The following is a 53,258-nucleotide window of genomic DNA, read 5'->3' as shown; positions in this document are numbered from 1 at the left end:
GCCTCAGCCGCCTGGCCACCGCTTCCCAAGGGCCGCCCCTGGCCAGGCCGCGGGTGCTGCTGGCCTTCGCCTTCTTCGATGCGCCCCTGCAGAGCGAACCGGGTGGGGTGCCGGGAGTGCAGGCCGTGCTGCCGCGCTGGCAACTCAGCCGCCAGGGCCAGCATTGCTGGCTGCGTCTGCAGCGTGCCATCGGCGGCGAGGTGACGCCGCGGCAGCTGGCCGAAGAGCTCTGGGAGCAGGCTCGCCGCCTGGAGCGGCTGGTGGTGGATCCCATCCCAGCCGATCGTGCACAAGCCAACCGGGTGGGCCTGCGCTGGAGCTCCAGCTGGCAGGAGCGCTACCGCTCCGCCGTGGCGGAGGCCCTGGCCCGGGTGGATCGGGGCGAACTGGAAAAAGTGGTGCTGGCCGTGCGCCAGGAGCTGCGCCTTGACGCCACTCCCGACCCCCTGGAGCTGCTGAGCCCCCTGCGGCGCCACCAGAGCGGCAGCTGCCGCTTCCTCTGGCAGCGGTGTCAGGGAGCCGCCCTGATCGGGGCCTCACCGGAGCGGCTGCTCACGGTGCGGCAGGGTCAGCTGCGCTGCGATGCCCTGGCAGGCACGGCCCCAGCAGGCGATCAGGCCGCGGCCCTGCTGCACTCCGACAAGGATCGCCACGAACACGAGCTGGTGGTGGACACCATCACCGCCGTGCTGGCGCAAGTGGGCCTCCGCCCCCGCCGGCCACGCCACCCGCGCCTGGCGCGCCACGGCCAGCTGGTGCACCTGCACACCCCGATCACGGCGGCCCTGGGCCCGCAGCAACCCCTCGCCATCGCCGCGGCCCTCCATCCCACCCCCGCCGTCGCCGGGCTACCGCGGCGCGAAGCCATGGCCTGGCTGCGCAGCCTGGAGCCGTTTGAGCGGGGCCACTACGCCGCACCGATCGGCTGGATCGACAGCGCCGGCGACGCCGACCTGCGGGTGGCCATCCGCAGCGGCACCCTGCGGGGCGATCGGCTCGAACTCACCGCAGGGGCGGGGCTGGTGCGGGGCTCCACGGTGGAGCGGGAGCTGCAGGAGGTGGCCCTCAAGCTGGGTGTGCTGCAGCAGCAGCTCAACCTGCCAGCTCAGCTGCGCAGCAGCCGCTCGATCACCTGATCTGCCAGGGGAATCCCCCCCAACCGCTCCACCTCCCGCACACCGGTGGGGCTGGTCACGTTGATCTCACTGAGCCGGCCATCGATCACATCGATGCCCACAAAGAACAGGCCTTCGGCCTTCAGGGCCGGCGCCAGTTCGGCGCAGATGTGGCGCTCCTGATCGGTGAGCTCGGTGGCCTCGGGCTGGCCGCCCACGGCCAGGTTGCTGCGAAATTCGCCGCCGCTCGGCACCCGGTTGACCGCCCCCAGCGGCTCCCCATCCACCAACAGGATCCGCTTGTCGCCAGCGCTCACTCCAGCCAGGAAGGACTGCACCATCACCGGCAGCTGCTCCTGGCCTGTCACCAGCTCCAGCAGCGCCCGCAGGCCTGGGGTGCTGGCGGAGGCAAACACCACCCCCTGACCGGCCCGCCCGCCCAGAGGCTTGAGCACCACCTCGCCGTGCTCGGCCGTGAAGGCAGCCAGCGTTTCCACCCGGCTGGCCACCAGGGTGGGCGCCATCAGGTGGCTCCAGCGCAGGGAACTGAGCTTCTCGTTCCAGGCTCGCAGCCCCGCCGGGCTGTTCAGCACCCGCACCCCCTGGCGCTCACCCAGCTCCAGCAGATGGGTGGCATAGAGGTAGGCCTCATCCACGGGCGGGTCCTTGCGCATCCACACGCGCGGAAAGGCCGTGAGGGGGAGGCGCTGCGCCTTCCCCAGGCGATACCAGGGTTCGCCGGCCTGGGGCTGGCCTTCGGGCCGGGATTCCAGAGGCTGGGCCACCACCCAGGCGCCATGGCCTCCAGGCGCATCGGCCGCCGACAGATCCGCCAGGTTGCACACCCACACCTGCTCGCCAGCCCGGAGGGCCGCCTGCATCAGGGCGACGCTGGAATCCTTGGCAGGGTTGAGCCGCGCAATCGGATCGATCACGAACAGTTGGGAAGCCACCGCTCAGCTCGCCAGCAGGGCGTCGAGCTGGCCGGAGCGCTCGAGGGCATGCAGATCGTCGCAACCGCCCACGTGCTGGCCGTTGATGAACGCTTGGGGCACGCTGCGCCGCCCCCCGCTCTTGGCGGCCATCGCCGCGCGGGCCGCCTCATCGCCATCGATCACGTGCTCGGTGTAGGCCACACCCTTGCGATCGAGCAGGGCCTTGGCACGAATGCAAAAGGGACAAAACCGCCAGGTGTAGATCTCAACCGTTGCCGCCATCGGGGCCTCTGTGCAGGTGCACTGATCCTAGAAGTGACCCGAGTGAGGTTACTGAGCAACCATGGTCAGTACCATGGTCATCACGACCTCCAGCTATCACGGGAGCAGCGCCATGGTCCGGCAGATCAGCGCCAGCCAGTTCAAGGCCCGCTGCCTTGGTCTGATGGACGATGTCGCCCGCAGTGGCGAAACCCTGGTCATCACCAAGAACGGGCAGCCCGTAGCGGAGCTGCATCCCTGCCGAGGTGGTCGCCGCACCGATCCTTTTGGCCTGCACCTCTCCACCCGCCTCGACGGTGACGTGATGGCGCCCCTGGATGAGCCCTGGGATGTTCTGCAGTGATCCTGCTGGACACCCACGTGCTGCTGTGGCTGGACCGTGATGACGCCCAGCTCGGTAGCCAAGCCAGACAGGCCATCCGCGAAGCCTGGGAGCACGGTCAAGTGGCCGTCAGTGCCATCAGCTTCTGGGAGGCCGCCATGCTGGAACGCCGAGGGCGCATCCAGCTCGGCCTGCCGCCCGCGCGCTGGCGCGCCGATTGGCTGGAAGCCGGCCTGCTCGAACTGCCCCTCGAGGGCGGCGTCGCCCTGCAAGCCGTGGAGCTGGACGCCTTCCATGCCGATCCTGCGGACCGCTTCATTGCGGCCACGGCGATCTGGCACCGCGCCACCCTGCTCACAGCGGATCAAGCCATTCTCAACTGGGCAGGCTCCCTGGAGCGATTGGACGGGCGCCACTGATGGCGCCACTGATACGGTCAGACCATCAGCAACCCTGCGCACCCCGCCGTGACCGCCGCCAGCACCCCCGCTGCCGCCCTGCTCGACCTCACCGACTTCAAACGCGACCTCTCCGAGCTCACCGACCGCCTGGGCAACGCCCAGGACTGTCTTTGACGTACCGGCACTGAAAGCACGGCAGCAGCACCTCGAGCAACTGGCCTCCCAACCCGACTTCTGGGACGACCAGAAGCAGGCCCAAGCCAAGATGCGCCAGCTCGATGAGGTGAAGGCCCAACTCGAACAGCTGGGCCAGTGGCAGGCGGCGGTCGCCGACGGCGAAGCCACCCTGGAGCTCTACGGCCTGGAGCCCGACGACGACCTGCTGGCCGAATCCAACACCGCTCTGCAGAAGCTGCGCGCCGACCTCGATCGTTGGGAACTGGAGCGCCTGCTCTCCGGCCCCTACGACAAGGAGGGCGCCGTGATCAGCATCAACGCCGGCGCCGGCGGCACCGACGCTCAGGACTGGGCCCTGATGTTGATGCGGATGTACACCCGCTGGGCGGAAGACCACGGCATGAAGGTGACCGTGGACGAACTCAGCGAGGGGGAAGAAGCGGGCGTCAAAAGCTGCACGATCGAGATCGAGGGCCGCTACGCCTACGGCTACCTACGCAACGAGAAGGGCACGCACCGGCTGGTGCGCATCAGCCCCTTCAACGCCAACGACAAGCGCCAGACCAGCTTCGCGGGTGTGGAGGTGATGCCCAACATCGAGGCGGAGGTGAAGCTCGACATCCCCGACAAGGACCTGGAAATCACCACCTCGCGCTCGGGTGGAGCCGGCGGCCAGAACGTCAACAAGGTGGAAACGGCCGTGCGCATCCTGCACATCCCCACCGGCCTGGCCGTGCGCTGCACCCAGGAGCGCTCCCAGCTGCAAAACAAAGAGAAGGCGATGGCCCTGCTGATGGCCAAACTGCTGGTGATTGCCCAGGAGCAGCGGGCCGCCGAGATCGCCGACATCCGCGGCGACATCGTGGAAGCGGCCTGGGGCAACCAGATCCGCAACTACGTGTTTCACCCGTACCAGATGGTGAAAGATCTGCGCACCCAGCACGAAACCACCGATGTGCAGGGCGTGATGGACGGCGACCTTGATCCCTTCATCCAGAGCCTGCTGCATGCTGGCGTCGAGGTGGGAGCAAGCGGCGATGACTGACGACCCAGGCCCTCCGGCTCCCCAGGCTCCCGACGAGAACCCCAGCTTCGTCAAACTGGCCATGCGCAACATGGTGCGCAAGGGCCGCCAAAGCTTGTTTCACTTCGGCCTCACCGCCCTCGGCCTCACCGGCTTCCTCGTGCTGATCGCCTGGCTGGGCCGGCCGCAGCTGCCTGGGGGCTGAGATGGCCGCCCACCCCGACCTCGACCTGGCCTTCTCGGCCGATCCAGACCTAGCCGCGGAGCTGCTGGCGGCCGCCAACCCCTGGGCCGATCCGCTCACCGGTGCGGAGGCCTGGCACGCCCGTTTGGAGGACTGGCTGGTCCAGCTGACCGCCGAGCTGCCCAGCCACCTGCAAGCCCCCGCTTACAGCCTGGGGCTGAGCCTGGTGGGCGACGCCGAAATCGCCGCCCTCAACACCGACTGGCGCAACAAGGACGGCCCCACCGACGTGCTGGCCTTCGCCGCCCAGGACGACAACCTCGATGGCGCCCCACCCATGCCGATGCCCGCCGCTGCCGACGGGGGTGCCCCCCTGGAGCTGGGCGACATCGTGATCTCGGTGGACACCGCCGCACGCCAGGCGGCTGAACACGGCCACAACCTGGAGCAGGAACTGCTGTTTCTGGCCAGCCACGGCCTGCTGCACCTGCTGGGCTGGGACCATCCCGACGACGCCAGCCTGGCGGCCATGCTGGCGCGCCAGGACCAGCTCGTTAACGTGCCAGCGGAGCCATGACCAGCCTGCGTCCCCTGCCACCCCCAGAGCCCCTGCCGCAGCAGGTCCGGCCGCAGACCCGGGGCCGCCGCCTGCGGGCAAGAGCCTGGACGGTGGCGGGAGACCTGCCCGCCAGTTTTCGTTACGCCGCCCAGGGGCTGGCCTACGGCTTCGCCAGCCAGCGCAACTTCCGCATCCACGTCATCACCGGCGCCGTGGTGTTCGGCCTGGGGCTGTGGCTGCAACTGCCCACGGCCCAGCTGGCCGTGCTGGTGCTCACGGTGACCGCGGTGCTGGTGCTGGAGCTGCTCAACACCGCCACGGAAGCGGTGGTCGACCTGGCCATCGGCCGCCAGTTCCACCCCCTGGCCAGGATCGCCAAGGACTGCGCGGCGGCAGCGGTGCTGGTGGCGGCCCTGTCGTCGCTGTTGATCGCCCTGTTGCTGCTCGTGCCACCCCTGCTCACCCGGCTGGGCCTTTGAATGGGGGCAGGCCAGGCGCGGCGATGCTTCTCGTTCTCGACAACTACGACAGCTTCACCTTCAACCTGGTGCAGTATCTGGGCGAGCTGGCGGCGGAGCATCCGATCGCCGCCAACCTGCGGGTGGAGCGCAACGACGCCCTCACGCTGGAGCAGATCCGCGGGCTAGCGCCCGCCGCGATCCTGATCTCACCCGGCCCCGGCGACCCCGACCAGTCGGGGGTATGCCTGGAGGTGCTGCGGGAGCTCAGCCCCACCATCCCCACCCTGGGGGTTTGCCTGGGCCACCAAGCGCTGGCCCAGGTGTATGGCGGCAAGGTAGTGCGGGCCAAGGAGCTGATGCACGGCAAAACCTCCCCGGTGCAGCACAGCGGCCAGGGTGTGTTTGAGGGCCTGGCCAACCCACTCACCGCCACCCGCTACCACAGCCTGATCGCCGAGCGCGACAGCCTCCCCGCCTGCCTGGAGATCACCGCCTGGCTCAACGACGGCACGATCATGGGTCTGCGCCACCGCGACTATCCGCACCTGCAGGGGGTGCAGTTCCACCCCGAGAGCGTGCTCACCCAGCAGGGTCACCAGCTGCTGGCCAACTTTCTGCGCCAGGCCAGCCAGCCAGCCTCGCCAGATCAGTTGGGTTAGCGTCACGGCGACTGCCGCCCCGCCATGCGTCTGCTGCCCATCCTGGCCCTGAGCTCCACGCTGCTGGCCGCCGGCCCGGCCCTGGCCGGCAGTGGCGTCACGATCACCAGCTACGGCCACAGCGCCCTGCTGATCAGCGGCGGTGGCACCAGTGTGCTGGTCAACCCGTTCAAGGCCGTGGCCTGCGCCGCCGGCCTGGCGGAGCCGCGGGTGAGCGCCACCGTGGTGCTGGCCAGCAGCCGCCTGCTGGATGAGGGTGCACCGGTGGCCCGCGGCAAGATGTTGGTGGATCCCGGCTCCTACAAGGTGGGTGGGCTGTCGATCGAAGGCATCTCCGGCCCCCACGACCGCGTTGGGGGCCGCCGCTTCGGCCAATCCACCCTGTGGCGCTGGAAGCAGGGCGGCCTCGACATCGCCCACCTGGGCGGCACCGCGGCTCGGCTCAGCCCCTCCGACAAGGTGATGCTGGGGCGCCCCGACGTGCTGATCATCGGCGTGGGCGGCGGCGCCAAGGTGTACACCGGCGCCGAAGCGGCCGAAGTGGTGCGCGAGCTCCAGCCCCGCCGGGTGATCCCGGTGCAATACGTCAGCGGCAAAACCCCCACAGACTGCGACCAAACCTCGGTGCAGCCGTTCCTCGACGCCATGGCCGGCACCCCGGTGCAGCGCCGCGGCAACCGCATCAGCCTGCCCGGCAAGCTCGACGGCGGGCCGGTGATCGAGGTGATGCGCTAATCAGCTGCGCCCAACGCTTCGATGTCGGCATAAGCCGCCCAGAACCGCCCCATCTGCTCGGTGGTACCGAGGCTCACCCGCAACGAACCATCGATCAACGGCTTGCCCGCCATCGAGCGCACCAGGATGCCGGCCTCCCGCAGACGCCGCTCCACGTCCTCAGCCGGGCTCTCGGGCCAGATCAGGAGGTAGTTGCCCCCGGCGGCGTGGTGCCGCACCCCAGCCTGCTGCAACTGCTGCACCAGCCAGGTGCGGGCCCGCAACACCTCGGCAACGAAGGCATCGGTGTAGGGCTGGTCAGCCAGGGCCGCATGGGCCGCCGTCACCGCAAAGCTGTTGATGTCGTAGGGCCCCGTGACGCGCCCGATGCGATCAATCACCGGCGCTGCCCCGATCGCAAAGCCGATCCGCAGGCCCGCCAGGCCCGCCGTCTTGGCCAGGGAGCGCAGCACCACCAGATTGGGCGTGGTGTCGAAGTTTGCCGCGGGCAGCACGCTGTCGCCCGTGAAGGCCTCATACAGCTCATCCACCACCACAAGGGTGCCTGGCGCCGCAGCCGCCAGCTCGAGGATTCGCTCAGGGGCCAGTCGGGTGCCGGTGGGGTTGTTGGGGTTGCAGATCAGCAGGATGCGGGGCCGGTGCGCCAGCGCGGCACCCAGCTCCTCCAGCGGGAAAGCGAAATCCGGCAACCGGTAGGGGATCGCCTCAATCGCCATGCCCTGCATCTGGGCGCAGGGGGTGTAGTAGCCGAAGGTGGGGCTGGTGGTGAGCAGCGTCTGCCCGCGGTCGCCATAGGCGTGGAAGATGGCGTGGATCGCCGCATCCACACCGTTGAACAAGCCGATCTGGTCGCGGCTAAGCGGCAGCCCCTGGCCAGTTGCCGCAAGATTGGCGATCACCGCCTCCCGCAGGCCGTCGTACTCGGGATAGATGGCGTAGTGATCGGCGGGAATCGCCCGGATCGCCTCCACCACTCGGGGGCTCGGGCCCACGGTGTTCTCGTTGAAGTCGAGCCGCAGCAACCCCCGCCGCCCCTCCAGCGGCGCGCTGTAGGCCTTGAGGCTTTCCACCTCGGGGCGGGGCTGGGGGATCGGTCGTTCCTGCCGATCCGGCCTCTGCTGCGACTCCATCACATCCGCTCCAAGGTGGGAATGCCCAACAGCCCTAAACCCAGTTTGAGGGTGTCGGTGGTGAGGCGGCAGAGGGCCAGGCGGGAGCAGCGGGCGGGTTCGTCAGCCTTGAGCACCGGCACCTGGTCGTAGAAGCGATTGAACACCTGGCTGAGCTCAAACAGATAGGTGCAGAGCCGATTGGGCAGCAACTCCTCCTCCACCTCGGCGATCACCGCATCGAACTTGAGCAGCTCACGCACCAGGGCCCACTCCTGGGGTTCCGTGAAGGTGAGCGGGGCGGTAGCGGCACCAGGGCCACCAGCCTCGAGATCACCGCCCTTGCGGGCGATGCCCGCGATGCGCACGACGGCGTAGAGCAGATAGGGCGCCGTGTTGCCCTGCAGGGCCAGCATCCGATCAAAGCTGAACTGGTAGTTGGTGATCCGGTTCTGGCTGAGGTCGGCGTACTTCACCGCCGCCACGCCCACGGTGGTGGCCGCGTGCTGGATGAAGGCCTCGTCTTCGGTGCGCTCCTCCTCCGCCAAACGGCGACGCAGGTCGGCGTCGGCCCGCTCCACCGCCTCATCGAGCAGATCCCGCAGGCGCACGGTGTCGCCGGCGCGGGTTTTCAGCTTCTTGCCGTCTTCCCCCTGCACCAGGCCGAAGGGCACGTGCTCGACACTGCCGTGGGAGGGAATCCAACCGGCACGGCGGGCTACCTGGAACACGCCGGCGAAGTGGTTGGCCTGGCCGGCATCGGTGACGTAAATGACGCGGCAGGCACCATCGCCATCGGGAGCCGCACCGAAGCGATAGCGAATCGCCGCCAGATCGGTGGTGGCGTAATTGAAGCCGCCATCGCTCTTCTGCACGATCACCGGCAGGGGCGTGCCGTCCTTGCCGCTCATGCCCTCCAGAAACACACAGCGGGCGCCGTCGTCGGTCACCAACAATCCAGAGGCCTCAAGGTCTGCAATCACAGCCTCCAAGTAGGGGTTGTAGAAGGATTCACCGCGCTCGCACAAGGAAATGTCGAGCCGGTCGTAAATCTTCTGGAACTCACGGCGGCTCTGGTCGCAGAGCAATCCCCAGGCCTTGAGCGACACCGGATCGCCGCCCTGCAGCTTCACCACCTCCTCCCGGGAGGTGGTCTGGAAGGCCTCGTCGTCGTCGAAGCGGGCCTTGGCCTGGCGGTAGAAGGCCACCAGATCACCCAGATCCACCGCATTGGCCGTAATGAGGGCCTCGGGCGCCACCTGCTTGAGGTGGGTGATCAACATCCCAAACTGGGTGCCCCAGTCGCCCACGTGGTTGAGCCGCAGCACCGGGTGGCCGCGAAACTCCAGCACCCGCGCCAGGGCGTCGCCAATGATCGTGGAGCGCAGATGCCCCACGTGCATCTCCTTGGCGATGTTGGGGCTGGAGAAGTCGACGATCACCGGGGGCGTGCCATCGGTGTGGGGCACCCCCAGCCGCGAATCGCCCAGGCGGGCCTGCACCTCAGCCGCCAGCCGCTCGGGCCGCAGGGTGAGGTTGATGAAGCCGGGGCCGGCGATCACCGGCTCCAGGCAGAGCTCGGTGAAGGCGGGGTCGGCCGCCAGCTGCACCACGATCGCCTGGGCGATCTGGCGGGGCGGCTGGCCCAGGGGCTTGGCCAGGGGCAGGGCGCCATTGGCCTGGAAATCGCCGAATTCGGGCTTGCTGGCCGGCGCCAGCTGGGGATCGAGGGGCTGGCCAGCCTCACGGGCCCGTTGCGCCGCCTCGGGGAAGGCCCGCTCCATGGCCGCCAGCAACTGGCCATTCAGGGCTTGGGCGATGCGAAGCATGGGGGCCGGGCCGGGGCTGATTCGTCTTCGATCATCCCGCGCAGGCCGTCAGGCCCAACTCCTGCTCCAGGCCTTCGAGCACCACATCGGCCACCAACTGGATGCGGTAGCGGCAGTGCTGGGTTTGGGTGCAATCGAAGCGGCCGTGCTCCCAATACTTGTTGCTGCCGGTGCCGCCGCCACACAGCCCGAAGTGCTCGCAGCTGCCACGGCACAGCTCCACCCCCGCACGAATCTCAGCGGCCACCTGACGAAACTTGTCGGTGGCAGCCAGAGCTTCAAGGCTGTCGACGAGCACGTTGCCGAAGGAGAAGTCGCCGTACTCGGCCGTCTTCACCGACAGCAATTCGGGATCGAAGGTGGACACCTGGCCGCGGGCATCGACATTGACGATCACAAACGGCGTGTTCATGTCGGTTTGCACCATGCGCGCCTGACTGCAGGCCAGGCTGGCGATGCCATCAAATTCGCGGATGCACAGGCGGCCGGGCTGCTCGCGGCTGCGCTGCCACAGCCGCGCCATGAAGGCGCGGTAGCGCTGCTCCAGGGCCACCTGAGCGGCACCGCCGGCATCGAGGCTCGAGTGGCTATTCGCCCCCTCCGTCTCCTCCATGTTGAAACCCACCTCAGCGATGCCGTGCTGGAGGAAAAAATCGGCGATGGCGTCGGCATGGTCGAGGGCATCAGCCGTGATCACGCAGATCACCTGAAAGGGAATCTGCCGCCGGGCCAACCAGTCGATGCCACGCATCACCGCCGCGTGGGTGGGCAGGCCGGTGCGGGTGACCCGGTGGGCGTCGTGCAGGAAAGCCGGGCCATCCATGCTCACGCCCACATGGATGCCGTTGCGCTCGAAGCAGTCGCACCAGGCCGCATCGATGACGGTGGCGTTGGTCTGCAGCGACTGCACGATCGTGCCGGGAGGCAGACCGCGCCGCGCCAGGAGCTGACCGATCCGATCGGTGGCCTCGTCGTAGAAGGCGATCGGCGCCATCAGCGGCTCACCGGCGTGCCAGAGCAGGGTGAAACCACCGTCGAAATAGGGGCTGTCCAGCACCCGCTCCACAGCGGCCTCTAACACCGCCATCGACAGGCGGCTGCGGTCTCCCCGGTCGGGGAGATAGCAGTAGTCGCAATCGAGGTTGCAGAAGGGGGTGGGCTGCACCACCAACAAGCGCACCGGCCCCCATCCCTGGCCAGGCGCCGCGTCCAGCTCAGCGACCGAACCAGGCATCAGCGCCAGTAGCGGCCACCGTTGAGGAAGCCGCCATTCCGGAAGCCGCCGTTGCGGAAACCACCGTTGTAGAAGCCGCCATTGCGGAAGCCACCGTTGTTGAAGCCGCCGTTGTAGAAGCCGCCATTGCGGAAGCCGCCGTTGCCCCAACCCAACCCAGAGCCATTCACAAACACGTAGGAGAGGGCGTCATCGGGCACGGCTGTTGAGCCCTCAGACACAGCTGTTGAGCCCTCGCGCTCCTGCAGGGCCGCCGAGATTCGGCTCAGCCGTTGCTCGATGCTGCGCTGGGGTGGGGCTTCCTGCACGCTGGCGAGAGCCAGGGCGGCCGCCCCATCGAGCGGCAGGGAGGCCAGCAGCAGCAGGCCAAACAGGTGGGAGCGGTTGAAGAAGGCCATGACAGCAACGGGGGAAGGGGATCAGCGAGCAGCGGCGGGAATCAGACGGATCGTCTCAACCCCCAGCAGGATTGCCTCGAAGCTGGCAAGAAGGGCGGATTCGGGCATCGCCACGGCACTGGTCGGCCCCAGCCAACGGTTCACCGCCGCGACCGTGTCCGGCTCACCATCGAGGTAGCCCTGCAACAGGCGGGCGATGGCCAGGTTCGCCAGATTGCGGAAGGCCGAATCGTTCTCGGCCAGCACGCAGCTCACCGCATAGGCCTCGAAGGGCAAATCGGGCGTCAGGGCCAGACCCTTGAGCCCCTGTTGGTGCACCAGACCAGCCAGCACAACCGTGTCGCCGACCACACCCTCAACCGTTCCAGCCCTCAGCGCCGCCACCGCCGCGCTGAGGTTGTCGAAGGCCACCACCGTGGCCTTGGGTTGCATGCCCCGCAGCTCGGTCTCACCCAACGACTGGCGCACCACGGCGATACGCCGTCCGGCCAGGGCCGCCGGGCTGCCATCAAAGCGGCCGGCCGGAGCCAGCAGCCTCAACCCCGAGATCCCGATCGGCAGCGAAAAGTCCACCTGCATGTCCAGCTCCCAGCTGAACGGAAAACCGCAAGCCAGATCCGCCTTGCCATTGGTGATGGTGTCGACCAGGCTGCGCGGATTGGCAACCGGCGCGAAGCGCACCGTCACCGGCCGGCCCACGGCCCGGGCCACCTCGGCTGCGATCCGATCGGCCACCAGGATGCCGTAGCCACTGGGCTGCCCCTGGGGACCCACCACCACCAGCGGGGGCACATCGGCGAGCCCGCTCATCACCAGCTCGCCGGTGCGCGCAGCCCGCTGAACCACACCCTCGGCCAGGGCAGCCGCCGGCATCACGGCCAGCAGGCCCAGCGTCGCGATGCTCCCGGCGAGTCCGCGCCAAATTTGTGTCGCCACCCTGCCTTGAGAGGAACTCATCGCATTATGCGGAGGGCCAGCCCGGCTGCCAACGCAACGGGCTCAAGCGTCAAATTCAGGTGTCAAAGCGCATGCTCAGATCCAACCAGACGCTGCAGGTGATCGACGCGCTGGTGGAGATCAGATCAATGCCCGTAGCGGCGTAGCTCCGCAGCTGCTCGGGTTGCACGCCGGAGGCCTCCAGCACCAGCTGCCTCCCCTGGGCGAGCGCCCGCAACTGGGGCACCAGCTCCGCCAGCTGGTGGGGGGTGAATTCATCGAGTAGCACCCCATCCGCCCCGGCCCGCACCGCAGCTTCCGCTTCTGCAGCGGTTTCCGCCTCCACGATCACCCGGGCCGGCCAGGGGGCCGCGGCCCGCACCGCCGCGATCGCGGCATCCACCCCACCTGCCCAAGCCAGGTGGTTCTCCTTGAGCATGGCGGCGTCATCGAGGCCTTGGCGGTGGTTGAGGCCGCCGCCGCAGCGCACGGCGTACTTCTCCAGCACCCGCAGACCCGGTGTGGTTTTGCGGGTATCGGCCAGGCGCACGCCCGTGCCGGCGAGCTCCGCCACCAGCGCCGCCGTGGCGGTGGCGATGCCGGAGAGCCGCATGGCCAGATTCAGAGCGGTGCGCTCACCAGCCACTAGGGCCGTGGCCGGGCCCTCCAGCTCCAGCAGCCGCTGCCCCGCCGCCACCGCCGCCCCATCGCGCACCAGCAGCCGCACCACCACCCCGGGATCCAGCAGCCGGAACAGGGGCTCCACCAGCACGCCGCCACAGAACACCCCATCGGCCTTTGCGAGCCATTGGGCCCGGCCGCTGCAGCCCGCCAGGGCCGCGGCCGTGAGGTCGCCGCGGCCCAGATCTTCCGCCAACCAGGCGCGCAGCTGGGCCTCCAGCTGGGGGGTGAAGGGCAGGCGGGCGGTTGTCACAGGGGTGATGGTCAGGGCAGGGATGGGCATTGCCCCTCCGAGCCAGAGCTAGCCAATGATGCGGCGGAACTGATGGGCGAAACGATTGGCGATATCGATGCTGCGAAATGAATCCCTCCTGCAGGAGCCGCTGGTACACCTGCACAACGCTGTCGAATTCTGTACAAGTTGTACAGAATTCGACAGCAGATCTCGCCCAGATCAACCCACCGCCGCACCAACACGGATCGAGGCCTGTTTTGCCAGCAGAACCCTGGCTACTTGCCGATGCAGAAACGGGCGAACACCCGATCCAGCACCGCCTCGCTCACCTCCTCGCCGGTGATCTCGCCCAGGGCCCGCACAGCGGCCCGTAGGTCGATCGTCCAGAAATCCCAGGGCAACTGCTGCGCAGCCGCCTCGAGGGACGCCCCCAAGCTCAAGGCCGCTGCGGCCGCCAGATCGCGCTGGCGGGCGTTGAGAGCTACCTCCAAACCCTCGGCAGGGCCGGCGCCGCAGCGGCGCAGCAGCTCCGCCACCAACGCATCGCGGCCGGCACCCGTGAGAGCGCAGAAGCGCACATCGGCCGGCTCTCCAGCCCCAGCGGGCACCAGGCCCACCGCCAGGCCAGCCACATCAGCCTTGTTGCCCGCCACCAGCAGCACGGCGCCCTCGGGCACCAACTCCCGCAGGGCCTGATCCTCCGGGCTCCAGCCGGCGCTGAGATCAAACAACAACAGCACCGCATCGGCGGCGGCCAGGGCGGCCCGAGAGCGCTCAATGCCCAGCTGCTCCACCCGGTCGCCGGTGTCGCGGATGCCGGCGGTGTCGAGCAGGGTGAGCGGCACCCCATCGAGCACCAGCTCGCTCTCCAGCAGGTCGCGGGTGGTGCCGGGCAGGTCGGTCACGATCGCCCGCTCACGGCGGCTGAGCAGGTTGAGCAGGCTCGATTTGCCCACGTTGGGGCGGCCCACGATCGCCACCCGCAACCCCTGACGCAGCAGCTCCCCCTGACGCGCTTCGGCCACCAGCTGCTCCAACTCGCACCGCACCGCCTCCAGTTCCGCCACCACCGCGGTGCCATCGAGGGGCGGGAGATCCTCCTCGAAATCCACCCGCGCCTCCAGCTCCGCCAACTGGTCGAGCAGGCGCGAGCGCAGGGCGCCCAGGCGCCGCTGCAGGCCGCCGTCGATGCCGGCCATGGCCAGCTGGGCCGCGCGGCGCGAGCGGGCCGTGATCATCTCGCCAATCGCCTCGGCCCGGGTGAGATCGAGCCGGCCGTTGAAGAAGGCCCGCTGGCTGAACTCCCCCGGCAGGGCCCGGCGCGCCCCGGCCGCCAGCACCAGCTCCAGCACCCGCTGCACCGCCACCAGGCCGCCGTGGCAGTGCAGCTCCACCACGGTTTCACGGGTAAAGCTGCGGGGAGCCCGCATCAGCAGTAGCAGCGCTTCATCCACCCGCTCACCGCTGGCGGGATCCACCACGTGGCCGTAGAGCACCCGGTGGCTGTCCCAGGCCTGCCGCCCAGGCGCCGCAAACAAAAGCCGGCCGATCGGCTCCGCCTCGGCCCCGGAGATTCTTACGATCGCCACACTGCCTTCGCCCGGCGCCACCGCCGTGGCGATGGCCGCGATGGTGTCAGCGGTTCCGGAGTCGTTGAGGCGCATCCCCCCATTCCAACCCCACACCGCCGTGGGCCGCCGCCTGCGCCAGCTGCTGGCCTGGCTCTGGCACCAGGAGGGCAGCCATGGCCAGCGGGCCCGGGGTCTGGCCGCCGGACTGTTCTGCGGCTGCTACCCGTTCTTCGGCCTGCAGATCCTGGTGAGCGTGGCGCTGGCCTCGTTGGTGCGGGGCAATCACCTGCTGGCCGCAGCCGGCACCTGGGTGAGCAACCCCTTCACCTACGTGCCCCTCTATTGGTTCAACTACCAGGTGGGCTGCTGGCTGCTCGGGCCCGGGGGGGGATGGCCCGGCCTCGACAGCCTTCAGGACGGAAGCATCTGGCACAGCAGTGGGGCCTTCGTCAGCCGCCTGCTTCTCGGCTCCACCCTCGTTGGCCTGATCACCGCGCTCCTGGGGGGCTGGCTCTACTGGCACTGGCTGGAGCGGGAACATCGCCGCCGGCAGCAGGGCTGATCAGCTCCGCTCAGGAACTGGCCAAACCGGGAAACACCATCAGGTCGATATGGCCCCCTTCAGGGTGGCGCCACTCGCGGAACTCCTCGGCCAGGGCGTGCTGCTCCCGGGGCAAGGCCTGGGCCTGCAGGTCCTGGAGCCGCTGATGCACCAGGTCGAGGGTTTCGTCGATCAGTTGGGCCGCTTGCTCGGAGGTCATGGCGTGGCACGCGGGGGATGGAGTGGTTGTAAGGGGGCGCCAGCCGAGCCGCTGTAGCCGTCGTGACGGCTGAACCAGCCCTGTGGTCAGACCCTCACCCAGGAGCGGCCAGGCCGGTGGTGCGAGGATCGGCATTCATCAACGCGAGCCTGTGGCGGACGGCAAGGGTTCAGAAGGCAAGGGAACTTCGCGCTCGGCACTGTCCGGCCTACTGCTGGTTTTGGGCTCCATGGGCGGCCTGGCCCTGCTGGTGTGGGTGACGCTGGTGATGCTCGACCTGAAGCACCTCAACACCGGCGGATTCACCCTGCCCTAGCCGATCCCGGTGCGGGCGATATCGAGCACATCCGCCATCGAGCGGATCTGATTGATCGTGTTGGCCAGTTGGCTGGCACTGTCGAGCTCCACCCGCAGATCGATGCGGGCGGGCTTGCCGGGATTGGTGCGCACCCGGGCATCACTCACGTTGATGCGGTGGTCGGAGAGGCGGGTGAGGATGTCTTTCAGCACGCCCACCCGGTCGAGCACCTCGATGCGCAGCTGCACCGGATAGCGGCGCGGGCGGGCATCGGTGGCCGAATTCCAGCGCACCGGCAGACGCCTCTCAGCCGGCACCTGGTCCACGTTGGAGCAGTCCTGGCGGTGGATCGTGATGCCGTGGTTGCCCAGGGCCACGGCTCCGAGAATCGGCTCACCCGGCAGGGGACTGCAGCAGCCCCCCAGCCGGTAGTCAAGGCCCTCGAGGCCGAGGATCGGGCTGGCGCCGCCCGCTCCGCTCCCCTGGGAGTCGGCCTGGCCTGCATGGGCGGCCGCCACGCTGGCTGCCACCTGCTCGTTGCTGGGCACGGGGGCCGAGGCCTCGCTGGCCAGGCGCAGTTCCTCCCGCAGGCGGTTGAGCACCTGGTGCAGGGTGACCCCGCCGAACCCCAGCGACGCCAGCAGGTCTTCGGTGCCCGTGAGGTTGCAGCGGCGGGCCACCTTGGCCATCGCCTCCCCATGGAGCAGGGCATCGAAGCCATCGCGGCCCAACTCCCGCTCCAGCAGTTCCGTGCCGCGCAGGATGTTCTCCTCACGGTGGCTGGTTTTGTACCAGTGGCGGATGCGATTGCGGGCCGTGGGGGTGGCCACGAAGTTGAGCCAGTCGAGGCTCGGGTGCGCCGTCTTGGCGGTGATCACCTGCACGAAGTCGCCGTTCTGCAGGGGAGTGGCGAGGGGGCAGAGACGGTCGTTGATGCGCACGCCCTGGCAATGGTTGCCGATCTCCGAGTGGATCCGATAAGCGAAGTCCACGGCTGTGGACCCCTTGCGCAGGCCCACCACATCGCCATTGGGGGTGAACACGAAGACCTCTTCATCGAAGAGGTCTTCCTTGATCGAACGCAGGAAATCGCTGCTGTCGGTGCCGCCGTCATCCTTCTGCCAGTCCACCAGCTGCCGCAGCCAGTTGAACCGCTCCGCATCGGCACCGGACGCGGCTGGCGAACCACCTTCCTTGTACTTCCAGTGGGCCGCGATGCCGTACTCGGCCACCTGGTGCATGTCGGTGGTGCGGATCTGCACCTCGATCGGCCGATGACGGCCGATCACGGCCGTGTGCAGGGATTGGTAGCCGTTGGGCTTGGGCAGACCGATGTAGTCCTTGAAGCGCCCAGGGATCGGCCGGAAGGTGTCGTGCACCACCGCCAAGGCCCGGTAACAGCTCTCGAGATTCGGGCAGAGAATCCGCAGGGCGGCCACGTCGAAGATCTCGTGGAACGCCTTCTGCTGGCGCTGCATCTTGCTCCAGATGCCATAGAGGTGCTTGGGCCGGCCGCTTACCTCGCAATGGGCCAGCCCCACGGCGGCCAGCCGATCGCGCAGCAACTGCACGGTCACCTCCAGCCGCTCCTCGCGCTCGCTGCGCTTGGTGGCCACCTGCTGCTGCACATCCCGATAGGCCTCGGGCTCGAGGATCTTGAAGGCCAGATCCTCGAGCTCCCACTTGAGCCGGCCGATGCCGAGGCGATTGGCCAGGGGGGCGTAGATCTCCCGGGTTTCGCGGGCGATCCGCAGCTGCTTCTCGGGCTTGAGGGCACCCAGGGTGCGCATGTTGTGCAGGCGATCCGCCAGCTTCACCAGCACCACGCGGATGTCGCTGGCCATGGCCAGAAACATGCGGCGCAGGTTTTCAGCCTGGGCCTCTGTGTGGTTGGTGAAGTGGATGCCGCCGAGCTTGGTCACCCCCTCCACCAGGGCCCGCACCTCGGCGCCGAAGTGCTGCTCGATCTCCTCGGGCGTCGCCTCGGTGTCTTCCACCACATCGTGGAGGAAGCCAGCAGCGATCACACCGGCACTGGCGCCGATGTCGCGCAGCAGATCGGCAACGGCAACCGGATGAATGATGTAGGGCTCGCCGCTGGCCCTGAACTGGCCCTCGTGGAGCTGGTAGGCGAAATCAAAGGCGGAAGCCAGCAGGGCCTCGGGATCGGTTGGGCAGCTCTCCCCCTCCCCCGGCGGCACGTGCTCGATGCAGCGCTGCAACCACTCGGGCAGGGGCAGGCCGTAGTCGGCGGGGGTGCGGATCGGCCGGCGTCCCAGGGCTTGGCTCTCCGGGGCTGGCCCAGGGGCAGGTGGAACAGCCGCGACTGAAACAGCCACGGCGGTTGCGTCCAGATCGGGAACCGCCCTGAGCATTCCACCCTGCGGAATTGACTCATCGTATGCAGCGGCGGCCAAGCTGGGGACCATGACCAGCCCCGTGCTTGCAATCGACAACCTGGTGGTGCGCTACCCCGGTGCGGAGCGTCCCACCCTGGATGGGCTGACGCTCAGCCTGAGCCCGGGCGAGCGGCTGGCCCTGGTGGGCCCCTCCGGCTGCGGCAAAAGCACCGTGGCCCGGGCGGTGCTGCAGCTGCTGCCCCCGGGCAGCCAGTGCAGCGGTGGGCTGCTGCTGGCGAGGCAGGATCCCAGCCGGCTGCGGCGAGCGGCCCTGCGGCAGCTGCGCGGCGAAGCGGTGGGGCTGGTGTTTCAAGACCCGATGACCCGCCTGAACCCGCTGCTCACGATCGGCGACCATCTGGGCGACACCCTGGCGGCCCACCGACCCCGGTGGCAACGGCGCCAGGTGCGGGAGCAGGCCGAAGCCTTGCTGGAGCGGGTGGGCATCCAGGCGGAGCGCTACGGCAGCTACCCCCATGAGTTCAGCGGCGGCATGCGCCAGCGGCTGGCGATTGCGCTGGCCATGGCCCTGCAGCCGCCCCTGGTGATCGCCGACGAACCCACCACCAGCCTGGATGTGGCTGTGGCCGGCCAGGTGATGGGGGAACTGACCAACCTCTGCCGGGAAGCGGGCAGCGCCCTGCTGCTGATCAGCCACGACCTGGCGATGGCGGGCCGCTGGTGTGACCAGATCGCCGTGTTGGATCAGGGCCGGCTGATCGAGCAGGCCCCAGCCCAGCAGTTGCTCACCGCCCCGGCCTCCCCCCTGGCCCAGCGGCTGGTGGCCAAGGCGCGGGAACGGGAAGGCGCCCAGAGCCCCGCACCGCTGCCGGCCGCTGCCTTGCTGGAGCTGGAGGAGCTGCGCAGCTGGCACGCTCTGCCGTCGCTGCCCTGGCAAACCCGCTGGCTGAAGGCGGTGGATGGGGTGAGCCTGCGGCTGCAGCCGGGCGAAACCCTTGGCCTGGTGGGCGCCTCCGGCTGCGGCAAGAGCACCCTCTGCCGGGCCCTGATGGGACTGGCACCGGTGCGGGGCGGCAGCGTTCGACTGGAGGGCCGCAACCTGCTGAGCCTGCGGGGCCGGGCTTTGCGGCAAGCGCGGCGTGGCATCCAGATGGTGTTCCAAGACCCCCTGGCCTGCCTCAACCCCCAGATGGCGGTAGGTGAGGCGATCGCCGATCCGCTGCTGATCCATGGCCTGGCCAGCCGCGCCCAGGCCCGCCAGCGCGCCCGCGAGCTGCTGGGCGCCGTGGGGCTCACCCCGCCCGAAGCCTTCGAAAACCGCCTGCCCCGCCAGCTCTCGGGGGGCCAGCAGCAGCGGGTGGCCATCGCCCGGGCCCTGGTGCTCGAGCCCAAGGTGCTGCTCTGCGATGAGAGCGTGAGCATGCTCGATGCCGAGGTGCAGGCCGACGTGCTGGCCCTGCTGCGGGAGCTGCAGCAGCGGCTGGGGCTGGGGATGCTGTTTGTGACCCACGACCTCTCGGTGGCCAGTGGCTTCTGCCACCGGGTGATCGTGCTGGAGGGGGGAAAGATCGTGGAGGAAGGCCCCGGCGCCCGCCTGTTGACCGATCCCCAGGCCGCCATCACCCGCGCATTGGTGGAGGCATGCCCGCGGCTGCCGAGCGCCGTCTGAGCACCGCCAGCAAGCGCTCAAACACCTCCGGCAGCGGCGCCTCGCACACCAGCCGCTCGCGGCTGATCGGGTGATCGAGGCCCAGCTGCACCGCATGCAGCGCCTGGCCGGGCAGCTCGATCGGCAGCTTGCGGCAGCGGGAATACATCGGATCGCCCACGATCGGATGGCCCATGTGGGCGCAGTGGACCCGGATCTGGTGGGTGCGGCCGGTGTCGAGCTTGAAGCGCAGCAGGGCGTAATCCCCCAACCGCTCGATCAAGCGCCAGTGGGTGCAGGCATGGCGGCCGCTGTCGTCGTGCACCACGGCGTATTTCTTGCGGTCGGCCGGATGGCGGCCGATGGCGCCCACGATCGTGCCGCTGTCGCCCGCCGGCTGGCCGTGCACCACCGCCAGATACTGGCGCGAGGCGATCCGCTTCTGAATCTGCACCTGCAGCTTCACCAGGGCCTCCTGGCTCTTGGCCACCACGATGCAGCCTGTGGTGTCCTTGTCGAGCCGGTGCACGATGCCGGGGCGCAGCTCGCCGCCGATGCCGGGCAGGTCGGGGCAGTGGTGCAACAGGCCGTTCACCAGGGTGCCGTCCCTGTTGCCAGGCGCCGGGTGCACCGTGAGGCCGGCGGGCTTGTTGAGCACGATCAGATGCGCGTCTTCAAACAGCACATCCAGTGGCATTGCCTGGGCCACCAGGTAGGGGAGCGGCTCGGGCGGCGGCATCCACAGCGCCACGCTGTCGCCCTGGCGCAAGGGGGTCTTAGCGCGACCCGTGACGCCGTTCACCCGCACGTAGCCGGCCTCGATGAACTTCTGGATGCGGGCACGGCTCTGCTCGGGCCGCTGGGCCACCAGCCAGCGGTCGAGCCGCATTGGCAGCGGCTTGGGGTAGGTGAGCGTCAGCAGCTCGCCCTCGCCTTCACCGAAACCGCTCATGACGGCAACGCAAGGGCCGGCAATTCCAGGGCAATGGCGCCCAGGCGAGCGCAACGGAAGTCGTCGAGCAACTTGGTGGCCATGCGCAGGCTGTCGCCACTGGTGTGGCGCGCCGCGGCGGCGGCCAGCCAGCCCTCCACGTCGGGGCCGCCGCCCACCAGCGCACCGAGGGGAATGCCGTAGCGCTTCTCCACCAGGGCGGGTTGCACCCCGGCGGCCGGCTCAGCCTCCAGCAGGGTGAGCAGCTGCAGGAAGGCCCGGGCGGCGGCTTCGTTGTCGTAGGCGGCCTGGCCGATGTCGTCGCAGAGGGCCAGCCGCAGGGCGGCCTGCTGGTCGTCGAGGCGGGGCGGCAGCACGCCGGGGGCATCGAGCAGGTCGAGGTCCTGGCCGAGGCGCACCCAGCGCAGGCTGCGGGTGACGCCAGCGCGGCGGGCACTGTCCACCACCTTCTGGCGCACCAGCCGGTTGATCAGGGCCGATTTGCCCACGTTGGGGAAGCCCAGCATCAGGGCCCGCACCGGCCGAGGCTTCATGCCCCGCCCGGCCCGGCGGGCATTGAGGGCCGCGCCCGCCCGAATCGCCGCCTGCTGCAGCTGTTTCACACCGGTGCCGGCCTTGGCGTCGCACCACCAGCAGGTCTGGTCCTGGGCCTTGAACCAGGCGGTCCAGGCCTGGCGCACCGGCGGCGGGATCATGTCAACCCGGTTGAGCACCAAGAGATGCTGCTTGCCGCTGATCCAGCGCTGCAGCCGCGGGTGGGAGGTGGCCAGGGGGATGCGGGCGTCCCGCACCTCGATCACCAGGTCCACCTTGGCCAGATTGGCGTTGAGGGCCTTCTCCGCCTTGGCGATGTGGCCGGGATACCACTGAATCGCCGGGGCATTGACGCTGAGCGGAAGCGTCCGGGGCATCAGGGCACCACCAGCACCGGACAGGGGGCCAACTGAATCACCCGGGCCGCGGTGCTCTGCTGGTCGCTCTCGATCGCGACGCCACGGGTGCCCATCACGATCACATCGGCGTTGATCTCATCGGCCACATCGCCGATCACGAAGGCCGGCTTGCCCTCCCGCTCGATCACCTGACAGCTGACCCCCGCCTCGTCAAAGCGAGTCCGCGCTTGCTGCAGCAGCTCCGCCACGGCAGTGGGATCGTCCTGACCGGGCTCCACCACCGACAGCAGCACCAACGTGCTGGCGTGCTGCTGGGCCAGTTTCAGGGCCACCGCCGCCGTGTCCATCGCCTGGCGGCTCTGGTCGATGGGAAAGAGAACGGTGTCAAACATGGAGCAATGACCGAAGGCAGGGCCCAGGCAGGTGGGAGTTTCAGTCTGGGGGGCGTCCGGGATCCGGCCAGGGCGGCTGGTTGGCGGAAATCCGAAATCCGGGGAGCAGAAGGCGCCGCGGGGGCTAACCTCCCCCGGCAATTCCGTAATTTCCATACCCCCATGGCGAAGCGATCCCTGGCCAGCCTTTCGGCCGATGAGCTCCGCGGCAAGCGCGTGCTGGTGCGGGTCGACTTCAACGTACCGCTCGACGACGCCGGCGCCATCACCGATGACACCCGCATCCGTGCCGCCCTGCCCACCATCAACGACCTGACCGGCAAGGGCGCCAAGGTGATCCTGGCCGCCCACTTCGGCCGTCCCAAGGGCCAGGTGAACGAGGGCATGCGCCTCACCCCCGTGGCCGCCCGCCTGGCTCAGCTGCTCGGCAAGCCCGTGGTGAAGACCGACAGCTGCATCGGCCCCGATGCCGAAGCCAAGGTGGCCGCCATGGCTGAGGGCGATGTGGTGCTGCTGGAGAACGTGCGCTTCTTCGCCGAGGAAGAAAAGAACGACGCCGGCTTCGCCGCCCAGCTGGCAGCCCTGGCCGATGTGTATGTGAACGACGCCTTCGGCGCCGCCCACCGCGCCCACGCCTCCACCGAAGGCGTCACCAAGGCCCTGAGCCCCAGCGTGGCCGGCTACCTGATGGAGAAGGAGCTGCAATACCTGCAGGGCGCCATCGACGAGCCCAAGCGTCCCCTGGCGGCGATCGTGGGTGGCTCCAAGGTGAGCTCCAAGATCGGCGTGCTCGAAGCCCTGATCGACAAGTGCGACAAGGTGCTGATCGGCGGCGGCATGATCTTCACCTTCTACAAGGCCCGCGGCCTGGCAGTGGGCAAGAGCCTGGTGGAAGAGGACAAGCTGGAGCTGGCCAAGGAGCTCGAGGCCAAGGCGGCCGCCAAAGGCGTGCAGCTGCTGCTGCCCACCGATGTGGTGCTGGCCGACAACTTCGCCCCCGACGCCAACAGCCAGACCGTGTCGATCAACGCCATCCCCGATGGCTGGATGGGCCTCGACATCGGCCCCGACTCGCTCAAGGCTTTCCAGGAGGCGCTGGCCGACTGCAAGACCGTGATCTGGAACGGCCCCATGGGCGTGTTCGAGTTCGACAAGTTTGCGGCCGGCACCAACGGCATCGCCCACACCCTGGCCGACCTGAGCGGCAAGGGCTGCTGCACGATCATCGGCGGCGGTGACTCCGTGGCCGCCGTGGAGAAGGTGGGTGTGGCCGAGAAGATGTCGCACATCTCCACCGGCGGTGGCGCCAGCCTGGAGCTGCTGGAAGGCAAGGTGCTGCCCGGCGTGGCGGCCCTGGATGAGGCCTGATTTCGCAGAGGCCTGATTTCGCAGAGGCCTGACGGTTCAGAAGGGGGCTTCAAGCCCCCTTTTTTGTTGGCAGAGTTTGTGCAACAACCTGTTCAACAGGCGCAAAACACCGGCTCAGACCACGCCGAGGCAGGCTGAGGATCGGACCAGGCAAGTGAATGAGCCCAACAGACAGGCCTGCCGTCGGCTGGATTGGGCTGGGGGCCCTGGGCGCACCGATGGCGGCCAATCTGCTAGCCGCTGGCTTTCCACTCACGGTTCACAACCGCAACCGCAGCCGGGAAGCACCACTGCTGCAGGCGGGGGCCAGGGGGGCCGGCAGCCCTGCGGAAGCGGCGACCGCGGCCGAGGTGCTGCTGGTGTGCGTCAGCGACGACTGCGCCGTGGAGGCTGTGCTGCTCGGCGCTGACACCCTGGGCACCGACCAAACCGCGGCCCGCCAAGGGCTGCAGCCGGGGACGCTGGTGATCGACTGCTCCACGGTCAGCCCGGCCACCAGCCGGCGCATGGCGGCGCAGCTCGCTCAGCAGGGCGTGGACTACATCGACGCTCCGGTGACCGGCGGCACGGAAGGCGCCCGCACCGGCACGCTCTCGGTGCTGGTGGGGGGCGATCCGGCCCAACTGGAGCGGGCCCGCCCGCTGCTGGAGGTGATTGGCAGCCGCATCAGCCACTTGGGCCCCGTGGGCTCGGGCCAGCAGGCCAAAGCGGTGAACCAGGTGCTGGTGGCCGGGAGCTACGCCGCTGTGGCGGAAGCCATGGCCCTGGGGCAGCGGTTGGGGCTGCCGATGGAGCAGGTGTGCGAAGCGCTGGCAGCTGGCGCAGCCGGGTCGTGGGCCTTGGAGAACCGTGCCACCAACATGCTCAAGGGTCAGTTCCCCCTCGGCTTCAAGCTGGCGCTGCACCGCAAGGATCTGGCGATTGCCCTGGAGGCGGCCGCTGCCGCCGGCATGGAGCTGCCGGTGAGCCAACTGGTGGCCGCCATGGAAGACAGCTTGCTGGCGTCGGGCCACGGCAACGACGACGTGTCGGCCCTGGCCCGTTGGTTTGGCAGCCAGGGCTAAGCAGCCTGAGCTCAGGGATTCAGCTGGGCCTTATCGGCCACCACCAGCACCCGCTTGGTGGCACTGACGATGCCCTGGGGATGCACCAACAGCACCGCCCAGGTCTGGGAGCCGGGGGTGAACGGAGCCTGAACCGACTTGAACAGGCCACCGCCACCCAGGGCGCCCAGCTGCAGATTGGGGCTCTCGAGGGCATTCACCTGCTGGCCGGTGAGGGCCACCAGGCCGCCGGCAGCAATGGCGCCCTCCAGGGGCTCATCAAACAGCACATCCACGTCGTAGCGCTGACCCGTGAGCACCGCATCGGGGATCTGCAGGCTCACCGGCAGGTCGGCTTCGCCGCTGCGCAGGAGGGTCTGCTCACGGATCACGCTTTGGCCGTTGATGCGGCCACCGGGGCCACCGCTGCGGCTGAGCACCAGCTGCTGCTGGGCCAGGAGCCGATACAGGGTGGGGCCCTCCTGGCGGCTGCCCGTGAGCTGGATCTGCACGGTGCTGCGTCCATCGCGCAGCGCTTTGCCCGTGCTGAGCTGCCAGCGGGCATCGGGGAACTGGCGCAGCAGGCTGCGGCGGCGCAGCTCCACCAGGGTGACATCGAGACCCGGACCGTTCTCCAGAACAGCCGCGAGCTCACCGGTGCCGTTGAGGGCGGCCTCCAGGGCCTGCAGCTGAACCGCACTGGGGGCAGCGGTAGCCACAGCCGGCAGGGCTCCGCCCAGCAGGGCCTCCAGGCCGAGCAGGACGCTAGGCAGTAAGGGGTGCAGGATTCGGCTCGGCAGCTGGGGACGCGGCATCGGGGCGGCGGAAACCGCTTTTAAGTTAGGCGCGCTGCAGGCCAACACCCATGCCCAGGCTCCTGATCGCTGCCAGCGGCACCGGCGGCCACCTGTTTCCCGCCCTGGCGGTGGCCGATGCGATGCCGCCCGGCTGGAGCGTGCAGTGGCTGGGGGTACCCGACCGCCTGGAAACCCAACTGGTGCCCAGCCGCTATCCGCTCCACACCGTGCGGGCCGGCGGGCTGCAGGGCCGGGGGCTGAGGCGACTGCTCAACCTGCTGCAGCTGCTGCAGGCCACCCGCTCGGTACGGCGGCTGATCCGCCGCGAACAGATCAACGCGGTGTTCACCAGCGGCGGCTACATCGCCGCACCAGCAATCCTGGCGGCCCGCTGGTGCGGCGTGCCGGTGGTGCTGCACGAGAGCAATGCCCTGCCCGGCAAGGTGACCCGCCTGCTCGGCCGGCTCTGCCGCCAGGTGGCGGTGGGATTGCCCCAGGCCGCCGCCCGCCTGCCCGGCTGCCGGCCAGTGGTGACGGGCACGCCGGTGCGGCAGGCGTTTCTGGAGCCAGCCCCCCTGCCCGCCTGGGTGCCGCCGGGCCCCGGGCCCCTTCTGCTGGTGATGGGCGGCAGCCAGGGCGCCGTTGGCCTCAACCAGATGGTGCGGCCCCTGCTGGCCAAGCTCACGGCGGCGGGAGTGCGCGTCGTGCACCTCACCGGTCGCAACGACCCCGATGCCGGCCAGCCAGTACCCGCTGGCGCGGTGGAACGCCCCTTCAGCGACGACATTCCCGGCCTGCTGCAGCACGCCGACCTGGCCATCAGCCGCAGCGGTGCCGGCGCCCTGAGCGAGCTGGCCGTGTGCGGCACCCCGGCGATCCTGGTGCCCTACCCGGCCGCCGCCGATCGCCACCAGGATGCCAATGCCGCGGCCGCCGCCGAAATCGGCGCCGCCGTGATCGTGTGGCAGCACCTGCCAGGCGAGCCCGCCCTCGAGCGCACTCTCTGGCGCCTGCTGGGCCCGCGCCGGCGGGGGGCGGCAGCCGCGCGCGATCCCTTAGCGGGTATGGCCGCCGCCATGGCGCAACTGGCGGTGCGCGATGCCGATCAACGGGTGGCCGCGATGCTCAGCCAGCCCTGAACAACCAACCCTGCCAACAGCCCTAGACTTGTCCAATAGGTCTGTCCAGCAGACCCGGCCCATCGGTATGGCAAAGCGATGCCCATCGAGACCACCTACAGCAAAGCCCGTGAGGGTTTGAAGGGCCTGATGGATCGGGCCGTCGAAGATCGCGAGGTGGTGCTGGTGCGGCGGCGAAAAGGGGGCGATGTGGCCCTCGTGGCCGCCGATGAACTGGCAGGCCTATTGGAAACGGCCCACCTGCTGCGCTCACCCGCAAACGCGGAGCGTCTGCTCACGGCCCTAACCAGAGCTCGCGAACAAACACTGCCGCCCCTCAACCTGGCTGATCTGGAAAGCAAGCTGGCCGATCTGGGAAGCAGCCTCACAAACAGATGAACACGGCCTGGCAGGCGGTGGTGCATCCGGAGTTTCTGGATGATCTCCACCATTGGATTCGCCACGAACCCCGCACCGCCAAACGCCTGATCGAGCTGATGCGTGCAACCCTGCGGGCCCCCTTTGAGGGCATCGGCAAACCAGAACCACTTAAATACCTGGGACCAGGGGTGTGGTCACGCCGAATCACCCAGGAACATCGCTGCGTGTATTTGGTGCAGAACACGCGGGTGGAGTTTCTACAGGGGCGTTATCACTACTAGCCCAGGGATTGATCAAGTCCAAACCCACATCGGCGAAATCAGCCACATCGCCGGTGGCGAGCTGGGCGCCATGGGCGAGGGCCGTGGCCGCAATCACCGCATCAGCTGTGGCCATGGGCCGCGCCAACCGTTCACGGGTGCGCAAGAGATCGGCATACCAATGGGCAGCTTCGCTGCTGAAGGGCCAGACCCGGCCAGCAAAGATGTCGGCCACCAGTTCGTCCCAGCACTGCTGAAGAGCAGCCTTACGACGGCCATCCGGCAGCCGCCTGATGCCGTGCAAAATCTCCGCTTCATTCATGGCCGTGATCGCTACGAGGCCAGGATCCAAACCATCCACCCAAGCCAGCACCTGGGGGTTGGGCCGAGGACGCATCAGCTCGGAGAGCACATTGGTGTCGAGGACGATCACGCCGATCACGCCCCAAGATCCGCCGGCTGCGGCTGAGAGCTGCGGTCGGGCAGCTCCAGCTCAACGCCACCCAGCGCATCAAAATGGGCATGAATCCGTTGGCCAAGCCCCTGGCGACTGGGCCCACTGGGCTTGGATGGCCCGCGAAACAAGACCTCGCGCAGGATCGTGCGCACCTCCTCCTCCATCGAGCGGCCGTGGCGTGCTGCCTGGAGACGCAGCTGCGCCTTGGTGACCTCATCCAGGTTGCGAATCGTCAGCGTTGCCACGGACATGCATGCAATGCAATCAACGCTAGCGAACAAGCTCCTGCCGCAAGGCCCGAATCATGCGCCGGTTGTCGCGGCGGCTCTGATAACCGATCCGCAGCCAGCGTTCGCCCAGTCCGTCGAAGGAGCGGCAATCGCGCAGCAAGATGCGGTGACGGCACTCCAGGCGCTCGCGCAGCGGCACCAAGGACGCAGCGCCGCGAATCAACAAAAAGTTCGCGGCCGACGGCAGCGGCGTGATGCCCGGCAACGCCTCCAGCCGGGCTGAGAGCCAGGCCCCCTCGCGGGCCGTCCAGCGCTGCACCCGGCGGCACCAACGCCCGTAGGCCAGCGGATCGCCCAGCAACCGCTCACCCACCGCCAGCGCCAGACCATTCACCGGCCAGGGATCGCGCCAACGGGCCCAGCGCGCCAGGCGCTCGGGCTGGCCAAGGGCATAGCCCAGCCGCAGCCCGGCGATCGACCACAACTTGGTGAGGCTGCGGATCACCACCAGGTTGGGGTGGGCCTGCAGCAGCGGAATCAGGCTCTGGGCTTCCCCGCCTGGCACCAGCGGCAGAAACGCCTCATCGGCGATCACCAGGGCAAAGCGCTCCAGCAGGGGCTCCAAGGAGGCGCGGCTCCACAGCGCTCCGGTGGGGTTGTGGGGGTTGGTGAGCCACAGCACCGCACCCGCCGCCGCACCCGCCGCCGCACCCGCCGGAAACGGCTGCGGCCCCGCGCCGGCCTGCAGCGGCAACGGCAGAGATCGCCAGGCGCCGCCCCAGCAGGCCAGGGCGCGGGGGTAGTCGGCGAAGCCCGGCTGGGGCAGCACGCTCAAGCCGGCCGCCGCCGCATCGCGCGCTGCCCAGGTGAACAATTCCGCCGCCCCGTTGCCCGGCAGCACCGACTCGGGCTCCACCCCATGCAGCTGGGCCAGGGCGGCGCGCAAGCCAGTGGCGTGCCGGTCGGGATAGGCCCGCAGCGGCGAACCATCGGCAAGGCCCAGCGCCGCCTTCAGCAGGGTCCCGCGCACAGCCCAGGGCGGCCCGAAGGGCACCAGGGAGGCACTGGCATCCAGCAGCTGGGAGGGCCGGCAATCCAGGCGCGCGGCGGTGGCGGCCAGATTGCCGCCATGGCGCTCGGAGGGCGGCATCGGCATGGCCGAAAGCTAAGTGCCGGCGGCGAGTGCGAGGCGATCAGGCCTGTGCCGCCGGGGAAACAGGCGAAATCCTGCGCTATAAGCCGTTGCAACAGGCACGAATGCCATGCCAAGCCGCATAGTGCCTCCGACGTTGCCAGGTCAAGGGCACCTGCTGAGCGCCACCGCCAGTTTGCTCGCTGCTGTGGCCATGCTGATGGCGCCTGGCGCCAAGGCGGATTCGACCGACCTGTTCAAGCTGCTGGACACCCGCAGCTGCCGTGGCTGCAAGCTCCAGAATGCGGATCTGGTGCACGCGGATCTGCGCGACGCCGATCTACGCCAGGCCCAGCTGCAACGGGCCAACCTGGGGCAGGCCCGCCTGGATGGCGCCCAGCTCAGCGGCGCCAATCTGAGCTTCACGAGCTTGATGGGGGCTTCCCTGCGCGGTGCCGACCTGCGCGGCGCGCGGCTGGATGGCACCGATCTACGCCAGGCCGATCTCAGTGGTGCCCTGCTGGACCGAGGAGCCCTATCGCGCAGCCACTGGCAACGGGCCACGGGCATCGAGCCCACACAACTAAGTTACGCGGAATTGCACAACGCTGGTGCCGAGGCGGCCCAGCAGGGCCGCTATCCAGAAGCGGAAACACTGTTCAGCGCAGCTATCAGCAAAGAACCCGCCGCCGCCATCAGCTGGGTGGCCCGGGGGATCTGCCGCGGTGAGCAGGGCAAGAGCGAACTCGCCGCCAACGATTTCAACTACGCCGCGAGCCTCTATGGAGAACGCGGCGAGCAGGAGCAGGCGTTGCAATTGAAGCAAGCTGCCAACACAGTGGTGGCATCAACCAAGCCGAACACCCCCGACGGCAACGGAGCGGGCAGTAAAGCCCTGAGTGGCGCCCTCGCCGCCTTTCAGTTTCTGGCCCCGCTGGCGGCCAAGGCCTTTCTGCCAATGGGCCTGTAAGGGCTCTCAAAGTGCGGGGCCGAACTCAGAGGCGGTGAGTACCGCCAGCCACCGCTTGGGCATACCCGTCATTTTCTAATACCCCGATGCCCCCATAAAGCTGCGAGCATCAGGAGTTGAAGGCTGATAGCCGTAGCCATAGACACCACCTTCTACATCATTAATGATTTTTGGCGTCACCATGATCACCAACTCTCGCTTTTCGCGGCGAGTCCCACTAGAGCGGAATAAAGAACCAATCAGGGGCATATCACTAAGAACAGGCCACTTGCTGACTTCAGCACGATCAAACTCTGAGATCACACCCGTCATAATTAACGTTTGACCATCTCGCACCCGTAGCGCACCCGTATCCAATCTCCGCACACTCAAAATATCAATATTTCCGCAGCCGGGGACTGGCTCACGATCCGTTACCGCAGAAACACTGGGAGACAAAGCAAAAGTGACAAAGCCATTATCATCAATCTTCTCGATACGGGCCCCTAAAACAAGTCCAGCCGTGGAAAGGGTGGGCTGACAGATGATTATATTGCTGGCACCAGCAGAGTTTGCCGCATTATTAACTTGGTACTGGGTAATCACATTGGTGCCAACCCTGACGACCCCCTCGTTAGCCCTGCGGCGGCCAATTGGCGAATCAATACTATACTCATCTAATGATCCTCCCTGGCTTTGACCAGAGCCGCTACCACTCGAAGAACCACTTTCAGCTGCACGCAGCTCAGCAGGATTTTCTTGAAGAATTAAAGTTGGACTTGCCAAAAGCTTAGTACTTTGAGAAATAATTTGGGCCCTGAGAAAGTCGTAAAACTGGTTTTTTGGATAAGCCGTACCAGGATTTGCTTCGGCAGAGCTAAAACCAGTCAAAGGATTATAGCTAGGTGGCAAATTATTCCCGAAAGCTCCGAGCAGCTCGCCGCCATCATTGACAATGAAGTTATTGCCCCACCTAATTGCAAAGCTGTTTTCCATAACGGAATCATTGTCAAGATTCACATCTAATATTTTTACCGATAATGCCACCTGCCTTTGACGCAAATCAAGCTGACGCAAATATTGCTCGGCGACCACAACTACAGAAGAACTGCCTACCAAAGTTATAGTCCCAAGCCTTGTATCTGTAGTCGCCCTTAGGCCAATAAGTGGTCCAGCTGAAGCCCCATAGGCCTCCACCCTAGTCTGACTACTAGATTGAGTAGTAGCACTAGAAGGTGCATTGCTTACGGTGCTGGATTGGCTTACCCCCTGCGTAACAGCAGTCGTTATGGTGTTCGTCTTAGTGACTGAAGCGCCTAGATTGGCAAGATAATCGGCCGAGGCATTCGGGCTAACTTGATTTAGTCGATAAACCTTGGACACAAGAGATCCTAATGCCAATCCCGACACCCTGGGGCCTACTATGATTACATTTCCATCTTTTTTGGCCTGAAGACCAGATACGGCCAGGATGAAATTAAAAGCCCGCTGATAGCTCTCACTTTTAAATGCTACAGTGACAGGGTAGCTCCCATCCACCTGGACCCCGGCAGGCTTAGTAGTATTAGACTCTTGAACTGTTCCAAAGCTATATGATCTAGTTTCGGACAAAGTAGTTTCATTTCTTCCTGAATCAGAAGTAAAAGCGAATCCATATCCACCCTGTTGAGCGAGTGCCATTAAAGCATCTCTGGCAGGTGCATTTTTTAAAGTCATTGTGACCGGTGGCCCACTCACTTCGACATTCAATGGATTACGAAGTGTCATCGTCCCCACAGCCATATCTCCCAACGGCGGAGCAACAGCCCTCGCCTGCAGCGGAGGCGCATAGGCGGGCTGTGGCACCGCCCCAGGCTGACTTAAATCCAGCTGATTTGTCTGCAGGGAAACCTGCGGAGAAGCAGGAAACGTGAGAATCAGATTCACACCATCAGCACTCACCACCGGACGTGCCAGGAGAACCCCGGGCATCGGGGTCACCGACAGGCTGTAGCTGCTACCCGAGCCATCAAGGCTGACCGACTGAAACCCCAGCTCCGGCATCGATAGCCGTTGGGGGCCAACCCGCAGACCCGTCGGCGATGCCGTGGTGAGCTGACCCTGCCAGCCGTTGGGCTGCGCCAACTGCTGCAACTGAGGCGCAGGACCAGCTCCCACCACCACCAGCTCCACCGCATTGCCCAGGCGACGCACCTGCAGCTGCATCGGTCCCGCTGCGGCAGCAGCAGAGCCGCGGGAGGAGGCAGAGGTTTGGCGCGGGGAGGCCTGGCCAGCAGCATCAAGAACAGCAAAGCTAGGGAGAACTGCTGCCGCAGCGGCCGTAGCAAGACGACGACCCCAATCCCTACCCAACGTTCTTCACACAACTTTGTACGGATCTTACCGAACCGATTTCTGAAAAGCTAGGGCAGCGAAGAAGACGTCGACGCTTGCTAAGTTTGTTTCTTGGGCGGCACAAGTGTGGGCTTCACTGCATTGCCAGACTGGTAATAAGTCAGCGTCAATTTCAACTCAGTTTTCGCCGCCACAGGGATCGCCGCTGGTGCACCCATGCCGCTCTGATTGCCCGCCTGATTACCACCCTGGGGAGCAGGCTGGGGGGCTGCCTTGGGAGGCTCCACGGCAGTCAGCGACAAGTTGCTTTGTGACACCAAAACAGTCAGCTTTTCCGTGGCGCGCAAAAACGCCAAAACATTGGGGTAGGGGCCCTCGGCCGTGAGCAACACCTGCTGGGCCTTCAGGCCAGCCGCCTCGAGGGGAGACTTGGGGGGCGCCGCCGGCTGCTCGCCTTTTTGAGCCTTCTTGTCATCCGCAGCTGGGGGCGGCAGTGCTGCCACAGGCTCATACAGATCCAGCTGCACACCGAGGCGGCTGGCCTCCCGATCCAGCTGGGCCAGGAAGGTGACCAACTCGCCACTCCCTTCGATCAGTTGCAACACCTTTTGCTGCTTGCGATCAGCCGCCTCCTGGCTTTCCGCCGTTTTGGCGATCTGGGCCCGCAGCAGGGGGATCCGGCCCTGGATGTCCTCCAGCTGGGCCAGCCGTTCGCTGTCCGACTGCAGCTTCAACCACTGGGGAACCACCCCCACACCCACCACCAAAACCGCCAGCAGCGCACCCACCCCAATCGGCAGCCCCAAAAGCAAGCGCTGCTGCACTTGGGAGGCATTCCGATCAGCCCCATCCTGAAGGTTGGTCATCAGAGCAAGCCCTCCTGCTGGAGCAGATCAAGGCGACGCACCAAGCCCTCAGCTCCGAGCTGGGTGAGAATTTGCTTCTCCGCCAACGGGCTGACCGGCGGACGAAAGGTCACCAACAACTCAAAACTGACCGGTCCTGACCCCGCAGCACCCCGTGACGCTTTGACGAGGGTGACGCCATTGGGATCCAGCAACGGGGAGCGCTTCAACTGGAGCTGAAGCGCATTGATGCGGGCAAAAGCCTGGGGATCCCGCGACACCCCCTTGAGCCGGTAGCCACTCCCCTCTTCCGTAGCAGCGGTGAGTTGCACCCCTGCCGGCACCCGCAGCTGCAGATCGCGCATCAGCGCCGATCCGGAACGCACCGCAATCAGTCCCTTGACCAGATCCGCATTGGCGTTCTCCACCCTCTTGAGCTTGCCCCGGGCCGCCGTGAGCTGGGTTTCAAACAACTGCACCTCCGCCTCCACCGTGCCAAGGCGATCCACCGCAGCGCTCACCATCAAGGCGCGCAACAACACGAGCACAGCCATGCCCAGCGAGAGGCCGATCAGGGCGGCGCCGATCGCCACGCCCTGCACCAGCCGCTGACGGCCCTGCGTCCCAACCACAACGGGTTCCGGCAGGTTCAGTTCCTGGCGTTTTTCGCGCAGCAGGTCGAACTGGCTGGTGGTTGGGGTTGTCGTCATTGGACCAGCTCCAAGCTGCCCAGGCCCTGCAAACAGAGGGAGCCAAAGCCATCGTGATCGACCACTTCGGCCTCCAGATCCAGCGCCTGCTCCAACAACGCCTGATCCTCCAGCGGTGCCGCCAACAACAACCGCACCGGCGCGCCGGGAGCCTGCAGGTTCCGGTAAAACTCCAAGCTCTGTTGCAGGGCGGGGATCAGATCGACCATCGGCCCAGGCAACATCCGCTCAAACTCGGGCACGCCCTGGTGCCAAAGGATCAGGCTGGTTTGCTGATCAAGCGGCTGCAACAGCGCCACCAGGGTGCCGGCAGGCGTGGCCACCAGCGCGTCGCGCAGGCCCCACATCAGGCACACCTGCGACGGCAACAGATGCTGGAGGGTACTGCCGGCGATCGCAAACACCTCCACCCAGGCGTCCACCACCGACCGCTCCGCCGCGATCACCAACGAACTGGCAGGACGACCCGGCAAGGGATGCACATCCAGATAAGCCGCTTCCAGCGAAAACGGCCAGCCCAGATCCGGATTCAGCGCGCGCAGGGCATCGACCGAGTCACCCGGCTGCTGACCCGCCCGCCAATCCACCACCCGCCAGTGGGACGCCTGCCGAGGCAGGGACACCACCAGCTGGGCGTCGATCCCCCCGTACTCCAGCAGCAGGTCGCCCAAAAAATCCCCCACCGCATCCTTGAGCTGCGGCACCCCATCCCGGCAGGTGAGTGCCGGGATGGGAGCGGTCCAGATCGGCTCCTGCGGCCTGCCCCGCTTCACCGGCTGGCCGATCACCAACTGCTCGGAGAGATCGACCATCACCAGCTTGGGGAACAGCTGGGCACGGAGGGGGCGCCATGTCTCCTGGAGTCCCGCTAGTACCAACGATCGGTTCGAATTGTTATAGGGAACCTACCGAACTTTCAGCGCCAGGGAAGCCCCGAGCCCACGGCCTCGCCCACATGGGACAGTCCGTGGCGCTCGAGTTGGGTCACCAACCCTTCAAGGATTTCGGGCACCAAGGCCGGGCCGCCATAGATCCAGCCGGTGTAGAGCTGCACCAGCGAGGCGCCGGCTGTGATCCGCTCCCAGGCGCTCTCGGCTGAATCGATGCCGCCCACCCCGATCAGGGGCAGGGCTGGCCCCGCCGTGGCCCGCAATCGCCGCAGCACCTCCAGGGCCCGGGCCCGCAGCGGCACCCCACTCAGGCCGCCGGCCTCCTCAGCCAGCGTTTGGCCCGTTTGGGCGAGGCGACGCTGCTCCAGCCCCAGGCGATTCAGGCTGGTGTTCACGGCGATCACGCCGGCCAGCCCCTCCTCGTAGGCCATGCGCGCGATCGCATCGATGGCGTCGTCCTCCAGGTCGGGAGCGATCTTCACCAGCAGGGGCGGGCAGGCGGGCAGCCGCCGCAGCCGCTCCACCAGGCGCCGCAGCAGGGTTTCCTCCTGCAGCTCCCGCAGGCCTGGCGTGTTGGGCGAGCTCACGTTGATCACCGCGTAGTCGGCCAGGGGGGCGAGCAGCTCCAGCGATGAGGCGTAGTCGTCGGGGGCGAGCTCCAGCGAGGTGATCTTCGATTTGCCGAGGTTGATGCCCAGCACAGCCGGGCGCCGGCCGGGGGCGGGGAGCTGCTGACGCTCCAGGGTGCGGCGCAGGGCCTGGGCGCCGTCGTTGTTGAAACCCATCCGGTTCAGCGCCGCCCGCTCCGCCGCCAGGCGAAACAGCCGGGGCCTGGGGTTGCCCGGTTGGCCGTGCCAGGTGACCGTGCCCAGCTCCGCAAAACCAAAGCCGAACAGATGCCAGATCCCAGCAGCGACGCCGTTCTTGTCGAAGCCAGCCGCCAGGCCCACCGGATTAGCAAAGCGGCAGCCAAACAGGCTCTGCTCCAGCCGGGGATCGGGCCGCTGCAACTCGTCGGCCAGGCCGGCCAGGGCGCCACTCACCAGGGGCCACTGGCGCCGCAACGAAGCCTGGGCCAAGGCCGTAAGCGTGAGCTGGCTGAGCTGCTCCGCATCGGCACCGTCATCCCGGCTGAGCAGCGGCCCCACCAAGCGCCCGTAGAGCGCGCCCGTGTTGGTTGCGGTGCCTGAATCCGCCATCTCCCCGCCTACTCCCGGTCGCCCAATCCTCCCGCGTCGCGTTGCAAACGCCAGCGGCCGCCCCCCAGGGGCAGCACCTGCCAGTCGCGCCAGCGCCAGGGGCTGCTGCGGCGCTCCAGCTGCTGCAGGGGCTGCTCCACCAGCTGGGCCAGCTCCACCAGGCTGAGGCCGTAGCCCTGGGCGGCGAAGCGTTCGGCCAGCTCCAGGCGGGTGAGCAACTGCTGCAAGCCTGGGGGCGGCACATCCGCCTCGATCCGGGCTGTGGTCAGCACCTCGCCGGCGGCCATGGCCGGCATCTGGCCGCGGGAAAAGGCCACGGCGATGGCATCGCAGCGGTCGTTGTCGGGGTCGCCGCTATGCCCCTTCACATGCACCAGCTCCACGCCCGGCAACCGGGCCTGGTCGAGCTGCTCCCACAGATCCCGGTTGAGCACCGCGCCACCAGATGCCGTGCGCCAGCCCTTGCGCTTCCAGCCCTGGATCCACTTGCCGAAGCCGTCGATCAGGTAGCGGCTGTCGGTGCGAATCGTCAGCCGGGGATCACGGGGCAGGGCCTTGAGGGCCTCCAGCAGGGCCAGGGCCGCGGTGAGCTCCATGCGGTTGTTGGTGGTGGCCGGATGGGCCCCGCCCATTTCATGCACCGAGCCGTCGGCAAAGCGCAGCAAGGCTCCCCAGCCCCCGGGGCCCGGGTTGCCGCTGCAGGCGCCATCACAGGCCGCAGCCACCACGTTCACCGGCTTAGCCGCCACTGGACAACCCCAAAAGATTCGCTAAAGAGCATTCCTGACCCACTGTCGCGCCCAGCCATGGACTCCTCCACTCCGGGCCCGTCCGTGGGTCGAACAACAGGACGACTCTTGGCTCGAACTTACCTGGCCCTGGCGGCTGCAGGGCTAGCCGGCGCTGGCGTGGCCGCACTCAGCCCCTGGGCCCAGGCCGCCAACGTGTTCAACAGCCGCCCGCTTGATGCCAGCCGCTTTGCCGTGCTGGCGCGGCCGGTGGGCAACAGCGCCTGGAGCCTGTTGGTGCTCGAGCAGATCAAAACCCAGCCCCTCTGCTGGGAGCAGCGCCCCGACGGCCTGGTCGATCCGGCTCTCAACCGCTTCAACTTCACCGGCATCTGCAGCCGCTACCTCGACAGCAACGGCTACTCCCTGCGCATCGCCGATCAGGATCTGGCCAGCCGCTACCGGCTGCAGCTGCGCCAGAGCGGTACCGAACTGCAGCTGGAGGCCAGCACCACCAGCGATCCCACGGTGCTGGTGGTGGGGCGGGCCCAGGTGCCCGCACGCGAACGGGATGGCTTCGTGGCGCTGAAGCTCGAGCCAGGCTGGGATCTGCAGCGGCGGGCCTATGGCGAGCAGACCCTCAGCCACATCTATTTCGCCAACGCCAGCCCTCTGCCGGAGCTGGTCGCCAAAGCGAGAAGCTCCTCGTCGGGAGGCCCCGGCCAGAAGATGTTCCACGCCAGCCTGCAGCCGCCGGTGGCCCCACCCAGCCTGGTGGCTCAAAACCTGGGCCCGGGGCCGATCCGGCTGCCCGTGATCCCCTTCAGCAACCAATAACCCCGTGACAGTTGCCAGAGAGTCCTCCCGCCCCTCATGGACCCTGAAAGCAGCCGTTAAGTTTCTCTCGTGTGAGGAGTGGGAACGCTCTTCCGGGGTCGAAACGAGGACAGACTCCCAGAATCGTTCCAACTCAGAGCCCTGCCTTCGGCGGGGCTTTTTTATTGGCTCGATCGGCCAACAAAAAGCCGGCCCTGGAAGGGGCCGGCGAGGAGACAGAGGAGCTGTCGACGGACGAGGCAGGGCCGCAAGCGGCCCCAGCGATCACTTGATGGTGACCTTGCCGCCGGCTTCTTCCACGGACTTCTTGATGGTTTCGGCTTCAGCTTTGGCGATGCCTTCCTTGATGGCCTTAGGAGCGGCTTCCACCAGAGCCTTGGCTTCGCCCAGGCCGAGGCCGGTGGCCTCGCGGACAGCCTTCAGCACCCTGATCTTCGCCGTATCTTCGAAGCCATCGAGGATGACGTCGAATTCGGTCTTCTCTTCGGGGGCTTCAGCACCACCACCGCCAGCGGCGGGGGCGGCCATCATCACGCCAGCGGCGGGAGCGGCGGACACACCGAAAGCCTCTTCGATCTGCTTGACGAGCTCGGAAGCCTCAAGCAGCGAAAGGGTTTTCAGCGATTCGAGAATCTTGTCGGTAGTAGCGGACATGGTTGGGAATCAGCAACAGATCTGTTTGTGAACAGTCGGATCGAGGGAGCTCGAACTCGCGAAATGCGATCAGCCTTCGCCGGATTCGGCGTGCTGGTTGAGCGCCCGGGCAAGGCCGGACGGAACCTCGTTGATGCCCACAGCCAGCTTGGTGGCCACGGCATTGATCGCACCGGCGATCTGGGCCATGAGCACCTCCTTGGAGGGCAGATCCCCGATGGCCTTGATGTCGTTCTGAGAGAGGAGCTTGCCTTCGAAAAGGCCACCCTTCACATCCGACTTCTTCGTGTCCTTCTGGAAGGACTGCACGGCCTTCACCGCACCACCCACATCGCCCTTGACCAGGACGAAGGCGTTGGTGCCGGTGAGCAGGGAATCGAGATTCGACCAGGCGCTATCGCCATCAATGGCCCGGCGCATCAAGGTGTTTTTGGTCACCTTGCACACACCGTTGCTGGCCTGCAGACGGGTCCGCAGATCAGACATTTCCTTGATGGTCAGGCCCTTGAAATCAAGGACCAACGCCATTTCGGCCTCGCCGAGGAGCCCTTTGAGCTCTTCGACGATCTGTTGCTTGTTCTCCAGAGTGCGGCCCATAGGGAAGGAACGGATCGGGGGAACAAGCCGGGTACGCGGCCCTGACGCCCCTGGAAGGGGCTCGAGGCCGCGGCCTGTTCAACACCCGATGCGATCCAGCTGACGATCAGCTGAGCCGCGGCGGAGAACCAAACCAGTCGCGTGAACCTCGGCAGGACTTATGGGCGTGAACCCACCTGCTGTCTGGGGTAGGGCGCGTGCCCTTCTGGCCTAAGCCAGTTGGTCACCCTACACCACAGCAATTCAACCTTCCTGCTTGATGTCCTGCAGGGCCGAGAAGTCCACTTCCACCGAGGGGCCCATGGTGGAGGTCACATAGAGGCTCCTCCAGTAACGGCCCTTGGCACCGCTGGGCTTGTTGCGGTCGATGGTTTCCTGCAGAGCCTTGAGGTTGTCGAGCAGCTTGGCCGCATCGAAGCTGGCCTTGCCGAAGCGCACGTGCACGATGCCGGTGCGGTCGGCGCGGAACTCGAGCTTGCCGGCCTTGAACTCGTTGATGGCACCAGCCAGATCGGTGGTGACAGTGCCGGCCTTGGGGTTCGGCATCAGACCCCGGGGACCCAGCACCCGGCCCAGCTTGGCCACCTTGGGCATCATGTCGGGGGTGGCGATCAGCAGGTCGAAATCCATCTCACCCTTGGCGATCTGATCCACCAATTCGTCGTCGCCGGCCAGGTCGGCACCGGCTGCCTTGGCAGAGGCCACGGCCTCACCGCGGGCGATTACCGCAATGCGAATCGACTGACCGGTGCCATGGGGCAGGGCCACGGTGGTGCGCAGCTGCTGGTCGGTGTACTTGGGGTCGATCCCGAGGCGCACGTGGGCCTCCAGGGTCTCGTCGAATTTGGCGTTGGCGTTGGCCTTGACCAGCTCAATGGCCTCGAGGGGGGTGTAGCTGCGGTCTTCAACCGTGGCGCTGAGCGCGGAAAAACGCTTGGAAATTTTTGGCATGGTGGGAATGGGGTGCGAGCGATTCAGAACCGGGCCCCTCAGGGCTGCCTGGATCTCCCCCGGCTAAGGGTGGATGGGTTTGGGGATTTAATCGTTGACGGCGACGCCCATGTTGCGGGCGGTGCCTTCGATGATGCGCATGGCCGATTCAACGCTGGTGCAGTTGAGGTCGGGCAGCTTGGTCTTGGCGATCTCCTCGAGCTGGGCGCGGCTGATGGCGCCGACGCTGCCCTTGGCGGAGGTGGCGGCACCCTTCTCGATACCGGCTGCCTTGGAGATCAGCACGGAGGCGGGAGGGGTCTTGGTGATGAAGGTGAAGCTGCGGTCTTCGAAGACCGAAATTTCAACCGGAATCACATAACCGGCCTTCTCCTGCGTCCGAGCGTTGTACTCCTTGCAGAACGCCATGATGTTGACGCCGTGCTGACCGAGGGCAGGGCCCACCGGCGGTGCAGGGTTGGCTTTGCCGGCCTGGAGGGCCAGCTTGATAACGGCAACGACTTTCTTGGCCATCGTCTCGGGCTACTGGGGCAAATTCTGCGGATCACCCCCATCGCCGGGGGTGTGGACTGAACGGCCGTCCTCCGCAGGGAGACGGCCGCTGAGCTGGGCCGAGGCCTAGCTCTGTTTGCTGATCTGGGAAAACTCCAGCTCCACCGGGGTTTCCCGGCCGAAGATCGAGAGCAGGGCCTTGAGCTTGTTGCGCTCGCCGCTCACCTCGATCACCTCGCCCTGGAAGTCTTTGAACGGACCGGCCGTGACCAGGATCTGATCGCCCTCGGTGAGGTCGACCTTGACGACGGCCTTCTTCTCGGCGGCCCGCTTGAAGATCCGGTCCACCTCGGAGCGGCTCAAGGGGCGAGGCTTGATGTGGCCCCGGGCCTTGGCGGTGGCACGCCGCTCTTCCGCCCCCACGAAATTGATCACGTTGGGGGTGCTTCGCACCGCCATCATCGTGTCCTCATCCAGGATCATCCGCACCAGCACGTAGCCGGGAAACACCTTCTCCTCCGTGCTCTGGCGGGAGCCATCCTTCTTGAGCTTCACCCCCGGGGTCTGGGGGATCTCGATCTCCAGGATGCGGTTGTCCACGCCGAGGGTGACGGCCCGCTGCTCAAGGGTGGCTTTGACCTTCTTCTCACAGCTGGAGGCCACCTGCACGGCGTACCAGCGGGCCACCTGGAGCTTTTCGCCGCTGGCGGCGGGCACCTCCAGCCCCTCTGCTGCAGGCTCCAAAACGTCGAGGGGGCTCTCAGACAGGGGCTCGGACACGGGGCTCAAGAAAGGAACGGGATCAACGAAACACTTGACGAAGCACTGGACTTAACGGGACACAGGCTCAACGAAACACCTGAAGGGCGGCCCAGCCGTAGAAGCGATCAATCGCAGCGATCGCCGCCGCCGAGAGACTCACCATCAAGATCACGGCCACCGATTCACTGAACAGCTGCTGGCGACTGGGCCAAACCACCTTGCGCAATTCCGCCAGAGTGGCGGCAGCAAAGCCCTGGGGCTCGGCTGGCGGTGTGGGCTGATCAGGGGTAGGGGAATCTGGATTGATGGCGTCGGAATCCACGGGCGCTGGCGCACGGGGACGTCCGCGCGTATCGGCAAAAGACCACCCTACCCGAGGGGCACAAAGGTCAAGGGAGTCCCCGGCTCGACGCGCACACCCCGGGCGCCGCTGAAGCGCTCCGCCAGCAGCTCGGTGGCCAGGGGATTCTCCAGCTGACGGCGCAGCACCCGCCGCAGGGGCCGAGCGCCGTATTCGGGCTCATAGCCCTGCTCGGCCAGGGCCTGCACCACCGGCTCCGGCACCTCCAGCTCCAGGTGCTGCTCCGCCAGCAGGCGGGCCAGCTCGGCCAGCTGCAGGCGCACGATCCGCTGCAGATCCGCCGGCCCCAGCGGCCGGAAGCGGATCACCTCGTCGATCCGGTTGAGGAATTCCGGCCGGAACTGGGACGCCAGCGCCTGGTCGATCTGCTGGTCAAGCCAGGTCTGCTGCTCTTCAGCTCGTGAGGAATCGGCCCGGGCGCTCTCGAGGATGGCGCGGCTGGCCAGGTTGCTGGTCATGATCACCACTGTGTGGCGGAAATCCACGGTGCGGCCCTGGGAATCGGTGAGCCGGCCGTCGTCGAGCACCTGCAGCAGCAGGTTGAACACCTCCGGGTGGGCCTTCTCCACCTCGTCGAGCAGCAGCACCGCATAGGGCCGGCGCCGCACCGCCTCGGTGAGCTGGCCGCCCTCCTCGTAACCCACGTAGCCGGGGGGCGCCCCCACCAGCCGGGCCACGGCGTTGCGCTCCATGAATTCGCTCATGTCGAGCCGCACCAGGGCGTCGTCCTCGTCGAAGAGAGACGCCGCCAGGGCCTTGGCCAACTCGGTTTTGCCCACGCCGGTGGGGCCCAGAAACAGAAAGGAGCCCACCGGCCGGGTGGGCGACTGCATCCCCGCCCGGGCCCGCCGGATCGCCGCGGCCACCGCCGCCACCGCCTCCGGCTGGCCAACCACCCGCTCGCCCAGGCTGGCCTCCAGCTCCAGCAGCTTCTGACGCTCACCAGCCAGCAGCCGCTGCACCGGAATGCCGGTCCAGCGGGCCACCACATCGGCGATGTCGCCCTCCTCCACCTGCTCCCGCAGGATCGTTTCCCCCTGCAACTCCGCCTCGAGGGTTTCGCGGCGCTGCTGCAGGGCATTGAGCTGGTCGTGCTGCAGCCGAGCCGCCTCCTCGTAGTCGCCGTCGCGCTCGGCTTCGGCGATGGCGTGGCGCAGGTCTTCGTCCTGCTGCAGCAGGTCGCGCAGCTCCGCCAGCCGCTCCCGCTCGGCCTGCCAGCGCTGCTGCACCCGCTGCAAAGCCTCAGTGGCCTGGCGGCGCTGCTCCTGCCACTGCACCCGCTCCTCCAGCGGCGCCGCCTCGGCCGAGAGCAGGGCCAGCTCCACCCGACGCAGCTCGGCCTCGGCCGCCTCCACCAGCTGGGGCTTGGAGGTCACCTCCATGCGCAGCTGGGCGGCGGCCTCATCCACCAGATCAATGGCCGAATCGGGCAGGCAGCGGTCGGTGATGTAGCGGTCGGCCAGCCGGGCCGCCGCCACCAGGGCCGGGTCGGTGATCGCCACGCCGTGGTGCAGCTCGTAGCGCTCCTTGAGCCCCCGCAGGATCTCCACGCTGGTGTCGAGGCCGGGCTCCTTGATCAGCACCTGCTGGAAGCGGCGCTCCAGGCCGGGATCCTTCTCAATACTGCGGCGGTAGTCCTCCGGGGTGGTGGCGCCGATGCAGCGCAGGTAGCCCTGGGCCAGGGCCGGCTTGAGCACGCTGCCGGCATCGGCATTGGAGCGGTCGTTGCTCACCACCGTGTGCAGCTCGTCGATGAACAGCACCACCCCTGCGGCACCCGGCACCGCATCGGCGTCGCGCACCTCCTTGAGCACGGCCCGCAGGCGCTCCTCAAACTGGCCGCGAAACTTGGCGCCGGCGATCAGGGCGCCCAGATCGAGCGCCACCAGCCGCAAACCCTGGAGCGAATCCGGCACTTCGCCGGCCACGATCCGCTGGGCCAGCAGCTCGGCCACGGCGGTCTTGCCCACGCCCGGCTCGCCGATCAGCACCGGGTTGTTCTTGCTACGGCGGGAGAGCACCTGGATCAGGCGGCGCATCTCCAGGTCGCGGCCGATCACCGGATCGAGCTCACCGGCGCGGGCCGCTGCGGTGAGGTCGCGGCCGTAGCGCTCCAGGGCGCTGGGCTCAAGCGGCTCCTGCTCCAGCCGCAGCTCGGCGCTGGGCGCTGCTGCCGGTGGCGGGGCGGGAGTGGCGGTGTCGATCCAGGCGTCGGGAGGTGCCGCGGGGGCGACTGGGGGCAGTGCAGACACCGGAGCGGCCGCGGCCCCACTGGGCCGAAACTGCCGCAGCAACAGGTCTTCGCTGAGACCCTCCGGCCCCAGCAGAGAGGCACCGATGCGGGGCTCCCGCACCAGGGCCACCAGCAGATGGGGCACCTCCAAAAGGCGCGCGTCCCAGGCGGCCCGGCAGCGGTCGGCGTCCTCGAGCAGGTCTTCCAGGGCATCGCCGATGTAGAGCTCGCTACCGCTGCCACCGGGCTGGTCGGCGCAGAAGCTCTCGAGCCGATCCAACAGGCGATCGGGATCGAGGGGCAGGCGATCCAGCCAGCAGCCAAAGCGCCGCTCCAGCAGCAGGGCCTGCAGCAGGTGCTCCACGTCCATGGCGCCATGACGCCAGCGCCGGGCCGTGTCCTGGGCGGCCAGGAGCAGCTCCCAGGCGTCGTCGCTGAAACGATCGGGATCGCTGGTGAGGCTGGAGGGCACTGGATCGGCGCGCATGGGCTTGCGGGGTCAGCCGCGGGACGAGAGCTGGATCAGTTCCACCTTGTAGCCATCGGGATCCTCCACAAAGGCGATCACCGTGCTGCCGTGCTTCATCGGCCCGGGTTCTCGCACCACCTTGCCGCCCTTGACGCGGATGGCGGCGCAAACGGCCTGGATGTCATCCACCCCCAGGGCGATGTGGCCGTAGCCGCTGCCAAGGTCGTACTGGCTGGTGTCCCAGTTGTGGGTGAGCTCCAGCACGGTGTTGTCGGCCTCATCGCCATAGCCGACAAAGGCCAGGGTGAAGCGCCCGGAGGGGTAATCCTTGCGGCGCAGCAATTGCATGCCCAGCACCTCCGTATAGAAGGAGAGGGAACGCTCCAGATCTCCCACCCGGAGCATGGTGTGCAGCATGCGCATCAATCAACCCGGCCGAGCATCAACCAGGACTCACGAACTCCCATTCTGGCCAGCAACTTCAGCCGTTGTACCGAGTGGCACAAAAGGAGCGGAGGGGGTGCCCCATAGGATCGCCAATCAGACAGCCGTGGCGCGCCAACGTGATTGACTCCCTCGACCTTGTGATCGACACCGTGGTGGCACGGGAGGTGCTCGATTCGCGCGGCACCCCCACGGTTGAGGCCGAGGTGCTGCTGGAGGGTGGTGCCAGCGGCCGGGCGATCGTGCCGAGCGGTGCCAGCACCGGCGCCCATGAAGCCCACGAGCTGCGCGATGGCGGCAGCCGCTACTTCGGCAAGGGGGTGACCCAGGCTGTCAACAACATCGAAGAGCGCATCGCCCCGGCCCTGTGTGGCCTCAGCGCCCTGGATCAGAGCGCCGTCGATGGCGCCATGGCCGAACTGGACGGCAGCGACAACAAGTCGAGCCTCGGCGCCAATGCCGTGCTGGCCGTGAGCCTGGCCACCGCCCGGGCTGCCGCCAACGGCGTGGGCCTGCCCCTCTACCGCTACCTGGGTGGCCCGCTGGCCAATCTGCTGCCGGTGCCGCTGATGAACGTGATCAACGGCGGCGCCCACGCTTCCAACAACATGGACTTCCAGGAGTTCATGCTGGTGCCCCACGGCGCCAGCAGCTTCCGCGAAGCCCTGCGCATGGGCGCTGAGGTGTTCCACACCCTCAAGGGCCTGCTCCACGACCAAGGCCTGTCCACCTCCGTGGGTGATGAGGGTGGCTTCGCCCCCAACCTGGCCAGCAACGATGCCGCCGGTGAGCTGCTGATCCAGGCGATCGAAAAAGCCGGCTACCGCCCCGGCGACCAGATCTCCCTGGCCCTGGATGTGGCCAGCACGGAGTTTTACAAGGACGGCCGCTACACCTTCGGCGGCGGCAGCTACAGCAGCGCCGAGATGGTCGACCAGCTGGCCCAACTGGCGAGCCGCTTCCCGATCGTGTCGATCGAGGATGGCGTGGCCGAGGACGACTGGGACGGCTGGGCCCTGCTGACCGAAAAACTGGGCAAAACCGTGCAACTCGTCGGTGACGACCTGTTTGTTACCAACACCGCCCGGCTGCAGCGCGGCATTGATCTGGGTGTGGCCAACTCGATCCTGATCAAGGTGAACCAGATCGGCTCCCTCACCGAAACCCTGCAGGCGATCGATCTGGCCGGCCGCGCCGGCTACACCAGCGTGATCAGCCACCGCTCCGGCGAAACCGAAGACACCACCATCGCCGATCTGGCCGTGGCCACCCGGGCTGGCCAGATCAAGACGGGCTCCCTCAGCCGCTCCGATCGGGTGGCCAAGTACAACCAGCTGCTGCGCATCGAAGACGAGCTGGGCAGCCAGGCGATCTACGCCGGCGCCGAGGATCGGGGCCCCCGCGGCAAGGCCTGATCCACGGAGCTGATCCACGGTGCTGATCCACAGTGCGAAGGATCAGCCCTGGCCCACTCCAGGCAACTGATCCAGGCGCCCATCGCGCTTGAGCCGGCCCTGAAGCTTGAGCCAGCTCAGGCCCAGGGGCAGGCCAGCCACCAGGGGGATCGCCACCAAAGCTGGCCTGGCACTGGCTGCCAGCAGGGCCGCAGCCACCGCCAGCCCTGCCAGCAGCATCGACTGGCCAGCAGCCTGCTGGGCCAGGGCGAGCCGGCGCAGCAGCCGATCGGTTTCTCCGGCCCGAATCTGCACCTGCAGATCGCCCTGCTCGATGCGGGCCAGGCTGTCGTCGAGGCGTTTGGGGATGCCCAGGGCGCGGCTGCCTACCTCAGCGGCCTGTCGTGAAATCTCATTGAACAATTCGCTGCCGAAGCGGTCGCCACTGCCGCCACTGCCACCGCCCACACCGCTTCCCGAACCGCTTGATGTCATCAGAGGAAGCAGGTAAGGACGAGCAATCGCCACCAGGCTAAAGCCGCTATCGAGGCTGCGGCCGACCCCCTCGAAGGTGGAGAGCGCCCGCATCACGAAGATCAGCTCGGGCGGCAGGCGGAAGGGCTGGCCGTAGACCAGGTCGTAGAGATCGCCCGACAACCGATCCAGCACGTTGGCGGAGAAGGGGGGCGTCAGGGCCTCCTCGAGCATCACGCGCACCAGGCGGCGCACCGGCCCGGGATCGACGCCAGGGGCAATCACCCCAGCCTGTTGCAGTTCCGCCACCAGGCCGCTGGCATCGCGGGCCGCGGCAGCGCGCACCATGGTGCCCAGGCGGCCCCGGAGCTGACCCGACAACTGGCCCATCATGCCGAAGTCGTAGTAGATGAGCGCTCCGTCGGGGGCTACGGCCAAGTTGCCGGGGTGGGGGTCGGCGTGGAAAAAGCCAAAGCGCACCAGTTGCTGCAGATAACTGGCCGCACCCTTCTCGGCCACCGCCGCCGGCACGATGCCGGCCTCGAGCAACGCCTGGCGGTCGGTGATCTTGATGCCGGGCACGTAGTCGAGGCACAACACCCGCCGGGTGCTCAGCTCCCACACCACTGCGGGAATGCGGATGCCGGGATCATCAAGAAACTGCTGGCGGAAGCGGGCCGCATGCTCGGCTTCGAGGCGGAAGTCGAGCTCCCGCAGCAACACCCGCCGGCACTCCTGGGCGATGCCGATCCAGTCGCGGCCGCGGCCCCAGCGGGGATGGCGCTGCACCGCGGCGGCCACCTGCTGCAGCACCTCCAGATCCAGCCGGAAGGTGCGCTCCAGGCCAGGGCGCTGCACCTTGAGCACCACCTGACGGCCGCTGCGCAGGCAGGCGCGATGCACCTGGGCCAGGCTGGCGGAACCGAGTGGTTCGGCTTCAAGGTCGATGATTTCAGCGCAGCGCTCACCCAGCTCCTGCTCCAGCAGGTCCTGCACCACGGTGAAGGGGAAGGCCGGCACCCGGTCTTGGAGGGTGGCCAACTCCTCAACGAGCTCCGCGGGCATCACGTCCGGCCGGGCCGACAACAACTGACCCAACTTGATGAAGGCCGAGCCCAGAGCCAGAAATTCCTGGGTGAGCCAGCGGGCCCGGCGACGCTGACGCCGTTGCCGGCGCTCCAGCGTGACGCCACCGGGATAGGTCCAATCCTGACCGTCCCACCACAGCCCCAGCACAAGGGCCAGGGCCAACCACCAGATGCGCAGCGGCCGCAGAATCACGAACGCTGGTCCAGACGTCGCGCCAGTGCCGCCACCCGAGCGCGCAGGGCATCGATCTGATCCTGGGGATCGAGAGGGCCAGCGGCGGTCGGGGCCGCTTCGGGCCCTTCTGCCTCCCCCCGTTCGATCCGGGCCGCCTCGGCTTCCACCTCCTCCCAGAACAACTGCAGCTCCTGGCGCAGCCGCTCGGGCGCATCCTGGGCGAGCAGGGCCAGGTTGGCGGCTGCATCGACGAGACCGCTGCCCAGCCGAACCCCCAGTCGCTGCACGGCGGCCTGCACTAACGATTGCGGCGCACTCATCGCGGCCCGGCCTCTGGGGAGAACTGTGGCAGATCCGCACTCGGCAGCTGGGGCGGCGGTGGGGCCTCCAAGCGGGGGACAGGAGCTGTCGGCCGGGGCATCGGAAGCGGCGCCGGGTCCAGAGGGGCCTCACGCAAGCCAGCCCCTGGATCGGGGGTGGGCTGATCCTCAGGCTTTGCCGCCGGTGGATCAGCCGTGGGCTTGTTCTCCAGCTCCAGCAGATCCAAATCGCCGCGAATCTCCTGATTGTCTGCGCCAAACCGCAGCCGCAGGCTCTCCAGCGTGATGCCGGGAAAGGGCCTCATCTCAAAGCCCTGACCCAACCGCACCAATGAAGGCAATTGCAGGGCAAGCAGCCGGTGGGTGATGCCGTAGCCAAAGCCAAAGCAAACACCCACCACCAATGGCACCTGCCAGTGTGACCGAGGGCGAGCAGGAGCGGGAGCAGCGACCTGGGCGTGTGCCATGAGGTTCACCCTAAGAGGGAAGGCCTGGCCAGGGCGGAGCGTTTCGGGCTTCAGCCATCGTCATCGGCGTGCGGCATCCCGCAGCTCCTGAACAGGGAGACAGCCAAGGGTTTGCCCCTGGCTGAATCGCTGCAGAGCCTGGCTGGTGCTGCCCAGATCAACGGGCGGCCTGACGTGGCGGGTTTTGGTTTCAAAAGCGCCAACGCTGCGCATGGTCCGCAATGTCAAAGCCCCAGCTCCTACGTCGTGTAATCGGCGTTGGTGCCAACGTAATACAGAAACCATTGCCACAACAGGGTTTTGAGGTTCTTAGGTTACCGTAAGCATACCGTAAGCGTTCCTGAAATCCCTTGCCACACGGTGACCGCTGTAAGCGTTCCGTAAGCAAACGGCAGGATTTTGCGCCTTGCCGAAGGCAGGAAGCACCACTGTGACGAAGGTTCTACACAAGCGCCCCATCGCCCACGATCCCCACTGCTGGTTGACGCCTGAAGGTAAACTGGTTGATCCTACTTATCGTAACGGAGGTTCAGAGAGTTACTTTGTTCCTTATACGGATACGCTTGTCCTAAACGGTAAGACGACCGAGTCCATTTGTGAATTATGCTTTCCACGATCTAACACGGACTTGAATATCTCCCTCACACTAGTAGCAGGAGAACATGCCCGCCGCTTCCAAGACATTGGTCCTCGCGCTTACTCAGGCGTGGTCATTGATTATGAGAAATGTCTGAATAAAATTGTGTATTATGATGCCCTCCCTTTTGACTTAGTTGAACTAGTGTCTGAAGGTCTTGATCCTAACCAGCAATATCTAAATCACCTAATGTTTTCCCCTTATGCCTGCCCTGTAGACGCAGATACTCCCAAGAAACTTACTCACGATCCTTCGTTATCTTTTGACGATATGAAAAAGCAGTTTTCTCGCGAGAGGCGATCTATTTGTTCTATCTTCAAAGGGTATGATGATACCGCTTGTTTTATGGGTGAAGACATGGTTTGGGATAGTCAGATGATCAAGAAACCTGTGCTTGTCAATCTATCTCGTCGTTCTGGCAAGTTGATACAAGATATCCCTCCTTTGCGGCAGATTGTAGAAAAGCATTCTGTGCCTACTCAGAAGAAACGCCGTCAGAAGGTCGTTTCTACCGCTAATACATACAATCTCAGTCCAGAAGAGGTTGTCATGCTTTCTAACCCCCACCTTTACCCGCATCCTTACTTGTTGAACAAAGCAGGTTGGGTTTCTATCCCCCGCCTGAAGACAGCAGAGCTTATTGCTAACTAAATCTGGTCTATCAAGCGTCCATCGCCATCCACCAGGCGATGGCGCTTTTTTATTGATTCAGCACGACGCTGAGCGACCCGATAGGCATCTGCCTGGTTTTGATTGGTCTGGTAGTGATGCCAGCGACCGAACTGGTCTTGCCATTCAATGTTGATGGTCATCGGATCACCCCCACAACTCCAACCCAAGACCTGCTAATGCTGCCGCCCTTCTCAGGCACGAAGAGGCAGCAACTTCAGCAGCGGGTGCCTTTGATGCTGACTCCAACGGTTCCGATGCTACCGCCGAGTAGTGGAGCAGGTCGCCATCAGCAGTTGGGATGGTCAGACGCCCAGTTACTACTACGGTTTCACCGATCTGCTGGCATTCCTGAATTTCCCACGACCAACCAGGAGCACGGTGGTGAAGGTGGCGGGCAATGGTGTTCCAGGGGCAGTAAGTCAGAGTCATTCCGCCTTGCTGCCTTGTCTTGAGGTGCCTTGGGTCAATAGGTCGTGACAGATCCGCCAGGGTTTCGGCAGTAGGGCGCAGGGAGAACTTGATGGCAGTGGTTGCCTGAGTTCCGTTGGTTGAGGTCTTGAGCATTGGAGCGACTCTCTGTGGAGTTCAATGCCGTAATTATAGCGTCAGATGCTGCTGCCGTGAAGTTCTGTACTCTGAAAACCTGCCTTCGCCCACAATGGTTTCACCTCTTGAGCGCCCTGAGTGGATTGCTCCGCCTCACCGCTACTGGATGCCCTGGATCACTTCCTCTATCGGATGGATGAGGAACCAGAATTGGGGCGTGAGTTCTATGCCGCCAGCACCCCAGAGGAGATGGTCGCCTTAGCGGAGCACTGCGGGATTTTGATTGACGCTGATGACTTCCGTGCCCTACTGAGGAGTGGCAGCACTGAGTTTTGGGTTGTTGGTGGCGAGGTGGGTGCCAATCCCATCGCCCATCTACAGCAGGTCTTTAGCGTCTAATGCTAAGAAACTAATTTGACCTATCAGTAGTCGTCGCCGTATTTGACCGTTGAGGTGGCATTCATCAACTCAACGGTGGTCTGGTAACCTTGCGCCACGGTGACCTCGTGCTGAATGCCGATGTCCCGCAGGGTGGCGACATCAAACTCAGGAGCAGTGATCCAACTGAAACCCTTTCCAAAGGTGTTGTCAGGGTTCACCACATACCAGTGGCAAGCGGTGTCGGGGACGGCAACGGAACATTTCTTCCAGTCGTTGTCCCACTGCGGCACTTGAACGAAGGACAGGACCGCAAATAGGATTCCAAAGAGATTTGTGAACATTGTCGCCTTTACAAGTAGTAATATCCTACCAGAGTTTGCTGCGATCGGTCCCTCTCAGGTTTCCTCCTGAACTGCCACCAGATAGGTGCTCACCAGAGGTTGTGCCCTTCCATCCCGTTGTGCCTGCTGCTGAAGACCCTTGATGGCATCCCTTGTTTCGGGTGAGTATTCCCAGGAGGTTCGTGACCGCTGGCGCAGAACCCATCCACCAGGGGCACGAACACCAAAGCGGAGTTCAGCATCCGAGAAGACCCCCAGCAGGGTGGCATCAATCGCCTGACGCTCTTGCTCCAGGGTCTTGAGTTGCCCAGCGATCTCAACCCGCCGCTCTAGCAACTGATCGGCGCTGAGATCTGCCAGATGCGGGAACGGGTCTGGGCGTTCAGGAGGGAGGGTCCTCAGTAGGTGCTTCAGAGCACCTGGCGGTAGTGGTGGTGTCACTTCTCTCCATAGATGGCACCCTCTTTGACCAAGCGGTTGTAGTGACACTGGATGGCGTCTTCCACGATGGAAGCAAGGGTGATGGGTTGATTGGTGCGTTGGCGAAACTCCTGAATGGCGGATACCAGTTCCATCGTCTCTTCACTGAGGCGGATGCCGAACTGCTTAGGAGCGTCGGGATGGTCGTATGCCATTTCTGCTGGGGGTAGTGGGTGGAGCGTGGCAGGGGCATTGGTTGATTAGGGGTTTGATTTCCCCACAGTCGTCAGAATGCATTCTTGCCATCAACTTTAAGTTCCGTCAGTTGAATGTATGCAAGATTTGCCTTTGCGGAAGATGGCATTGATGAAAATGGCAGCATTAATACCATTTGACCCACTCTTCCCGTTTTGCTATCCATTGATTTCCCGATTAGTTTTCCATCCAAATCAAATATATCTGCTTTTGCGGTTATCGTGCCGCAGGCGACCTCTCTGCACCATACAAAATAACCGTATCTCCCATTGTAGACTCTAGGGTCTTTGCTTGCATAAACCCCGTCCCTTGATGTCCTATTAAATGGTGCCGCAACTTGGGCGTATTGACTTTTTCCATGCAATTCGTTATCCGCTTGAATTGGTCGCAATATTGCTTTTCTTGTGCTTACTTGTTCTGGCGAGTAGTAGGCGGCGAGAGGGATAAAACCACTCATTACTCCAAACCCTATTAATCCCTTGATTATATGCGAGTATTTCACCCACACTTTGTTAGCGATTGGAGCAATGATTTGCTTCACTTGCTCTAAACTAATAAGGATATTCTATATTATATCCCCATTGGGCGCCAGTCCTTTCGCTAATGCTCGGGGGAATGGACAGACCCTCGTGCTCAGGGGTGGCGAAGTGCCAGTGGCGGGGAATGGATTGCTGAAGCATCGGTTGGAACCTCTGTGGGTTTCAGGAAAGGGGTTGGAGGGGCGAACTACTTTGTGTTTCTTGCCCCTCAACACTGAAATCATAGCATCAAAGCAGCAAGGCGTGGTGCTTAATGCTGAAAAGTCGTCAAACCGCAACCAGTTCGGGCACCTCCTGCGATGCCGCCACCTCCAGAGCAACCGCATCCAGCACCTGATCGGCAACTGAGCGGTGAGTGGTGGGGGTCAGATCACCAAGGCGGGCATCCAGTGACCTGATGAACAGGGTGCTGAACTCGCTGCTCACTTTGCTGGCAAGGATGTCAGCGGCGAATGCCCAGTGCTGAACCATCACGGCGTTGCTGAGGTGACCATCGGCAATGGCATCGCTGGATTCCTGCTCCCACTGGCAGCACTGGTTGCGGATGGCGGCAACGATCACGCCCTGGGCGGCATTGAGGGTCGCAAGGTCAATGGTGGAAAGGTCGGTCGGCATTGGTCTGATCCTCTGTGGGATTCGGATGAGTGGTTGAGAGGGCGGGTTTCTAATGAACCTCTTGCCCTCAACACAGCAATCATAGCACATTGAACTGGAGAGCGAGCGCCTGATACCTCTATTCATTGAGGAATGTTCCGCTCGGCGCTGGTGTGTGTATCGCTACGTCATTGTTTCAGATTTGCTTTAGAAATGGGGTCGTCAGCGGAGTCGGTATGGTCGCAACTGGTTTCCCGTCCCTTCTTGCCCTCGTTGCCCTGGTGGGATTTGCCGTGGTTCAGGTCGTGCTCTGGTTTGGTGTCTGACACTCTGCTATCTGTGCTAGGCACTGAGGCATAGGCATTCAAAACTGCTTTGCCTCTGTGGAGTGCTTGAGGTATCGTGCGCCTTATGGCAAAGCAAGTCCGTCTGACCCCAGGGCCGACTGAAAGTCAGGCACAAGGCAGCTGGCGCGGCCATGCTGGTGCCGGTTTTGTCGGGACTGCTCCCGTCCGTTGGCCCATTCTGTTGCCAGTGCTGATCTGATCGCCTTCCTGCAGGCC

At 66.1% G+C, this 53,258-nt stretch carries 62 protein-coding genes (1 of these 62 running past the window's edge); 22 read left to right on the top strand and 40 right to left on the bottom strand.

The window, feature by feature from the left end; genetic code table 11:
* Positions 1 to 1,136 carry the 3' portion of an isochorismate synthase MenF gene (locus KBY65_RS07315; protein WP_094560807.1) on the top strand. The gene continues 298 nt to the left of window position 1, outside the view, so the window shows 1,136 of its 1,434 coding nt (coding positions 299-1,434); the start codon falls outside the window, past its left edge; it ends in the stop codon at positions 1,134 to 1,136.
* Here the strand turns inward: KBY65_RS07315 and gshB are convergent.
* Together gshB and grxC are read right to left on the bottom strand one after the other, a co-directional pair.
* Complete coding sequence (gene gshB / locus KBY65_RS07310) at positions 1,106 to 2,068, bottom strand: glutathione synthase (RefSeq protein WP_255001047.1); 963 nt, start codon at positions 2,066 to 2,068, stop codon at positions 1,106 to 1,108. The two genes, KBY65_RS07315 and gshB, sit on opposite strands and share 31 nt — an antisense overlap.
* A 3-nt stretch (positions 2,069 to 2,071) precedes the next feature.
* Positions 2,072 to 2,332 carry a glutaredoxin 3 gene (gene grxC, locus KBY65_RS07305; RefSeq protein WP_094560811.1) on the bottom strand — a complete coding sequence of 87 codons (261 nt, stop codon included), beginning with the start codon at positions 2,330 to 2,332 and terminating at the stop codon, positions 2,072 to 2,074.
* Positions 2,333 to 2,444: 112 nt separating this feature from the next.
* Here grxC and KBY65_RS07300 point away from each other — a divergent pair, with 112 nt between their 5' ends.
* The 8 genes from KBY65_RS07300 to KBY65_RS07265 all read left to right on the top strand — a co-directional run bounded on the left by KBY65_RS07300 (position 2,445) and on the right by KBY65_RS07265 (position 6,854).
* A complete protein-coding gene (locus KBY65_RS07300) occupies positions 2,445 to 2,675 on the top strand; it encodes a type II toxin-antitoxin system Phd/YefM family antitoxin (protein WP_198953873.1) in 231 nt (76 codons plus the stop codon).
* A complete protein-coding gene (locus tag KBY65_RS07295; protein WP_094560815.1) occupies positions 2,672 to 3,073 on the top strand; it encodes a type II toxin-antitoxin system VapC family toxin in 402 nt (133 codons plus the stop codon). Before KBY65_RS07300 ends, KBY65_RS07295 begins: the two co-directional genes overlap by 4 nt.
* Before the next feature lie 78 nt (positions 3,074 to 3,151).
* A protein-coding gene (prfB, locus tag KBY65_RS07290; RefSeq protein ID WP_255001136.1) for a peptide chain release factor 2 occupies positions 3,152 to 4,277 on the top strand; the annotation gives its coding sequence in 2 pieces (ribosomal slippage) (positions 3,152 to 3,226 and positions 3,228 to 4,277; 1,125 coding nt in all).
* Positions 4,270 to 4,461 carry a DUF3285 domain-containing protein gene (locus KBY65_RS07285; protein WP_094560819.1) on the top strand — a complete coding sequence of 64 codons (192 nt, stop codon included), beginning with the start codon at positions 4,270 to 4,272 and terminating at the stop codon, positions 4,459 to 4,461. Before prfB ends, KBY65_RS07285 begins: the two co-directional genes overlap by 8 nt.
* A gap of 1 nt (position 4,462) precedes the next feature.
* Positions 4,463 to 5,017 carry an rRNA maturation RNase YbeY gene (gene ybeY / locus KBY65_RS07280; protein WP_255001046.1) on the top strand — a complete coding sequence of 185 codons (555 nt, stop codon included), beginning with the start codon at positions 4,463 to 4,465 and terminating at the stop codon, positions 5,015 to 5,017.
* A complete protein-coding gene (locus tag KBY65_RS07275) occupies positions 5,014 to 5,478 on the top strand; it encodes a diacylglycerol kinase family protein (protein ID WP_094560823.1) in 465 nt (154 codons plus the stop codon). The genes ybeY and KBY65_RS07275 overlap by 4 nt, the downstream gene beginning before the upstream one ends.
* A 23-nt stretch (positions 5,479 to 5,501) precedes the next feature.
* Complete coding sequence (locus KBY65_RS07270; RefSeq protein ID WP_094560824.1) at positions 5,502 to 6,119, top strand: anthranilate synthase component II; 618 nt, start codon at positions 5,502 to 5,504, stop codon at positions 6,117 to 6,119.
* Between the two features lie 24 nt (positions 6,120 to 6,143).
* On the top strand, positions 6,144 to 6,854 hold the full coding sequence (locus KBY65_RS07265) for an MBL fold metallo-hydrolase (protein ID WP_254988097.1): 711 nt from the start codon (positions 6,144 to 6,146) through the stop codon (positions 6,852 to 6,854).
* On the opposite strand, the gene KBY65_RS07260 is transcribed toward KBY65_RS07265, so the two are convergent.
* From KBY65_RS07260 to mnmE, 7 genes are all read right to left on the bottom strand, one after another.
* Positions 6,851 to 7,984, bottom strand: coding sequence for a pyridoxal phosphate-dependent aminotransferase (locus tag KBY65_RS07260; protein ID WP_255001042.1), 1,134 nt, complete (start codon positions 7,982 to 7,984; stop codon positions 6,851 to 6,853). The two genes, KBY65_RS07265 and KBY65_RS07260, sit on opposite strands and share 4 nt — an antisense overlap.
* Entirely contained in the window at positions 7,984 to 9,792 is a 1,809-nt protein-coding gene (gene argS / locus KBY65_RS07255) for an arginine--tRNA ligase (protein ID WP_255001041.1), read from the bottom strand. The genes KBY65_RS07260 and argS overlap by 1 nt, the downstream gene beginning before the upstream one ends.
* A gap of 31 nt (positions 9,793 to 9,823) precedes the next feature.
* Complete coding sequence (gene grrM, locus KBY65_RS07250; protein ID WP_255001040.1) at positions 9,824 to 11,026, bottom strand: cyclophane-forming radical SAM/SPASM peptide maturase GrrM/OscB; 1,203 nt, start codon at positions 11,024 to 11,026, stop codon at positions 9,824 to 9,826.
* Complete coding sequence (gene grrA, locus KBY65_RS07245) at positions 11,026 to 11,424, bottom strand: GrrA/OscA1 family cyclophane-containing rSAM-modified RiPP (RefSeq protein WP_255001039.1); 399 nt, start codon at positions 11,422 to 11,424, stop codon at positions 11,026 to 11,028. Before grrA ends, grrM begins: the two co-directional genes overlap by 1 nt.
* A 21-nt stretch (positions 11,425 to 11,445) precedes the next feature.
* On the bottom strand, positions 11,446 to 12,360 hold the full coding sequence (gene grrP / locus KBY65_RS07240; protein ID WP_255001038.1) for an extracellular substrate binding-like orphan protein GrrP: 915 nt from the start codon (positions 12,358 to 12,360) through the stop codon (positions 11,446 to 11,448).
* A 76-nt stretch (positions 12,361 to 12,436) separates the two neighbouring features.
* Positions 12,437 to 13,324, bottom strand: a complete 888-nt coding sequence (gene nadC / locus KBY65_RS07235) for a carboxylating nicotinate-nucleotide diphosphorylase (protein ID WP_094560836.1) — start codon at positions 13,322 to 13,324, stop codon at positions 12,437 to 12,439.
* 227 nt (positions 13,325 to 13,551) lie between these two features.
* Entirely contained in the window at positions 13,552 to 14,940 is a 1,389-nt protein-coding gene (mnmE, locus tag KBY65_RS07230; protein ID WP_255001037.1) for a tRNA uridine-5-carboxymethylaminomethyl(34) synthesis GTPase MnmE, read from the bottom strand.
* On the opposite strand from mnmE, the gene KBY65_RS07225 reads away from it, so the two are divergent.
* Positions 14,930 to 15,409 carry a DUF2062 domain-containing protein gene (locus tag KBY65_RS07225; protein WP_255001036.1) on the top strand — a complete coding sequence of 160 codons (480 nt, stop codon included), beginning with the start codon at positions 14,930 to 14,932 and terminating at the stop codon, positions 15,407 to 15,409. The two genes, mnmE and KBY65_RS07225, sit on opposite strands and share 11 nt — an antisense overlap.
* Positions 15,410 to 15,419: 10 nt before the next feature.
* Here the strand turns inward: KBY65_RS07225 and KBY65_RS07220 are convergent, their stop codons facing one another.
* Complete coding sequence (locus tag KBY65_RS07220; RefSeq protein ID WP_094560840.1) at positions 15,420 to 15,608, bottom strand: hypothetical protein; 189 nt, start codon at positions 15,606 to 15,608, stop codon at positions 15,420 to 15,422.
* Positions 15,609 to 15,759: 151 nt separating this feature from the next.
* On the opposite strand from KBY65_RS07220, the gene KBY65_RS07215 reads away from it, so the two are divergent.
* Complete coding sequence (locus KBY65_RS07215; protein ID WP_254988084.1) at positions 15,760 to 15,924, top strand: hypothetical protein; 165 nt, start codon at positions 15,760 to 15,762, stop codon at positions 15,922 to 15,924.
* Here KBY65_RS07215 and KBY65_RS07210 read toward each other — a convergent pair.
* On the bottom strand, positions 15,921 to 18,281 hold the full coding sequence (locus KBY65_RS07210) for a RelA/SpoT family protein (protein WP_254988083.1): 2,361 nt from the start codon (positions 18,279 to 18,281) through the stop codon (positions 15,921 to 15,923). The two genes, KBY65_RS07215 and KBY65_RS07210, sit on opposite strands and share 4 nt — an antisense overlap.
* A gap of 52 nt (positions 18,282 to 18,333) precedes the next feature.
* On the opposite strand from KBY65_RS07210, the gene KBY65_RS07205 reads away from it, so the two are divergent.
* Positions 18,334 to 19,935 carry a dipeptide ABC transporter ATP-binding protein gene (locus tag KBY65_RS07205; RefSeq protein WP_255001034.1) on the top strand — a complete coding sequence of 534 codons (1,602 nt, stop codon included), beginning with the start codon at positions 18,334 to 18,336 and terminating at the stop codon, positions 19,933 to 19,935.
* Here KBY65_RS07205 and KBY65_RS07200 read toward each other — a convergent pair.
* Genes KBY65_RS07200 through KBY65_RS07190 form a run of 3 tightly spaced genes read right to left on the bottom strand, consistent with a single transcriptional unit; the run spans position 19,886 to position 22,151 of the window.
* The gene (locus KBY65_RS07200) at positions 19,886 to 20,866 is read right to left on the bottom strand and encodes an RluA family pseudouridine synthase (protein ID WP_255001033.1); all 981 of its coding nucleotides are present in this window, start codon (positions 20,864 to 20,866) and stop codon (positions 19,886 to 19,888) included. The genes KBY65_RS07205 and KBY65_RS07200 overlap by 50 nt on opposite strands.
* Entirely contained in the window at positions 20,863 to 21,777 is a 915-nt protein-coding gene (gene ylqF / locus KBY65_RS07195; protein WP_255001032.1) for a ribosome biogenesis GTPase YlqF, read from the bottom strand. Before ylqF ends, KBY65_RS07200 begins: the two co-directional genes overlap by 4 nt.
* The gene (locus KBY65_RS07190) at positions 21,777 to 22,151 is read right to left on the bottom strand and encodes a universal stress protein (protein ID WP_254988079.1); all 375 of its coding nucleotides are present in this window, start codon (positions 22,149 to 22,151) and stop codon (positions 21,777 to 21,779) included. Before KBY65_RS07190 ends, ylqF begins: the two co-directional genes overlap by 1 nt.
* A 162-nt stretch (positions 22,152 to 22,313) precedes the next feature.
* Between KBY65_RS07190 and KBY65_RS07185 the strand changes: the two genes are divergently transcribed.
* Positions 22,314 to 23,519, top strand: a complete 1,206-nt coding sequence (locus tag KBY65_RS07185; protein ID WP_255001031.1) for a phosphoglycerate kinase — start codon at positions 22,314 to 22,316, stop codon at positions 23,517 to 23,519.
* A gap of 158 nt (positions 23,520 to 23,677) precedes the next feature.
* Positions 23,678 to 24,583, top strand: a complete 906-nt coding sequence (locus tag KBY65_RS07180; RefSeq protein ID WP_255001030.1) for an NAD(P)-dependent oxidoreductase — start codon at positions 23,678 to 23,680, stop codon at positions 24,581 to 24,583.
* Between the two features lie 11 nt (positions 24,584 to 24,594).
* On the opposite strand, the gene KBY65_RS07175 is transcribed toward KBY65_RS07180, so the two are convergent.
* On the bottom strand, positions 24,595 to 25,377 hold the full coding sequence (locus KBY65_RS07175) for a hypothetical protein (protein ID WP_255001028.1): 783 nt from the start codon (positions 25,375 to 25,377) through the stop codon (positions 24,595 to 24,597).
* Between the two features lie 50 nt (positions 25,378 to 25,427).
* Here KBY65_RS07175 and KBY65_RS07170 point away from each other — a divergent pair, with 50 nt between their 5' ends.
* The 3 genes from KBY65_RS07170 (at position 25,428) to KBY65_RS07160 (ending at position 27,139) form a co-directional block, all read left to right on the top strand.
* The gene (locus KBY65_RS07170) at positions 25,428 to 26,498 is read left to right on the top strand and encodes a UDP-N-acetylglucosamine--N-acetylmuramyl-(pentapeptide) pyrophosphoryl-undecaprenol N-acetylglucosamine transferase (RefSeq protein ID WP_255001027.1); all 1,071 of its coding nucleotides are present in this window, start codon (positions 25,428 to 25,430) and stop codon (positions 26,496 to 26,498) included.
* 78 nt (positions 26,499 to 26,576) lie between these two features.
* Positions 26,577 to 26,876, top strand: a complete 300-nt coding sequence (locus KBY65_RS07165; protein WP_094560858.1) for a type II toxin-antitoxin system Phd/YefM family antitoxin — start codon at positions 26,577 to 26,579, stop codon at positions 26,874 to 26,876.
* Complete coding sequence (locus tag KBY65_RS07160) at positions 26,873 to 27,139, top strand: Txe/YoeB family addiction module toxin (RefSeq protein ID WP_315860052.1); 267 nt, start codon at positions 26,873 to 26,875, stop codon at positions 27,137 to 27,139. The genes KBY65_RS07165 and KBY65_RS07160 overlap by 4 nt, the downstream gene beginning before the upstream one ends.
* Here the strand turns inward: KBY65_RS07160 and KBY65_RS07155 are convergent.
* Genes KBY65_RS07155 through KBY65_RS07145 form a run of 3 tightly spaced genes read right to left on the bottom strand, consistent with a single transcriptional unit; the run spans position 27,063 to position 28,961 of the window.
* The gene (locus KBY65_RS07155) at positions 27,063 to 27,560 is read right to left on the bottom strand and encodes a type II toxin-antitoxin system VapC family toxin (protein WP_255001026.1); all 498 of its coding nucleotides are present in this window, start codon (positions 27,558 to 27,560) and stop codon (positions 27,063 to 27,065) included. The genes KBY65_RS07160 and KBY65_RS07155 overlap by 77 nt on opposite strands.
* Positions 27,557 to 27,826 carry a FitA-like ribbon-helix-helix domain-containing protein gene (locus KBY65_RS07150; protein WP_255001025.1) on the bottom strand — a complete coding sequence of 90 codons (270 nt, stop codon included), beginning with the start codon at positions 27,824 to 27,826 and terminating at the stop codon, positions 27,557 to 27,559. The genes KBY65_RS07155 and KBY65_RS07150 overlap by 4 nt, the downstream gene beginning before the upstream one ends.
* 19 nt (positions 27,827 to 27,845) lie before the next feature.
* Positions 27,846 to 28,961, bottom strand: coding sequence for a pyridoxal phosphate-dependent aminotransferase (locus KBY65_RS07145; protein WP_409996632.1), 1,116 nt, complete (start codon positions 28,959 to 28,961; stop codon positions 27,846 to 27,848).
* Positions 28,962 to 29,133: 172 nt separating this feature from the next.
* Here KBY65_RS07145 and KBY65_RS07140 point away from each other — a divergent pair, with 172 nt between their 5' ends.
* Positions 29,134 to 29,907 (top strand): pentapeptide repeat-containing protein, encoded by a 774-nt coding sequence (locus KBY65_RS07140; protein ID WP_315860051.1) that lies wholly within the window; start codon positions 29,134 to 29,136, stop codon positions 29,905 to 29,907.
* A gap of 75 nt (positions 29,908 to 29,982) precedes the next feature.
* Here the strand turns inward: KBY65_RS07140 and KBY65_RS07135 are convergent, their stop codons facing one another.
* The 6 genes from KBY65_RS07135 to KBY65_RS07110 all read right to left on the bottom strand — a co-directional run bounded on the left by KBY65_RS07135 (position 29,983) and on the right by KBY65_RS07110 (position 36,613).
* On the bottom strand, positions 29,983 to 32,091 hold the full coding sequence (locus tag KBY65_RS07135; protein WP_255001024.1) for a general secretion pathway protein D: 2,109 nt from the start codon (positions 32,089 to 32,091) through the stop codon (positions 29,983 to 29,985).
* A 227-nt stretch (positions 32,092 to 32,318) separates the two neighbouring features.
* Positions 32,319 to 33,086: a hypothetical protein gene (locus tag KBY65_RS07130; protein ID WP_255001023.1), complete on the bottom strand. Its 768-nt coding sequence runs from the start codon at positions 33,084 to 33,086 to the stop codon at positions 32,319 to 32,321.
* The gene (locus KBY65_RS07125; protein WP_255001022.1) at positions 33,086 to 33,775 is read right to left on the bottom strand and encodes a PilN domain-containing protein; all 690 of its coding nucleotides are present in this window, start codon (positions 33,773 to 33,775) and stop codon (positions 33,086 to 33,088) included. Before KBY65_RS07125 ends, KBY65_RS07130 begins: the two co-directional genes overlap by 1 nt.
* Positions 33,772 to 34,587, bottom strand: coding sequence for a hypothetical protein (locus KBY65_RS07120; protein WP_255001021.1), 816 nt, complete (start codon positions 34,585 to 34,587; stop codon positions 33,772 to 33,774). Before KBY65_RS07120 ends, KBY65_RS07125 begins: the two co-directional genes overlap by 4 nt.
* A 104-nt stretch (positions 34,588 to 34,691) precedes the next feature.
* Positions 34,692 to 35,864, bottom strand: a complete 1,173-nt coding sequence (locus KBY65_RS07115; RefSeq protein WP_255001020.1) for a quinone-dependent dihydroorotate dehydrogenase — start codon at positions 35,862 to 35,864, stop codon at positions 34,692 to 34,694.
* A gap of 8 nt (positions 35,865 to 35,872) precedes the next feature.
* Positions 35,873 to 36,613: a ribonuclease H gene (locus tag KBY65_RS07110; protein WP_255001018.1), complete on the bottom strand. Its 741-nt coding sequence runs from the start codon at positions 36,611 to 36,613 to the stop codon at positions 35,873 to 35,875.
* A gap of 108 nt (positions 36,614 to 36,721) precedes the next feature.
* Here KBY65_RS07110 and KBY65_RS07105 point away from each other — a divergent pair, with 108 nt between their 5' ends.
* Complete coding sequence (locus KBY65_RS07105; RefSeq protein WP_255001017.1) at positions 36,722 to 37,429, top strand: DUF3747 domain-containing protein; 708 nt, start codon at positions 36,722 to 36,724, stop codon at positions 37,427 to 37,429.
* Between the two features lie 264 nt (positions 37,430 to 37,693).
* On the opposite strand, the gene rplL is transcribed toward KBY65_RS07105, so the two are convergent.
* The 8 genes from rplL to gloA form a co-directional block, all read right to left on the bottom strand.
* On the bottom strand, positions 37,694 to 38,083 hold the full coding sequence (gene rplL / locus KBY65_RS07100; protein ID WP_255001015.1) for a 50S ribosomal protein L7/L12: 390 nt from the start codon (positions 38,081 to 38,083) through the stop codon (positions 37,694 to 37,696).
* A 69-nt stretch (positions 38,084 to 38,152) separates the two neighbouring features.
* Positions 38,153 to 38,680: a 50S ribosomal protein L10 gene (gene rplJ / locus KBY65_RS07095; RefSeq protein WP_094560882.1), complete on the bottom strand. Its 528-nt coding sequence runs from the start codon at positions 38,678 to 38,680 to the stop codon at positions 38,153 to 38,155.
* A 243-nt stretch (positions 38,681 to 38,923) separates the two neighbouring features.
* Positions 38,924 to 39,631 (bottom strand): 50S ribosomal protein L1, encoded by a 708-nt coding sequence (gene rplA, locus KBY65_RS07090; RefSeq protein WP_255001014.1) that lies wholly within the window; start codon positions 39,629 to 39,631, stop codon positions 38,924 to 38,926.
* A gap of 87 nt (positions 39,632 to 39,718) precedes the next feature.
* Positions 39,719 to 40,144: a 50S ribosomal protein L11 gene (gene rplK / locus KBY65_RS07085; RefSeq protein WP_106632872.1), complete on the bottom strand. Its 426-nt coding sequence runs from the start codon at positions 40,142 to 40,144 to the stop codon at positions 39,719 to 39,721.
* Between the two features lie 105 nt (positions 40,145 to 40,249).
* Entirely contained in the window at positions 40,250 to 40,867 is a 618-nt protein-coding gene (gene nusG, locus KBY65_RS07080) for a transcription termination/antitermination protein NusG (RefSeq protein ID WP_255001132.1), read from the bottom strand.
* 103 nt (positions 40,868 to 40,970) lie between these two features.
* A complete protein-coding gene (gene secE / locus KBY65_RS07075) occupies positions 40,971 to 41,192 on the bottom strand; it encodes a preprotein translocase subunit SecE (RefSeq protein ID WP_233128632.1) in 222 nt (73 codons plus the stop codon).
* 62 nt (positions 41,193 to 41,254) lie between these two features.
* Positions 41,255 to 43,966: an ATP-dependent Clp protease ATP-binding subunit gene (locus tag KBY65_RS07070; RefSeq protein ID WP_255001013.1), complete on the bottom strand. Its 2,712-nt coding sequence runs from the start codon at positions 43,964 to 43,966 to the stop codon at positions 41,255 to 41,257.
* A gap of 12 nt (positions 43,967 to 43,978) precedes the next feature.
* Positions 43,979 to 44,371 (bottom strand): lactoylglutathione lyase, encoded by a 393-nt coding sequence (gene gloA / locus KBY65_RS07065; protein WP_255001011.1) that lies wholly within the window; start codon positions 44,369 to 44,371, stop codon positions 43,979 to 43,981.
* Between the two features lie 140 nt (positions 44,372 to 44,511).
* Between gloA and eno the strand changes: the two genes are divergently transcribed.
* Positions 44,512 to 45,807, top strand: a complete 1,296-nt coding sequence (gene eno / locus KBY65_RS07060) for a phosphopyruvate hydratase (protein WP_254988059.1) — start codon at positions 44,512 to 44,514, stop codon at positions 45,805 to 45,807.
* Between the two features lie 42 nt (positions 45,808 to 45,849).
* On the opposite strand, the gene KBY65_RS07055 is transcribed toward eno, so the two are convergent.
* Genes KBY65_RS07055 through KBY65_RS07045 form a run of 3 tightly spaced genes read right to left on the bottom strand, consistent with a single transcriptional unit; the run spans position 45,850 to position 48,241 of the window.
* Positions 45,850 to 47,541, bottom strand: a complete 1,692-nt coding sequence (locus tag KBY65_RS07055; protein WP_255001008.1) for an ABC1 kinase family protein — start codon at positions 47,539 to 47,541, stop codon at positions 45,850 to 45,852.
* Complete coding sequence (locus KBY65_RS07050; RefSeq protein ID WP_094560898.1) at positions 47,538 to 47,843, bottom strand: hypothetical protein; 306 nt, start codon at positions 47,841 to 47,843, stop codon at positions 47,538 to 47,540. Before KBY65_RS07050 ends, KBY65_RS07055 begins: the two co-directional genes overlap by 4 nt.
* Entirely contained in the window at positions 47,840 to 48,241 is a 402-nt protein-coding gene (locus KBY65_RS07045; protein WP_254988055.1) for a hypothetical protein, read from the bottom strand. Before KBY65_RS07045 ends, KBY65_RS07050 begins: the two co-directional genes overlap by 4 nt.
* Before the next feature lie 697 nt (positions 48,242 to 48,938).
* Here KBY65_RS07045 and KBY65_RS07040 point away from each other — a divergent pair.
* A complete protein-coding gene (locus tag KBY65_RS07040) occupies positions 48,939 to 49,598 on the top strand; it encodes a hypothetical protein (protein ID WP_255001006.1) in 660 nt (219 codons plus the stop codon).
* On the opposite strand, the gene KBY65_RS07035 is transcribed toward KBY65_RS07040, so the two are convergent.
* A complete protein-coding gene (locus KBY65_RS07035) occupies positions 49,595 to 49,759 on the bottom strand; it encodes a hypothetical protein (protein ID WP_255001004.1) in 165 nt (54 codons plus the stop codon). The two genes, KBY65_RS07040 and KBY65_RS07035, sit on opposite strands and share 4 nt — an antisense overlap.
* Before the next feature lie 544 nt (positions 49,760 to 50,303).
* Here KBY65_RS07035 and KBY65_RS07030 point away from each other — a divergent pair.
* Complete coding sequence (locus KBY65_RS07030; protein WP_254970005.1) at positions 50,304 to 50,564, top strand: Nif11-like leader peptide family natural product precursor; 261 nt, start codon at positions 50,304 to 50,306, stop codon at positions 50,562 to 50,564.
* A gap of 23 nt (positions 50,565 to 50,587) precedes the next feature.
* Here KBY65_RS07030 and KBY65_RS07025 read toward each other — a convergent pair whose 3' ends face one another.
* From KBY65_RS07025 to KBY65_RS07010, 4 genes are all read right to left on the bottom strand, one after another.
* Positions 50,588 to 50,836: a hypothetical protein gene (locus tag KBY65_RS07025; RefSeq protein ID WP_409996631.1), complete on the bottom strand. Its 249-nt coding sequence runs from the start codon at positions 50,834 to 50,836 to the stop codon at positions 50,588 to 50,590.
* 488 nt (positions 50,837 to 51,324) lie between these two features.
* On the bottom strand, positions 51,325 to 51,522 hold the full coding sequence (locus KBY65_RS07020) for a hypothetical protein (RefSeq protein WP_255001002.1): 198 nt from the start codon (positions 51,520 to 51,522) through the stop codon (positions 51,325 to 51,327).
* 71 nt (positions 51,523 to 51,593) lie between these two features.
* On the bottom strand, positions 51,594 to 52,064 hold the full coding sequence (locus KBY65_RS07015) for a hypothetical protein (RefSeq protein ID WP_255001000.1): 471 nt from the start codon (positions 52,062 to 52,064) through the stop codon (positions 51,594 to 51,596).
* Between the two features lie 304 nt (positions 52,065 to 52,368).
* Positions 52,369 to 52,716, bottom strand: a complete 348-nt coding sequence (locus KBY65_RS07010) for a hypothetical protein (protein ID WP_255000999.1) — start codon at positions 52,714 to 52,716, stop codon at positions 52,369 to 52,371.
* Positions 52,717 to 53,258: the final 542 nt, after the last annotated feature.

Origin of the sequence: Cyanobium sp. Alchichica 3B3-8F6, assembly GCF_024346435.1 — a bacterium.
In the GTDB taxonomy this organism is placed as follows: Bacteria; Cyanobacteriota; Cyanobacteriia; order PCC-6307; family Cyanobiaceae; genus Cyanobium_A.
Note: the sequence above shows the minus strand (reverse complement) of the source record. Positions and strands in the feature narration are given on the sequence as shown.

Excerpts from the sequence above, each read along its gene's own strand:
- grxC (WP_094560811.1), bottom strand. The coding sequence starts at position 2,332 with ATGGCGGCAACGGTTGAGATCTACACCTGGCGGTTTTGTCCCTTTTGC.
- KBY65_RS07300 (WP_198953873.1), top strand. The coding sequence starts at position 2,445 with ATGGTCCGGCAGATCAGCGCCAGCCAGTTCAAGGCCCGCTGCCTTGGT.
- KBY65_RS07285 (WP_094560819.1), top strand. The coding sequence starts at position 4,270 with ATGACTGACGACCCAGGCCCTCCGGCTCCCCAGGCTCCCGACGAGAAC.
- ybeY (WP_255001046.1), top strand. The coding sequence starts at position 4,463 with ATGGCCGCCCACCCCGACCTCGACCTGGCCTTCTCGGCCGATCCAGAC.
- KBY65_RS07275 (WP_094560823.1), top strand. The coding sequence starts at position 5,014 with ATGACCAGCCTGCGTCCCCTGCCACCCCCAGAGCCCCTGCCGCAGCAG.
- KBY65_RS07270 (WP_094560824.1), top strand. The coding sequence starts at position 5,502 with ATGCTTCTCGTTCTCGACAACTACGACAGCTTCACCTTCAACCTGGTG.
- KBY65_RS07265 (WP_254988097.1), top strand. The coding sequence starts at position 6,144 with ATGCGTCTGCTGCCCATCCTGGCCCTGAGCTCCACGCTGCTGGCCGCC.
- KBY65_RS07260 (WP_255001042.1), bottom strand. The coding sequence starts at position 7,984 with ATGGAGTCGCAGCAGAGGCCGGATCGGCAGGAACGACCGATCCCCCAG.
- argS (WP_255001041.1), bottom strand. The coding sequence starts at position 9,792 with ATGCTTCGCATCGCCCAAGCCCTGAATGGCCAGTTGCTGGCGGCCATG.
- grrM (WP_255001040.1), bottom strand. The coding sequence starts at position 11,026 with ATGCCTGGTTCGGTCGCTGAGCTGGACGCGGCGCCTGGCCAGGGATGG.
- grrA (WP_255001039.1), bottom strand. The coding sequence starts at position 11,424 with ATGGCCTTCTTCAACCGCTCCCACCTGTTTGGCCTGCTGCTGCTGGCC.
- nadC (WP_094560836.1), bottom strand. The coding sequence starts at position 13,324 with ATGCCCATCCCTGCCCTGACCATCACCCCTGTGACAACCGCCCGCCTG.
- mnmE (WP_255001037.1), bottom strand. The coding sequence starts at position 14,940 with ATGCGCCTCAACGACTCCGGAACCGCTGACACCATCGCGGCCATCGCC.
- KBY65_RS07220 (WP_094560840.1), bottom strand. The coding sequence starts at position 15,608 with ATGACCTCCGAGCAAGCGGCCCAACTGATCGACGAAACCCTCGACCTG.
- KBY65_RS07210 (WP_254988083.1), bottom strand. The coding sequence starts at position 18,281 with ATGCTCAGGGCGGTTCCCGATCTGGACGCAACCGCCGTGGCTGTTTCA.
- KBY65_RS07205 (WP_255001034.1), top strand. The coding sequence starts at position 18,334 with ATGACCAGCCCCGTGCTTGCAATCGACAACCTGGTGGTGCGCTACCCC.
- KBY65_RS07200 (WP_255001033.1), bottom strand. The coding sequence starts at position 20,866 with ATGAGCGGTTTCGGTGAAGGCGAGGGCGAGCTGCTGACGCTCACCTAC.
- ylqF (WP_255001032.1), bottom strand. The coding sequence starts at position 21,777 with ATGCCCCGGACGCTTCCGCTCAGCGTCAATGCCCCGGCGATTCAGTGG.
- KBY65_RS07190 (WP_254988079.1), bottom strand. The coding sequence starts at position 22,151 with ATGTTTGACACCGTTCTCTTTCCCATCGACCAGAGCCGCCAGGCGATG.
- KBY65_RS07185 (WP_255001031.1), top strand. The coding sequence starts at position 22,314 with ATGGCGAAGCGATCCCTGGCCAGCCTTTCGGCCGATGAGCTCCGCGGC.
- KBY65_RS07180 (WP_255001030.1), top strand. The coding sequence starts at position 23,678 with ATGAGCCCAACAGACAGGCCTGCCGTCGGCTGGATTGGGCTGGGGGCC.
- KBY65_RS07175 (WP_255001028.1), bottom strand. The coding sequence starts at position 25,377 with ATGCCGCGTCCCCAGCTGCCGAGCCGAATCCTGCACCCCTTACTGCCT.
- KBY65_RS07170 (WP_255001027.1), top strand. The coding sequence starts at position 25,428 with ATGCCCAGGCTCCTGATCGCTGCCAGCGGCACCGGCGGCCACCTGTTT.
- KBY65_RS07165 (WP_094560858.1), top strand. The coding sequence starts at position 26,577 with ATGCCCATCGAGACCACCTACAGCAAAGCCCGTGAGGGTTTGAAGGGC.
- KBY65_RS07160 (WP_315860052.1), top strand. The coding sequence starts at position 26,873 with ATGAACACGGCCTGGCAGGCGGTGGTGCATCCGGAGTTTCTGGATGAT.
- KBY65_RS07150 (WP_255001025.1), bottom strand. The coding sequence starts at position 27,826 with ATGTCCGTGGCAACGCTGACGATTCGCAACCTGGATGAGGTCACCAAG.
- KBY65_RS07145 (WP_409996632.1), bottom strand. The coding sequence starts at position 28,961 with ATGCCGATGCCGCCCTCCGAGCGCCATGGCGGCAATCTGGCCGCCACC.
- KBY65_RS07135 (WP_255001024.1), bottom strand. The coding sequence starts at position 32,091 with ATGCAGCTGCAGGTGCGTCGCCTGGGCAATGCGGTGGAGCTGGTGGTG.
- KBY65_RS07130 (WP_255001023.1), bottom strand. The coding sequence starts at position 33,086 with ATGACCAACCTTCAGGATGGGGCTGATCGGAATGCCTCCCAAGTGCAG.
- KBY65_RS07125 (WP_255001022.1), bottom strand. The coding sequence starts at position 33,775 with ATGACGACAACCCCAACCACCAGCCAGTTCGACCTGCTGCGCGAAAAA.
- KBY65_RS07120 (WP_255001021.1), bottom strand. The coding sequence starts at position 34,587 with ATGGTCGATCTCTCCGAGCAGTTGGTGATCGGCCAGCCGGTGAAGCGG.
- KBY65_RS07115 (WP_255001020.1), bottom strand. The coding sequence starts at position 35,864 with ATGGCGGATTCAGGCACCGCAACCAACACGGGCGCGCTCTACGGGCGC.
- rplL (WP_255001015.1), bottom strand. The coding sequence starts at position 38,083 with ATGTCCGCTACTACCGACAAGATTCTCGAATCGCTGAAAACCCTTTCG.
- rplJ (WP_094560882.1), bottom strand. The coding sequence starts at position 38,680 with ATGGGCCGCACTCTGGAGAACAAGCAACAGATCGTCGAAGAGCTCAAA.
- rplA (WP_255001014.1), bottom strand. The coding sequence starts at position 39,631 with ATGCCAAAAATTTCCAAGCGTTTTTCCGCGCTCAGCGCCACGGTTGAA.
- rplK (WP_106632872.1), bottom strand. The coding sequence starts at position 40,144 with ATGGCCAAGAAAGTCGTTGCCGTTATCAAGCTGGCCCTCCAGGCCGGC.
- KBY65_RS07070 (WP_255001013.1), bottom strand. The coding sequence starts at position 43,966 with ATGCGCGCCGATCCAGTGCCCTCCAGCCTCACCAGCGATCCCGATCGT.
- gloA (WP_255001011.1), bottom strand. The coding sequence starts at position 44,371 with ATGCGCATGCTGCACACCATGCTCCGGGTGGGAGATCTGGAGCGTTCC.
- KBY65_RS07050 (WP_094560898.1), bottom strand. The coding sequence starts at position 47,843 with ATGAGTGCGCCGCAATCGTTAGTGCAGGCCGCCGTGCAGCGACTGGGG.
- KBY65_RS07035 (WP_255001004.1), bottom strand. The coding sequence starts at position 49,759 with ATGACCATCAACATTGAATGGCAAGACCAGTTCGGTCGCTGGCATCAC.
- KBY65_RS07020 (WP_255001002.1), bottom strand. The coding sequence starts at position 51,522 with ATGGCATACGACCATCCCGACGCTCCTAAGCAGTTCGGCATCCGCCTC.
- KBY65_RS07010 (WP_255000999.1), bottom strand. The coding sequence starts at position 52,716 with ATGCCGACCGACCTTTCCACCATTGACCTTGCGACCCTCAATGCCGCC.